26 protein-coding genes and 1 pseudogene are annotated in these 46,092 nt (G+C 42.6%); 18 read left to right on the plus strand and 9 right to left on the minus strand.

Annotated elements, in window-relative coordinates; genetic code table 11:
* The first annotated feature begins 24 nt into the window (after window positions 1–24).
* Window positions 25–5,076, plus strand: coding sequence for a T9SS type A sorting domain-containing protein (locus tag DUT71_RS12950; RefSeq protein ID WP_205313933.1), 5,052 nt, complete (start codon window positions 25–27; stop codon window positions 5,074–5,076).
* Between the two features lie 238 nt (window positions 5,077–5,314).
* Here DUT71_RS12950 and DUT71_RS12955 read toward each other — a convergent pair whose 3' ends face one another.
* Window positions 5,315–9,049: a S8 family serine peptidase gene (locus DUT71_RS12955; RefSeq protein WP_113662971.1), complete on the minus strand. Its 3,735-nt coding sequence runs from the start codon at window positions 9,047–9,049 to the stop codon at window positions 5,315–5,317.
* 58 nt (window positions 9,050–9,107) lie between these two features.
* Here DUT71_RS12955 and DUT71_RS12960 point away from each other — a divergent pair, with 58 nt between their 5' ends.
* Both DUT71_RS12960 and DUT71_RS12965 read left to right on the plus strand, forming a co-directional pair.
* Window positions 9,108–9,572 (plus strand): hypothetical protein, encoded by a 465-nt coding sequence (locus DUT71_RS12960; protein ID WP_113662972.1) that lies wholly within the window; start codon window positions 9,108–9,110, stop codon window positions 9,570–9,572.
* Window positions 9,573–9,727: 155 nt separating this feature from the next.
* Window positions 9,728–10,003: a PID-CTERM protein-sorting domain-containing protein gene (locus DUT71_RS12965; RefSeq protein WP_162796041.1), complete on the plus strand. Its 276-nt coding sequence runs from the start codon at window positions 9,728–9,730 to the stop codon at window positions 10,001–10,003.
* Between the two features lie 4 nt (window positions 10,004–10,007).
* Here DUT71_RS12965 and DUT71_RS12970 read toward each other — a convergent pair whose 3' ends face one another.
* From DUT71_RS12970 to DUT71_RS12985, 4 genes are read right to left on the minus strand one after another with little or no spacing between them, the layout of a single operon-like run.
* On the minus strand, window positions 10,008–10,871 hold the full coding sequence (locus DUT71_RS12970) for an N-acetylglucosamine kinase (protein WP_113662974.1): 864 nt from the start codon (window positions 10,869–10,871) through the stop codon (window positions 10,008–10,010).
* 19 nt (window positions 10,872–10,890) lie between these two features.
* Window positions 10,891–12,204, minus strand: a complete 1,314-nt coding sequence (locus DUT71_RS12975; protein ID WP_113662975.1) for a TolC family protein — start codon at window positions 12,202–12,204, stop codon at window positions 10,891–10,893.
* 6 nt (window positions 12,205–12,210) lie between these two features.
* Window positions 12,211–15,327: an efflux RND transporter permease subunit gene (locus DUT71_RS12980; protein WP_113662976.1), complete on the minus strand. Its 3,117-nt coding sequence runs from the start codon at window positions 15,325–15,327 to the stop codon at window positions 12,211–12,213.
* Between the two features lie 2 nt (window positions 15,328–15,329).
* On the minus strand, window positions 15,330–16,418 hold the full coding sequence (locus DUT71_RS12985) for an efflux RND transporter periplasmic adaptor subunit (protein WP_113662977.1): 1,089 nt from the start codon (window positions 16,416–16,418) through the stop codon (window positions 15,330–15,332).
* 311 nt (window positions 16,419–16,729) lie between these two features.
* On the opposite strand from DUT71_RS12985, the gene DUT71_RS12990 reads away from it, so the two are divergent.
* On the plus strand, window positions 16,730–18,550 hold the full coding sequence (locus tag DUT71_RS12990; protein WP_240186923.1) for a M61 family metallopeptidase: 1,821 nt from the start codon (window positions 16,730–16,732) through the stop codon (window positions 18,548–18,550).
* A 74-nt stretch (window positions 18,551–18,624) separates the two neighbouring features.
* Here DUT71_RS12990 and DUT71_RS12995 read toward each other — a convergent pair whose 3' ends face one another.
* Window positions 18,625–19,101 (minus strand): hypothetical protein, encoded by a 477-nt coding sequence (locus tag DUT71_RS12995; protein ID WP_113662978.1) that lies wholly within the window; start codon window positions 19,099–19,101, stop codon window positions 18,625–18,627.
* A 227-nt stretch (window positions 19,102–19,328) separates the two neighbouring features.
* Here DUT71_RS12995 and DUT71_RS13000 point away from each other — a divergent pair, with 227 nt between their 5' ends.
* From DUT71_RS13000 to DUT71_RS13015, 4 genes are all read left to right on the plus strand, one after another.
* Window positions 19,329–21,107 carry an AMP-dependent synthetase/ligase gene (locus DUT71_RS13000; protein WP_113663078.1) on the plus strand — a complete coding sequence of 593 codons (1,779 nt, stop codon included), beginning with the start codon at window positions 19,329–19,331 and terminating at the stop codon, window positions 21,105–21,107.
* Complete coding sequence (gene ggt / locus DUT71_RS13005; RefSeq protein ID WP_240186924.1) at window positions 21,076–22,857, plus strand: gamma-glutamyltransferase; 1,782 nt, start codon at window positions 21,076–21,078, stop codon at window positions 22,855–22,857. The genes DUT71_RS13000 and ggt overlap by 32 nt, the downstream gene beginning before the upstream one ends.
* Before the next feature lie 530 nt (window positions 22,858–23,387).
* Complete coding sequence (locus tag DUT71_RS13010; protein WP_113662979.1) at window positions 23,388–25,520, plus strand: right-handed parallel beta-helix repeat-containing protein; 2,133 nt, start codon at window positions 23,388–23,390, stop codon at window positions 25,518–25,520.
* A 423-nt stretch (window positions 25,521–25,943) separates the two neighbouring features.
* A complete protein-coding gene (locus DUT71_RS13015) occupies window positions 25,944–27,263 on the plus strand; it encodes an OmpA family protein (protein WP_113663080.1) in 1,320 nt (439 codons plus the stop codon).
* Between the two features lie 71 nt (window positions 27,264–27,334).
* On the opposite strand, the gene DUT71_RS13020 is transcribed toward DUT71_RS13015, so the two are convergent.
* The 3 genes from DUT71_RS13020 to DUT71_RS13030 all read right to left on the minus strand — a co-directional run bounded on the left by DUT71_RS13020 (window position 27,335) and on the right by DUT71_RS13030 (window position 30,948).
* A complete protein-coding gene (locus tag DUT71_RS13020; RefSeq protein WP_240186925.1) occupies window positions 27,335–27,811 on the minus strand; it encodes a hypothetical protein in 477 nt (158 codons plus the stop codon).
* 103 nt (window positions 27,812–27,914) lie between these two features.
* Window positions 27,915–29,606 carry a sodium:solute symporter family transporter gene (locus DUT71_RS13025; protein WP_113662980.1) on the minus strand — a complete coding sequence of 564 codons (1,692 nt, stop codon included), beginning with the start codon at window positions 29,604–29,606 and terminating at the stop codon, window positions 27,915–27,917.
* Window positions 29,607–29,667: 61 nt separating this feature from the next.
* On the minus strand, window positions 29,668–30,948 hold the full coding sequence (locus tag DUT71_RS13030; protein ID WP_113662981.1) for a DUF2130 domain-containing protein: 1,281 nt from the start codon (window positions 30,946–30,948) through the stop codon (window positions 29,668–29,670).
* Between the two features lie 114 nt (window positions 30,949–31,062).
* On the opposite strand from DUT71_RS13030, the gene DUT71_RS13035 reads away from it, so the two are divergent.
* From DUT71_RS13035 to DUT71_RS13080, 10 genes and pseudogenes are all read left to right on the plus strand, one after another.
* On the plus strand, window positions 31,063–32,346 hold the full coding sequence (locus tag DUT71_RS13035) for an MFS transporter (RefSeq protein WP_240186926.1): 1,284 nt from the start codon (window positions 31,063–31,065) through the stop codon (window positions 32,344–32,346).
* A gap of 95 nt (window positions 32,347–32,441) precedes the next feature.
* On the plus strand, window positions 32,442–32,816 hold the full coding sequence (locus tag DUT71_RS13040; protein ID WP_113662982.1) for a response regulator transcription factor: 375 nt from the start codon (window positions 32,442–32,444) through the stop codon (window positions 32,814–32,816).
* A 161-nt stretch (window positions 32,817–32,977) separates the two neighbouring features.
* Entirely contained in the window at window positions 32,978–33,577 is a 600-nt protein-coding gene (locus DUT71_RS13045) for a TetR/AcrR family transcriptional regulator (protein WP_113662983.1), read from the plus strand.
* A 73-nt stretch (window positions 33,578–33,650) separates the two neighbouring features.
* Window positions 33,651–34,847: an efflux RND transporter periplasmic adaptor subunit gene (locus tag DUT71_RS13050; protein WP_113662984.1), complete on the plus strand. Its 1,197-nt coding sequence runs from the start codon at window positions 33,651–33,653 to the stop codon at window positions 34,845–34,847.
* Between the two features lie 10 nt (window positions 34,848–34,857).
* On the plus strand, window positions 34,858–38,037 hold the full coding sequence (locus DUT71_RS13055) for an efflux RND transporter permease subunit (RefSeq protein ID WP_113662985.1): 3,180 nt from the start codon (window positions 34,858–34,860) through the stop codon (window positions 38,035–38,037).
* Between the two features lie 12 nt (window positions 38,038–38,049).
* Window positions 38,050–39,459 (plus strand): TolC family protein, encoded by a 1,410-nt coding sequence (locus tag DUT71_RS13060; RefSeq protein ID WP_113662986.1) that lies wholly within the window; start codon window positions 38,050–38,052, stop codon window positions 39,457–39,459.
* A gap of 216 nt (window positions 39,460–39,675) precedes the next feature.
* Window positions 39,676–41,217 carry a S8 family peptidase gene (locus tag DUT71_RS13065; protein WP_113662987.1) on the plus strand — a complete coding sequence of 514 codons (1,542 nt, stop codon included), beginning with the start codon at window positions 39,676–39,678 and terminating at the stop codon, window positions 41,215–41,217.
* A gap of 408 nt (window positions 41,218–41,625) precedes the next feature.
* Complete coding sequence (locus DUT71_RS13070; protein WP_162796042.1) at window positions 41,626–42,198, plus strand: Crp/Fnr family transcriptional regulator; 573 nt, start codon at window positions 41,626–41,628, stop codon at window positions 42,196–42,198.
* 345 nt (window positions 42,199–42,543) lie between these two features.
* Window positions 42,544–43,137 (plus strand): Crp/Fnr family transcriptional regulator, encoded by a 594-nt coding sequence (locus tag DUT71_RS13075; protein ID WP_113662989.1) that lies wholly within the window; start codon window positions 42,544–42,546, stop codon window positions 43,135–43,137.
* A 196-nt stretch (window positions 43,138–43,333) separates the two neighbouring features.
* A pseudogene (locus DUT71_RS13080) lies at window positions 43,334–46,092 on the plus strand (SprB repeat-containing protein); the annotation flags it as partial.

Consider the following 46,092-nt stretch of genomic DNA (forward strand, 5'->3'; position numbering starts at 1 on the left):
TGGAATAGCATTAGTTCAACCAACATGGTTGCCATTTCTGCAACAGGAGCAACTAATTTTACGCCTCCGGCGGATGCTGCCCTATCTGCCAGCGGGCCTAGTTTATTTAACCTGGTATTTAAAACTTTGGCAGAAACCCCTGAGATTACTGCCACCAATATAACTGATGGCTCTAAAACGGCCTATAGCCAAACATTGCCAGCGGTAGTGTCGGGCCCATTTGTTAAACTACAGATATTACTCCCTGGTGAAACAGCCGCACCCAATACTGCTTCAGGAAAAACAGGCACACCAGATATCCAAAATGCTGGTGCTCCATTTAACGTAGTGGTAAATGCGGTTGATGACAACTGGAACGTGGTGTCAACCGTTACGGATGAAGTAGCCATAACAAATGCCGTTGCCTCAAATAATGCCTCATCGGTATTGCCATCAAACGCAAATTTAACCGCAGGTACCGGCACCTTTAGCGTTACCTTGAGAAGGGCTGATACCGATTACCAGCTGATAGCTTCTAACATTACTGAGCCGGCTATTTTGGCCAGCACCAGTGCCAATTTTGAGGTGGCCTTAGGCGCCTTTACCAAATTGTTAATGGTAATGCCCGGAGAAACCTATGCACCGGGTACACCAACAGGAAAAACGGGAACCGCAACCGCACCGGTAGCTAACGTTGATTATACCGTAGCGGTGTACGGCGTAGACGAATATTGGAATAGCATTAGTTCAACCAACATGGTTGCCATTTCTGCAACAGGAGCAACTAATTTTACGCCTCCGGCGGATGCTGCCCTATCTGCCAGCGGGCCTAGTTTATTTAACCTGGTATTTAAAACTTTGGCAGAAACCCCTGAGATTACTGCCACCAATATAACTGATGGCTCTAAAACGGCCTATAGCCAAACATTGCCAGCGGTAGTGTCGGGCCCATTTGTTAAACTACAGATATTACTCCCTGGTGAAACAGCCGCACCCAATACTGCTTCAGGAAAAACAGGCACACCAGATATCCAAAATGCTGGTGCTCCATTTAACGTAGTGGTAAATGCGGTTGATGACAACTGGAACGTGGTGTCAACCGTTACGGATGAAGTAGCCATAACAAATGCCGTTGCCTCAAATAATGCCTCATCGGTATTGCCATCAAACGCAAATTTAACCGCAGGTACCGGCACCTTTAGCGTTACCTTGAGAAGGGCTGATACCGATTACCAGTTGATAGCTTCTAACATTACTGAGCCGGCTGTTTTGGCCAGCACCAGTGCCAATTTTGAGGTAAACAGGGGCGAATTTACAAAACTGCTTATTACCCTGCCTGGAGAAACTTACGCTCCGGGAACACTTACAGGTAATGTGGGAAGCGCAGCTGCCCAGCCCGCAGGTGGAAACATCTCGTTTGAGGTAAGAGCTGTAGATGATAATTGGAATTTCGTAAATAACGTAACCGACGTGGTGCAATTGACCACAACAGATGTAACAGGTTCATTTACTACCAATAACCTGCCACTTTCAGCAGGTACAGGAACTTTTACGGCAACGTTAAGAGCTGCTGGAAATACACATACCATTACCGTAAACGATGTGACAGATAATACCAAAACATCTTTTACGACCAATCCAATTACAATAACTGCCGGAGACTTTGAAAAATTAGTTTTGGTATTGCCCGGAGAAACTGCGGTGCAAGGAATTCCAGCGGGAAAAACCGGAACGCCAAATAGTCAAGTTGCCGGGCAGCCTTTCAGCATATTTGTAAAAGCTGTAGACGCTTACGGAAACACCGTTACTACGGTTAATGACATCGTTTCTTTTACAGCCACCAATGATATTTATGCGCAGCTACCTCCAAACACCGCATTAATTAATGGTACTTTAAATTCATTTGCAACCTATCGTATTGGAAGTTCCGCTAATGACCGGGCACTAACCGTGTCAAACGTTACTGACAATACCAAAACCGCAAGCCAAAGTCCTAACTTTGTAGTAAACATTGGTCCTTATGCGGGTTTGCTGATTGTACTTCCTGGCGAAACTTACCTTGCCGGGTCCCCTAATGGAAAAACTGGTTTGCCGGCCAACCAAGCTATCGGAACTTCATTCAATATCACTGTAAGAGCGGTAGATATTGCCTGGAATACCATTTTAGGCATTACAGATGAAGTTGGAATTACCTCTAATGATCCTTCGGCAGTTTTGCCGGCAAACACCGCTTTGATAGATGGTGTAAATACGGGCATTCCAGTAACACTAAACTCCGCAAGTGTATCTACCAAGCTTACTGCAACCAATGTAACCGATGGTACTAAAACACCTTATACAACAGGGAACATTACCGTGGTGGGAGCAAGTGCTGCCAACGATTATTTCAGGAGTGCCGTACTATCGGGTGATTGGAGTAATTCCGCAAGTTGGGAAAGCTCATCAAACAATACCACTTGGCAACCTTCAACCCAGGCTCCTACAATTGCTTCGAGGGGCATTGTAGTTAGAAACACCCATACCATCAATATCACCGATAACCTTAGCATTGATGACGTGGTAGTTGAAAGCGGTGCACAGGTAAATCTTAACGGGGGAACCCTGACCATTAATAATGGTGCGGCTGCCGTAGATTTTCTGTTAGAAGGAACCCTCGTGAACAACGCCCGTCCCATCGTAAATACAGGAAGTACCTTGCAAGTTGTTGACGGAGGTAAATATCGGCACAATTTCACCGTTTCTTCTGGTACTATTCCAAACCTTTTATGGGAATATGGCTCCATCTGCGAGGTTTCGGGTTACACCACTTATAACGGAACGGTAGCGGGCAGTGGCCAAACCTTTTCTAATTTTGTATGGAATGCTACCGCACAAACTTCGGGAAGCACACCTGTTTTAAGTGACGCTTTTTCGGCAGACAATCTTACCGTTGTTTCTACAGGGGCAGGTGCCTTAAGTATTGATTTTGCGATAGTATATGGCAATTATACCCAAACAGGAGGTACATTGTTAATTAGCCAAGGCTTAAATGTATCAGGTAACTTTGCTTTTAATGGAGGTGTTTTCACTCCTTCGGCCAATAGTATTGTTACTTTTGATGGAATTTCAGCACAAGAACTATCTACCACTTCAACAGTTAGGTTCCCTTATGTGATATTTACCAATAATGCTACCAAATCATTGGGATCTGGAAACTTTGAAATTACGCCAACAGGGGTGTTGATACTGGATCCGGGAACCAATTTGGAGGCAAACGGCCATTTAACCTTAACGTCAAATGCTTCAAGTTCAGCACGTGTTGAGGCCATTCCTTCAAGTTCGGCAATTATAGGGAATGTAAAGGTACGAAGGTTCCTTACCGGAGGCGATAAAGCCATTTATAGAACCTATAGAATGTTATCATCACCAATTTATGATAACGGGAACGCTTCAAACAGAACCTATAACTATACGCAGTTTATCAATAACATGATCGTTACAGGTGCTGGTGGCGCTACAAACGGTTTCGACCCATCTGCCAATAACTCACCCAGCGCTTGGACTTATGAGTCGAATGATTATGTACCGCTGGCTAACATCAACACGCCAATTTCCGTAGGTAGAGGCGCTTATCTGTTCTATCGTGGCGATAGGTCGAATTTTACCGACAAAATAACACCGCCTTTTATTGATCCAGAGAGTTTTGCCATGACCTACGAGGGTACGTTGAACCAGCAGGATGTAAATGTTCCGCTTTCAAGCGGCTATAACCTGGTAGGCAATCCTTACGCCTCCAGCATCGATTGGAACTCGGCAGGTATCTTAAAAAACCAACTGCTTAACAATGTGATCAGAATTTGGAACCCAGCTACCAAAAGCTATGCCACTTACGATGGCTCGGTTGGCGTTCCAGCGGGTGTGGGTAGCAACATTATCCCTGCAGGACAAGGTTTCTTTGTACAATCGGCAAGTGCCTCAGGTAGCTTAACCTTTACTGAGAATGCCAAAGTTGGCACCCAGGCACCAGTCTTGTTAATGTCAGCGCCAGCTCGCGATAGGCTAGCCCTGCAAAAGGTTTCCGTAGCACCTAGCGCAAACGTTACAGCAGCCGTACCACGTACCGAGTTAAGGCTAACGCTTAAAAACCAAGATAATCAATTTGAAGAGGAAACCGCCGTGCTGTTCCAGTCAGGAAAAGCAGCCCAGTTCAACGTTGCCGAAGATGTTTCCTACATCAAGGATTCAAGAGAGCAGAAAGTGTTCCTATCTAGTTTGTCGAGTGATAGCAGGAAGCTGGTAATCAACTATATGCCAGAAATCAGCGAAAGTTCACAAGTTAAATTTGATATCGATAAGCTGAATGGAAATGGTAATTACCAATTGCAGGTAAAATATAAAGACGTACCGGCGGGCTATTTAGTGAAACTTAATGATAACCTTTTGGGAACCACCACCAATATGCCAAACGGCGGCACACATACTTTCAGCGTTGATATCAACAACACCGCAAGTTATGGTGCCGATAGGTTCAGCGTTTCTTTCGAGAACTCGGGCGTGCTTCCGGTAACTTACGCTTCGTTTGCAGTTGCCAAAGTTAGCCAGGGGGTATCGGTAAAATGGAAAACACTTATCGAATCTAATAACAGCAAATTTGTGGTAGAAAGAGCAAGCGACGATCGTAAATACGTACAATTGCACACCGAGCCAGCCAAGGGCAACAACTCTAGCTATGCTTTCATCGATAAAAACCCGCTAATTGGCAACAACTATTACAGGTTATTGCAAATAGACAACAACGGTGCAGAAAACCCAACCCAGCCACAGGTAATCAACTACAATGGCGAAGTTAACGGAACACTTGACATTGTTGGTATTTTCCCTAACCCGGTAGTTTCAAGCTTTACCGTTAAATACAATGGAAGTTTAAAAGCCAATCAGCAAACCCTTAAAATCGTAAATGCAACCGGACAAGTGCTGTTGAGCAAAACCGTAGCCAGAGCCAATTTATTGGAAGGCCAGGAGTTTGATATCGCAAACTACGCTTCGGGGCTTTACATCGTAGAGGTGTACGAAAACGGCAACCAACGAGTGGGGCAAACCAAATTGGTAAAACAATAAAGCCATTTGTAACAATAAACACCAAAGGGAATGTCATAAGGCATTCCCTTTTTTGCTTGAAAAGATAGGGAAATCAATCTCCGTCATTCAATTCAGGCAAGCCCTTCTTTCCGCTATATCTTTTGCAGCTGCGCTGTGCAAAAGGATGCCGCTGCAATAAGGTTTAACCTGCCAATACAGTACAAATGGCCAAATGGTAGTTCAGGCGGCCACTACACTAGAGCGCACTTTGGAGTGGTTAAATTACAATGATCTTTTCAGCATACACCTTGTCGCCCACTTTAATGCTTAGGATATAAGTTCCGGCAGCTAGCTTTGAAACATCCACCTCTTCCATGAGCGTACCCGCACGTAGGCCCTTGCTTTGTTCGTACACCCTTTGCCCAATCACATTGGCTATACTTATCGTTACTGGTTTAGCCTCGGGTACCTCAAAAGCCACTGTGAGTATTTTTGATACAGGAACCGGGAATACCTTAAGCTTAATTTCATTGTCGTTTTGATCATTGGGCAGGTAGAGCAGCTCACTTGAAAAAGAAGTACAGCTGTTGCCAAAACTCACCAAAACCTGATATCTCCCTGGTGTAGTTGGCTGAAAAATTTGGGAAGTTGCGCCATCAATTTTAGCACCATTTAAGTACCATTGGTTGCCCGTGGCCGAACTTGAAACCAAACTATTTCCTGTTTTACTTATTGATACGGTGGTTAATGGCACCTCAGCTCTTTGGTTGGCAAGGCAACCAAAGGCCTTAACCTTAAGGTCGTAAAAATAGTAGTAATACGCATGCGGGCCGGTTGCATCATTTCCGATGATATTGAATACGTCAAGCTGAGAGCTAAGCGGATAAATAGATCTTGGTACCGTGTTGTTCCTAAAAATAGTTGCGCCATCCTCGTACGCGGCATGAATGCTATAATTGCCAGCAACGGGAATTTTGAGGTTTAAGGTGTACACCTGCCCCTGATCTGTTAAATCGTCCTCAGCCGGGCCATCTACAGGAGTACTTCTTGTGGCAGTTACCTTAACGGTGCTACTGGATATCTCCATACCCTGGCTGTTCTTAATGTAAAACCTAATTGTTCCCGAATGGCCAATATATAAGCGGGCGCTTTCCAAAATGGTTGGCGCAAAAGTACGTATAAGCACGCCTCCACTTGTTTGCAGGTAAGAACCTCCCCCCAATCTGGTTTCGTATTTGTTTTTGGGGCCAAAGGTGCTGCTATATTCATTTAAGCCTGCGTAAAACTTGCCATTATTTGGTGCGGTAGCGGTGCTGGTATTATTGCCATAAGCAAATGGAGTGGTTTCGGTAGCATCCTTATACCAATAAATAACACCATCACCATTGCCGGTTAATTGATACTGTTTGCTATCGCTGCAATAAAAAGCAGTTTGGTCGCTCACGCTGGGCACTAAAGCAATTTGCGTGACCAAACTTTGCTCATTGTTGGTAGAAATTGGATCGGTAGCTAGGTTGGTTTTAGCGGTTAAGGTGTACGTTTTGCCGTGCTGGGTACCGTAAGATCCAGTTAGGGTAAATTCTCTTTCTTCAGAAGGCTTAATGGTATGGGTGAAAACGTCATTTAACGTAGCTACAGTAGTATTCCCGTCTTTTACCGTAACGCTTACTGGAATATTGGAAATATTCTGGGTCCCAAAATTTCGGATCACTACACTAACCGTTTGTTGAGGGGTAGCACAGTTAGTTAAAGGTTCCTTAATGGCGGTAACCCCAACATCTGTGGTAAGGTTTAGGAACTTCACCCGATAATCCTGTGTTTCGCCCTTTGCGTAGTTGCCACAGGCTGATACCATGGCGGCATCATTGGTTTCCGACAGTACCACTCGCAACAACGAAAAGTTGTTTACACTCACGGTTGCAGGTACGGTAATGTTGGCAGTAAACAGTCCAGAGGCACTGATGACATGACTAACAGCAACCAGTTCGTTGGCATCATTAAAGTCGCCATCGGCGTTCCAATCGATAAACACTTTGGCAATCTTGTTGCTATTATTTCCACAGGTACCAAGTGAAATATTTAGGGGATAGGTTTTCGCTTTTTCTAGCTCAATGGTCTGCTGGGTGAAATCTTGGTAAGACGTACATCCCGCCGATGCGGTATAATTGATGTTGGCAAAACTAAAGCTGTTTATTTTCGAGTCATTGGACGATGTTGGCATTGAGCTGCAATAAGGATTTCCACCAATTCCGGTAACCACTAACGAATAGGCTTGGGCCCCTCTTTGCAAGGTGCCTTTGTGGCTAATGGTAAGGGTATAGGTTTTGCCTGGCACGGCATTGGCAATGTAAACCTGCTCAACGTTATCCCTAAAGTTATCGCCTTTTGTGGCGGCAGCAGATGGATTTGCCGGATCTAAAATCCAGGGGAAGAATGTATCTGTTCCATCGCTGGCCCTCATGTCCAAATCATTGACCAATCTCAACGTTGGATTGTTCAGGGCATTGGCAACGGGTATTACATCAATTTCAGGGTCTGTCCAGCAAATGGTAGCAATCACCGGGCCGTCACCAGAGGCTACAATGTTAAATGTCTCGCTAGCGCCTTGGGCTAATACGCGTTCGGCAATCATGCTTTTTGCTCCGTTATTCAAAATTGCTTTTGCGGCGCTCTCGGTATTCATTAAACCCCAACCGAAAATATAATCTGGTCCGGGAGCAACACCGGCTTCACTTGCCGTAGCTATGGTTAGTCCTTTTAACGTAGCAGCACGCATGAAAGCGCTATTTTTCTGATCGTAAAGTTCTTGCAGTAATGCCAGTGACCCGGTTACACTTGGCGCCGACATGGAGGTGCCTGAATAGGTCGTATAGGCATCATTACTGGTATTGCTGGTAGAGGTTACGCTTACGCCATCGGCCGCAATATCAGGCTTAATCCTGCCATCGTCTGTGGGGCCCCAAGCACTGAACGAAGAAATGGTGATGTCATTTGGCGTTACCGTGCCGTAAGGTAGTGGGTTTACCGCGGCCACCGTCATAATGTTTTTGGCTACAGCATAAGTGCCTAATATATCATAGCCATCATTGTTGGATATGCCTTCTGGCCGTGGACCAGCATTTACCAAACTACCGCTGGCGTTAAACCTGTAATAAGTTGAGCCAACGGGTGGGCCATTGTCGTTACGATAGTTTCCGGCCGATTTAACAGGTAAGTAAAACGGAGCGTTGTAGCAAATCCTGTCCCATTCCTTTGCATCACTATCGTAGTAACCAAATTTATAGTCTTCATTGGCTCCCGCCTGTCCTCTAAATTCCCATCGGTAGGGTATGGCGTTTGTATTTTCGTACCACCCGGCAATTGCCCCGTACGAGTGGTTGGAAAGCAATAAGGAGGCCGCATAATTTGACATTTCGGAGTTGTCATTGTTGAAATCAAAAGAAAGCAGCTTCGGCAGTCCAAATGCCATCCCTTTTGCGTTGGGATTTTTGCCCATGGCCATAATGGTTCCAGCAACATGGGTAGCATGGGTAGAACTGCCGCTAACTCCATCCTTTACTTCCACACGGTTGTTTTGAAATTCGATATGCGAAGTTAAAACCGCACCTCCGTCCCAAATAGCAATTTTGTCGGTGGGCAGGGTGCTCCCGCTTAAGTTAAGTCCTAAAGAACCACCCGTATAAAGTCTGTTGGTGTTAATGGTAGCCGCAGAAATGGAATTGTTTTCTGTGATTTTATACAACGGCATGCCAAAATCGTCTACGCCCTGCAGGGTAAACACTTTTCCTTCTTTTGTGATGCCAAATGTTTCCCAGCCTTTTTCTAGGGCCAATGAAAATGCCCGGGTTAATTTTGCGTTCTCCACCTTTTCCAGTGTAGCGGCATTTTCCTTTAAAAACGCAGTATTGGTTTGGTTGCGCTGATTAGCTTGGGCAAGCGAATAAAGAGGTAGATAGCTGAATATTCCGGTATAAATCAAGAGCGACAATCCTAGCTTAAGGTTGCGGGGCATAATTTTAATAAATCTAAATAAATGATTATTTTGAAGCCACAATTTTAAGCATAATTAGATGACTTCCATTAAAAATATAGTAATTTTATGTTTAGCGCTATTGTTTGTGAACTGCACATTACAAAGCAAATCAAAACCAGCGATTGCACAAGGCATATACGGCCACGTTTATTGGGTACAGGGGAATATGATGCCATCGCCAGATGAGCCAAGAGCAAGTGTGGGAAAACCGATTGAACGGCAAATCAATATCTATGAGGTTGTTGCGTTTAAAGATGTGGAAGGGCAGGCTCCACTGTTCTCAAAAATTAATGCCATATTGGTGAAAACGGTAAAATCTAACTCCCAAGGGTTTTATAGCTGCGAACTGCCGCCTGGTAAATATTCCATTTTTACCGTAGAGGAAAAAAGCAGTTATTTTGCTAATAGTTTTAATGGTGAAGGCGAAGTTAATGCCGTTGAAATTGTGGCAGAGAAAAAGGTTAAGCTGGATATCAGTATCAATTATAAAGCGGCTTACTGAATGTAGGCCTTGATGCGTTGGTAATAAACTGATTGTTAGAGCTGTAAAGAGTGATTTTTATCAGAAAAATTCTTTTTTTCAATTAAAAAAATCTATAATTGCAGTCATATTTGTATAAACTACATCTGGTTGACTATTTATAATTGATAATATTTGTGAGGTATAACATAACAAGAACCATTTACAAGGCGTTTTTTTTGGTTGTTTTGGCAGTTTCTGTCTGTAATTATGCTATAGCTCAAGATGATCCTGAACCAGACGACGGACCTGGAACTCCTTGCCCCCCAGATTCGGCTTTGGATGATTGCGATCCTGATAATGATGTGCCAATAGATGGCGGTGCTGGTATTTTGGTGGCCGCAGGGGTGGCCTACGGGATTAAAAAAGTTTACGATAAACGCAAGCAAAATAAAACTTCAGCAGCCGCTTAGTTTCCTAACCGGCTTGCTCTAATATTCCTTCTCTTTTTAAGATATATTCGAAGATACCCTCGATCGGTTTTTGTAGTGTTTTGCCAATCTTAAGATTGTTTTCTGCAAACACGGCTCTTAATTCTTCTTGGTAGTAGTAGCTGATAGAGCCCACAAAATTACACTCTAGGGTTTTGTAGTTTTTATAATCCCTAACGTTCGAGTCGATAAACTCTTGAAAGCCGTCCCTCAGAGTCTTTTGGATGAATGGATGCTGTCTATGATGCACCATGAATCGGCTAAAGGTGGCAAGGTAGGAGTTAGGGAAAGGTTTTTGGTAAATGTTTTCGACCACAATGTCTTTAGTGATCTGGAAGGTTTCCTCAAAAATCTCCCGTAAATCAGCTGGCATAGATTTGTGCAGGAAGGAAATCAGCATTTTTTTGCCGAAATAGGTGCCAGAACCCTCGTCTCCTAAAATATAGCCCAAACCATGCTTGCCGTTGTAAACATTCTGTCCATCGTAATAGGCAATGTTTGAGCCGGTGCCCAAAATGCAGGCCAAGCCCTTTTTGTCGCCACAGGTGGCATAAGCTGAGCCCAGTAAATCATGATCTACACTGATAAAGGCATTTTTGAAAAAAGAGGAAAGACCATTGGAGATGATCTCATGTTTATCGGGATTTAAACAGCCTGCACCAAAAAAGTAAACCTCTTTAACTTGGTTGGCCACTGCCGAAATATCTTTGTTCTTCGAAAGAATCCTTACCACATCTTGGGCATTGGCAAAATATGGATTAATGCCTTGGGTACTGAATGAAAGTGTTTGGCTTGGGCTGTAGGCCATCCAGTCTGTTTTGGACGAGCCGCTATCTGCAACTAAAATCATCCCCTAAAATAAAAAAATATTACAAATTTAACGTACCGCTAATCTGTTTTAGATAGATTTCCGACAATTTTGCCTGGTATTTGATTTCAAGGTACCTGTTGTTGGCATTAATGGCGTTTCTTTGGGCCTCACGCAATTCTAAGGGAGTAATATTGCCAAGCCTGTATTTTTCCAAAGTAATGTCTAAATTTTGATTAGCCAGACTGACGTTTCCTTGTTCTAATTTTACCAATTCCAAAAAAGTAGTATAGTCTTGGTAGGCTTCGGTAAGCTGTGCAACAAGGTTTTGTTTGGTTTGCTCTACTTGTGTTTTTGCCGTGTTGATATTCACTTTGGCATTGCGTTCGTTTTGGCGCTGTAAAAAGCCATTAAAGATATTGATGCTAGCTGTTAGCCCATAGCTAAAGCCCCGAGCCCTAAACTGCGTGTTAAATCCAGTGGGCGATTCGCTTTTGTTAAAATCATACCCGCTGTTAACACTAATTTGTGGGTAGCGACTACCTTGAACCTGTTTCAAGCTCAGCTCTGCTACTCGTTGGTTTAGGATGGCACTTTGCAAGGTTGGGTTTAATTGTTCAAGTTGCGAAGCAAGGGTTGTGTAGTTAAGGCTTCCGTCAATGTCGAAAAAATCATCTACCGCGAACTTGATGTTGATGTCTCTTGCCAAGAGCCTGTTTAGTGCCACCATGTAGTTGTTCAACAGGTTTTTTTGCTGAAGGTAGGTGGAAGTGTCGGTATTGTAATCTACTTGTGCGGCTACCACATCAAGTTTTGAACCGCGGCCTATTTTCAGCTTACTGTCCGCTATGCGTAAACGTAATGCCGAAACGTCAATGGTGCTGTCGGCGGCAATCACTAATTGTTGTTGCTTGGCAATATTGTAATATGCGGTAAGCACTTCCGTAATGGTGTTGAGGATTTGGGTATTTACATTTTTTTCGCCCTGCTGCTCCAAAGTTTTTAAGCGTTCATAATTGGCAAACATGCTAAAACCGTCAAACACGGTCCAGTTAATGCCAAAGCCGTAGCCCATATTGCTATTTCTGGCGCCATTAATTCTTCGTTCGGTACCGCTGGCTTGGGTTTGTACCGTATTTTGCCTGCTGCCGCCTGTCGAAAAATCTCCGGTGAGCACAGGCAACATTCCTGCATTGCCCCAATTGGAGTTGTTCTTGGCGATCTCTACTTCGTTCTTGATCAGCTTAATGTCGTAGTTATTCTTTAAAGCAATGCTGATGGCTTCTTGTAAAGTCAGTTTTTCCTGTGCGAAAACCGTTGAAATACTACATAAGCAAATTGCGAGGGTGGCGTATATGTATGATTTGATTTTCATTTTGCGCTATTGGTTTTTCGGTTTTTCTTCATCGGCCAATGCCGCAGCTAGCGATTGCTTAAGGTCGGTGTTTTCTTTGTGCTCTTTTGACCACATGGAATAAATGGCCGGGATTACAAAGAGGGTGAGTATCAGCGAGAAAAGTGTACCTCCAATAATTACTGTTCCCATGCTCATGCGGCTTTTGGCTGCTGCACCCAAGGCCATGGCAATAGGCAAGGCTCCAATGGCAATGGCCAAACTGGTCATTAAAATTGGGCGCAACCTCGAAACGGCAGCTTCTCTAATGGCTTCCTGTACCGACTTGCCCTGTTCTTTAAGCTGGTTGGCAAATTCAACAATCAAGATACCATTTTTGGTTACCAGGCCAATGAGCATAATGGTGCCAATTTGGCTAAAAATGTTCCAGCTTTGCCCGCATAGCCAAAGGGATAGAAATGCTCCTGCAACGGCCATGGGCACGGTTAAAATAATGATGATTGGATCTTTAAAGCTTTCAAATTGTGCCGCTAAGATGAGGTAAACGAGTAAAAGCGCCAATCCAAAAGCAAACATGGTGTTGGAGGAACTTTCTTTAAAGTCTCTGGATTCGCCACTTAAATCGGTGGTAAAACTTTCGTCGAGAACCTTGGCGGCAATTCTATCCATGGCCTCAATCCCATCACCAATACTTCTGCCTGGAGCTAAACCTGCCGAAACCGTAGCGGAAATAAACCTGTTATTACGGTACAATTGTGGAGGACTACTTTCTTCCTTAGCAGTTACTAGGTTGTCCAACTGGATCAGTTGGTCCTTATCATTTCTCACATAAACCGAACTTAGGTCAAGTGGGTCTTTCCTGTTGCTTACATCAAATTGTCCAATTACCTGATATTGCTTGCCGTTCATGAAAAAGTAGGAAAAGCGCTGCCCGCTTAGGCCCAGTTGTAGGGTTTGTGCAATATCTACAATAGAAACCCCTAGGTTTTTGGCTTTGTCTCTATCAATGGTAAGGTTAATTTCTGGCTTGTTAAATTTCAGGTTCACGTCGGAAGTGGTGAAAGTTGGATCCTGTGATACTTCTTCCATAAACAACGGGACTTTCTCCCTAAGTTTTTCAAAATTCTGTGCCTGGATAATGTAACTTATCGGCAAGCCGCCTCTCCGGCCTACAGAAATGGTGGGCTGTTGGGTAACGGTTACCTTGCCTTCGGTATATTTGCGGGTGATTTTGGTGAGTTGCTCCGCAATTTCTTTTTGGCTTCTTTCCCTCTTTCCCGGATCAACTAAGCCCATTCTTACAAAGCCCGAATTGGTTGAGCCCGCACCGCCAAAACCTGGCGAAGTAATGGTAATATTAACATTTTTTTCCGGAACCGAATCCAAAACCATTTGGTTAATTTTCATCATAAACCTATCGGTATAGGCAAAAGAAGTGCCTTCTGGGGTGGTTACGCTCATGTTGATGGCGCTTCGGTCATCGTAAGGTGCGGTTTCTTTGGGCAATACCTTCCAGAAAAGGAAAATCAATCCGGCACAAACCAGTATAATTGGAGCGGCCAACCAGCGGCGTTTTAGGAATTTCTCTAAATTGGTGTGATAGCCTTCATTTAATTTGATGAAGTAAGGCTCGGTTATGCGATAAAACTTGGAAGGTTTGTGCCCGCCCTTTTTCATCAGATAGGCATTTAACATTGGGGTAAGCGTAAGTGATACAAAGGCGGAAATGAGTACCGCTGCACCAATGGTGACCCCAAACTCCCTAAATAAACGGCCAACAAAGCCTTGTAAAAAGATTACGGGAAGGAAAACAGCCGCCAACGTAATGGATATTGAAATTACGGCAAAGAAAATTTCATTGGAACCTTTAATGGCCGCTTCAATTGGAGATAAGCCTTCTTCTACTTTTTTAAAGATATTTTCGGTAACCACAATTCCGTCGTCAACCACTAAGCCTGTGGCCAAAACAATGGCCAATAATGTGAGTACATTAATGGAAAAGCCAAAAATGTACATGATGAAAAAGGTAGCGATTAAGGAAACCGGGATATCGATCAATGGCCTAAAGGCAATGCCCCAATCTCTAAAGAAAAGGTAGATGATGAGAATTACCAGCACCAGTGAAATCAGAATAGTTTCGGCTACCTCGGTTACCGATCGTTTGATGAACTGTGTGGTATCTAAGGAAACCTTAAGTTTGATATCGCTGGGCATATCGGCCTGCAGTTTTTCAAACCTTTTGTAGAATTCCTTGCTGATGTCGAGATAATTGGCCCCTGGTTGCGGGATAACCCCCACGGCCACCATCGGCTTCCCCGATTCGCGTAGTACAGTTTCTTCATTCTCAGAGCCAATTTCGGCCACTGCCACATCTTGAAGTTTTACCACGCTGCTGCTATCTGCTTTAATGATCAAATTGTTAAACTGTTCTGCATTGGTAAGCTTGCCGAGTGTTTTAACGGTAAGCTCGGTAGAAGCTCCCGTTAGCTTTCCCGAAGGAAGCTCAACGTTTTCTCGGTCCAGTGCTGAGACAATATCCTGCGAAGTAAGCCCGTAAGAAGCCAGTTTAGCAGGGTCTATCCTAATCCGCATGGCATATTTTCGCTGTCCCTGAATTTGCATGCTACTTACCCCTGGTATGGTTTGTATCCTATCGGCAATTACGTTTTCGGCAAAATCACTCAAATCTGTTACGCCACGTTTATCGCTCTGTATCGTCATGGAAATGATCGCGTCTGAATTGGCATCGGCCTTACTTACGATGGGCAGCCCGTCAATATCTTTTGGTAAATTCCTCGCAGCTTGCGATACCTTGTCGCGAACGTCATTGGCCGCCACATCAATATCTTTTCCAAGATTAAATTCAATAGTAATGTTGCTGGTGCCCTGGTTACTGGACGAGGTGATGTTCCTGATCCCGTCAATGGAATTGATGGATTTTTCTAGCGGCTCCGTAATCTGGGATTCGATGATGTCAGAGTTGGCCCCGGGATAGGAGGTACGTACCGAAATGATAGAAGGATCGATAGAAGGGTATTCCCGTATACCCAAGAAATTATAGCCAATTATCCCGAAAAGGATAATGATGAGGTTCATCACAATGGCCAGCACGGGCCTTTTGATACTGGTGGTTGAAATACTCATGCTTACTTCTTGGCTATTTTAACTTTCACATCTGCATCAGGTTTCAGGGCCATGGCACCTGTAGTAAGTACGGTATCGCCGATATTCAGGCCTGAAAGCACTAAGATTCTATCTGCCGTTCTGGTACCGGTTTCCACAGGTACTTGTTGGGCCTTGCCATTTTTTGCAATGTAAACTACTTTGCCTTTAAGCACGGGTATTACCGCTTCTGTGGGGATCAATATGGCATCTTTAATGGTAGCTAGTGCCAATTTCACTTTGGCAAAAGAGCCCGGGAGCAGTTCGCCGCCAACATTTGGCGCCAAGGCTTTAATTTGTAGGGTCCTGGTAGCTTGGTTGATGCCGGGCTCTATGGCAAATACTTTTCCAGAGAACGTTTTATTGCTGCCATCAATATTAAATGAGATGGCACTGTTTGGTTTTAGTTGCGAAACGTATTTCTCTGGAATAGAAAAATTGATTTTTACCGGGTTGATACTTAGTAGGTTGGCAATGTTTGTGCTTGGGGTAATGTACTCGCCTACAGAAATATTGCGTAAGCCCACTTTACCGCTAAAAGGAGCTAGGATAGTTGTTTTGGCAAGCTGTGCCCTAATTAACTGTACCTGTGATTTCAGCGCCTGTAATTCGGCCAAAGAAGTGTCGTATTCCTCTTGGCTGATGGCACCTTTTGCCAGCAGTTGCCTGGCTCTGTTTTCGTTACTTGCAGATAAGTTTTGCCGGGTCAGCACTTCTTTAAGTTGTGCCTGTATATCTCTGTCGTTGATCTTAACCAGGGCGGTGCCTTTGCTTACATTGCTTCCTTCTTTGAAGTAGATACCGGTAACCAAACCAGCTACCTCGCTTCTTAAAGTTACGGCTTCGTTGGCTTCAATACTTCCCGTAATGTCCAAATTGCTTGAAAAATCACTGGTAGCGGCAATAATTCCATCAACGTTTAACGGGGCTCCTCCTTTACCTTTGCCGCCTTTTCCACCACCCGCACCGCCTGGGCCGCCGCCTTCAATTTTTTTATTTTCAGTAATTCTGTAATAAACTAGGTAGGCAAGTCCGAGTGCCAATACAAGATAGAATATATACCTTTTTTTCATTTTAATAGTTTGTATTCGGTATAGAAGTTAAATGGTTTATGCTTCGTTTATTTCAGTAGCTAAGCTGGAAATTGCGAAGTGAATACAAACAAAAATATCTAATTGTTTTACCATTACTAAGATGTACTAACTATGTTACAGCACTTTGAGGATAAACATTGAGGAAAGAAGTTTTAAATTTTATTTTTGTGCCGATACGCTTGGTATTTTAGAACCTGAAGCTTCTATTTTTACCAACAGGAAATGTAAAATAAAGCACCAATGAACAAAGTGTTTTTGGGCTTTAAGTTATTGAAACAATAAACTATTAAATGAAAAAAATCTTAGGAGCAGCATTGTTGCTAACGTTAACCATGGCAGCTAAATCGCAAGTTAAAATTGGCTTTGAGGTATCTTTTAAAGAGCCGCAGGCACACTACGCCGAGATAGAAATGAACCTGTCGGGCATTGCCGCAAAGGACTACGTAGATTTAAAGATGCCGGTTTGGACGCCAGGCTCTTATTTGGTGCGTGAGTTTGGGAAAAATGTAGAGAGCTTTACCGCTACGGTAAATGGCAAACCAGCTAAATTTCAAAAGGTAACCAAAAACACCTGGCGGGTTTTTAATGCCAAGGCGGCGGCCCTAAAAGTAAATTACAGGGTTTATGCTTTCGAAATATCGGTGCGTACCGCCTTTATCGACGAATCGCACGCCTTTCTCTCATCGGCAGGTATTTTCATGTACCCCGCAGGGATGATCAAAAACCCAAGTACTGTAAAGATTGTGCCTTTTGGTAAATGGGATAAGGTAAGTACAGGTTTGGAACCTGTAGCGGGACAGAAATTTACTTACCATGCGGCTGATTTTGACATCCTATTTGACAGCCCTATAGAAGTTGGTAACCAAGATATTTTTGAGTTTACCGCTTCAGGTGTAAAACATGAGGTGGCCATGTATGGCGGGGGCAACTACGACAAGGAGCGTTTAAAAGTTGATATGGCGAAAATTGTGGAACAGGGAACGGCAATTTTTGGTGATAATCCCAATAAACACTACACCTTTATCGTTCACAATTATGCACAGGGAGGCGGTGGTTTAGAACATCTTAATTCAACCGTATTAGGTGCCAGCAGAAACGCCTATGGCACCGAAAAAGGTTACAAAGGATTCCTTTCATTGGTGGCACACGAATATTTCCACTTATGGAATGTGAAGAGGCTTCGCCCGATAGCTTTAGGCCCGTTTGATTACGACAACGAAAACTACACCACCAACCTTTGGACTGCCGAAGGATTTACTTCGTACTACGAAAACAAATTATTGATCAGGGCGGGAGCAACCAATAAAACTACCTTTTTAAATGATCTAGTTGGTGGTTTGGGCACCGTAATGAATACTCCAGGGGCTAAATTCCAGTCGGCCTCCTCATCTAGTTTTGATGCTTGGATCATTGGTTACCGCCCTAATGAAAACTCAAAAAACAGTTCCATTTCTTACTACAGCAAGGGAGAGGTAATAGGAATGCTGATGGATTTGGAAATTGCCAATGCTACCAAAGGCGCTAAAAGTTTGGATGATGTAATGAAAGCGATGTACGAACAGGGAAAAGTTCAGAAAAGAGGTTATACGGATGCCGAATTTAAGGCAATGGTAGAAAAAATCAGCGGAATAAGCTTTACCAATTTCTGGGCAAAATATATCGATGGTGTTGATGATATCGACTTTGAAAAGTTTTTTGCCTATGCGGGAATTGATGCCAAGGCAGAAATTGCTTCGCCAAATAAGCCGTATACCGGGGCTACTTTAACCGTATCCAGAACAGTGAATGTTGGTGGTGTTTCCAGAAATTCGCCAGCTTGGATCCAGGGGCTGAACGTTAACGACGAAATTTTGGCTTTAGATGGTTCAAGCATTGCTGAGGAAATGCGCAACATTAAGTTGCCAAACCCGGGACTTACCTTAGAGAACTTGCCTACCATCGCTAAAAAACAAGTAGGCGATGTCGTAGAAGTAACCGTGAAACGTGATGGGATGGAAAAGAAAATTTCTTTGACCTTAAATGAAAGCCCTAACGTACGGATCAAAGCTAGTTATAATGACAATGCTACCGCACAACAATTGGCAGTAAGAAAGCGTTGGATGGGCGTATAAATGCCAAAGCATAAAAAGACAAAGGCCCCGCAACTTTGCGGGGCCTTTGTCTTTTTAAATTGCTTCGCTCCAATTTAGAAAGTAAATCTAAAACCAAAACCAAATCTTCCGGCTTCAAACTCAGAGTTGTCGCCAATCCAAGCAGTTGGTCTCCAATCAAAGCCCATTTGAATAGGTGCTCCAGGAATTTTAAAATCCAAACCAGCTTGTGGAATTAACAAAAAGTTAGTTTGGTCATAGCCACCTGCGCTGAAAAAGTTAATGCCCGGTCCGCCACCTACAAACCATTTCAATCCAGAAGCACCAGTGATATTGCCGTGGTACTGATAAAAAGCTTGTAAACGAACGCTATTTCCGCCAAATAAAACTTCAGCCTGTCCAGCACCGTTACCATTAAAAAAATGCTTGATAGAAGGGCCTACCAAAGTAGAGCCGTTGCCGAAGTCAAGACCTAAACCCAAGGCCGTCTTGTAACTTTGTGCATTTGCATTAGATAAGTTCGTAGCAAAAAGGGCAACGCCAGCAATAATAGTAAAAAGTAATTTTTTCATAAAAATGTTAATTGTTGTTTAATGTATAAGAGCACGCTTATCAACTTTTGTGCCTTTTGTACATTAAAAACAACAATAACATTGTTTTTTTTGTTTTCTCAGGGAGTTGGTGCAGGATAAAATAATTATGCTTGCATAGTATATATTTCATATAAAAACCTTAAATTAGGATGTTTTACGGCTGTAAAAGGCTGTTTTACAGTGTTGGCCAATATAAATTTAATCGTATGTCAGTTACAATAACCAGGGTTTTCGATCTCCTAAAATATAATCAAGAAAATTTTTCTAAAGACGAGTTTGTCAGTGGTAAAATAAATGGCGAGTGGCGTAAATATAGTACACAAAAGTTTTGCGAATTAACCGATCAGCTCAGTAAGGGTTTAACCACCTTGGGTATTGCCAAAGGATCAAGAGTGGCAATCATGTCTCCCAATAGGCCAGAATGGAACATTTGTGATTATGCTATTTTGCAGTTGGGAGCTTATCAAATTCCTTTATACCCAACGTTGGCTGAGCACGATATCAAGTTTATTATAGAAGATGCTGAAATTACGGTCGTTTTTGTAGCCGATGAACAACTTTACGAAAAGGTAAAAAAAGTAATCGCTGAAATTAAGCACGAGGTAAAGGTTTACAGCTTTAATAAGGTTGAGGGCGTAAATTATTGGGAAGAACTGGTTGAAACAGGAAAACAGCAGGGACAAATAGATCTGGAACAGTACCGGGCTGCGGTGAGGCCAGAGGATATTCTGACGATTATCTACACTTCGGGAACTACCGGTACACCCAAGGGCGTAATGCTAACCCACGATAACTTAGTGCAGAATTTCAAAATGTCGGCAGTGCTTTTGCCGCCAAATGTTACCCATGCACTAAGTTTCCTGCCCTTGTCGCACATTTTCGAAAGGATGATCCATTACCTGTATGTATATTTAAATATCGCTGTTTACTATGCGGAAAGTATGGATACTATTGTGGCGGATATCCAATTTGTAAAACCAAGTGGCTTTTCAACGGTCCCTCGGCTTTTGGAAAAAGTCTATGATAAAATAGTGGAGAAAGGTAAAGCGCTAACGGGAATCAAGAAAATGATTTTCTTTTGGTCGTTAAGCTTGGCAGAGCAATATGATACCGACAAAGGTTGGTGGTATACCTTTAAATTAGGGATCGCTAGAAAATTGGTATTTAAAAAATGGCAGGAAGCCCTAGGGGGAAATATTCAGGTGATCATTTCTGGAGGGGCAGCCTTAAATCCCCGCTTGGCAAAAGTGTTTTGGGCAGCGGGCCTACCTGTGTTTGAGGGCTACGGGCTTACTGAAACTTCGCCGGTGATCTCGGTTAACCATTTTGATGCCATTAAATTTGGTTCGGTTGGGCAGCCTATTAAAGGTGTAGAGGTGAAGATTGCAGAAGATGGCGAAATTTTGGTAAAAGGCCACAATGTGATGAAAGGATATTACAACAGGCCTGATTTAACCAGCGAAAATGTAGACGCCGATGGTTGGTTCCACACGGGAGATATTGGCGAGTTTACTGATGGTTATTTGAAAATCACCGATAGGAAAAAAGAAATGTTTAAAACTGCCGGAGGTAAATATGTAGCGCCGCAAATAGTAGAAAACAAGATTAAGGAAGCACCGCTTATTGAACAGATCATGGTGCTGGGCGAAAATAGAAAGTTTCCGGCAGCACTGGTAGTGCCTAATTTTGAAACCTTAAAAGGTTGGTGCAAAATAAAGGGAATCGAATACGGAAGTAACGAAACCATTGTAGAGAATAAAGAAGTACATGAAAAGTTTCAGAAGCTAATTGATGAAGCCAACAAGGAATTTGGTAAATGGGAACAAGTAAAACAGTTTGCCCTATTACCTAAAGAATGGAGTATTGACGGGGGCGAATTAACACCGAAATTGAGCTTGAAAAGAAAAGTGATTTTGGAAAAAAACAAAGAAATTATAGAGAAAATATATAAAGATGCAGAAAACTATCATCCAGAAACTAAGTAGAAGGATTAAAATGAGCAAATGGTTTGCCATGGCAATGTTGTTAAGTTTTAGTCAGGCAAATGCTCAGGTAGAAAAAGAAAAAAATGTAAAGGCATTTGAGTTTCTATCAAATGCTGATTCAAAAAAGGGCGGCAAAGCCCTTGAATTTAAAAAAGGCGCCGTAGTGTCGGCACACCCGGAGGCTACAGCCGTAGGGGTTGAAATCCTTAAAAAAGGCGGAAACGCGGTAGATGCCACCATTGCCGTGAAATTTGCCTTAGCAGTGGTTTATCCCAATGCGGGTAACATTGGTGGTGGCGGCTTTTTAATTTATCGCTCTGCAAAAGGGGAAATTAACTCAATGGATTTTAGAGAAAAAGCTCCAGCACTAGCCAGTAAAGACATGTACTTGGATGCCAACGGGGACCCCATTTCCGAGAAAAGTAAAGAAGGGCATTTAGCGGCCGGGGTACCTGGAACAGTTGCGGGAATGGTAGCATTGCACAAAAAATATGGCAAGTTAAAATGGGCCGAGTTGGTTGAGCCTGCTTATCAATTAGCTACCAATGGATTTAAAATTACCAGGCAACAGGCAAACGAATTAAATAGGTTGCAAAGTAAATTCAAGCAATTTAATCCCTTAGGCACTGTATTTATTAAAAATGAAGGCGAATGGGCTGCGGGAGATCTGCTGGTTCAAAATGAACTGGCCAATACCTTACGATTAATTCGTGATAAAGGCCGAGCAGGTTTCTACGAAGGAGAAGTAGCCAATTATATTGTGGAGGAAATGAAAAGAGGTGGTGGGTTAATTTCTAAGGAAGACTTGAAGAACTACCAGGCCGCCTGGCGGACCCCAATTGTAGGAAACTATAGAGGCTATAAAATCATTACCATGCCGCCAACCTCAAGCGGAGGAATTGCCTTGGTGCAATTATTACAGTCGGTAGAGGCTTTTCCACTGTCCAAATGGGGACATAACGCTGATTCGACTATACAAGTGATGGTGGAAGCAGAACGAAGGGTTTATGCCGATAGAGCTAAACATCTGGGCGACCCCGATTTTTGGAAAGTCCCTCAAAAAGAACTACTGCAAACCGCCTACAATAAAGGTAGAATGGCCAATTTTAACTGGGCAAAGGCCACACCAAGCAGCGAAATTCAGGCTGGTGAATTTGCCAGAAAGGAAAGCGAAGAGACCACTCATTTTTCTGTAGTGGATAAAGATGGAAATGCGGTGTCGTTAACCACCACAATTAATACTTCTTATGGAAACTATGTGGTGGTAAAAGGAGCGGGTTTCCTGTTAAACAATGAAATGGACGATTTTTCGGTTAAGCCAGGCACGCCAAATTATTTCGGGTTGGTAGGGTATGAAGCTAATGCCATCGCTCCCAATAAAAGGATGTTAAGTTCAATGACGCCAACCATTTTGGAAAAAGATGGTAAACTATCCATGGTAGTTGGAACCCCGGGAGGCTCTACCATTATTACTTCGGTTTTTCAAACCATTGTAAATGTCATTGATTTTGGAATGAACATGCAGGAAGCTGTAAATGCTAAAAAATTTCATCATCAGTGGTTGCCTGATCGAGTGGATATTGAACCGAATGCGCTAACTCCAGAAGTTCAGCAGAAATTGGAAGCAAAGGGATATACTTTCTTTAAGCGCAACAGCATTGGAAGGGTTGATGCTATTTTGGTCACTAAAAGTGGGATTTATCAAACTGGCGCAGATCCAAGAGGAGATGATACCGCCGGTGGATGGTAAAATATTATTTAATGTGTAGTATATAAACGAGGTTGACGGATGTTAATCTCGTTTTTTTTTATCAAACCTCGTAGGCCTTAAAACCTACGAGGTTTTCTTTTACAAGTTTCTGGGCTAACGCTTCTATGTTTTTCCGAGCCCTTAAGCCTTTGCCGTTGATGTTATGTTATTTAAAGAAAAGACAAAATACACTGTATTAGCGTTGATTAGGGCTTGTTAGGCTTTTGATAGGATTTTCGTACAAAACCAAACCATTTTCGTACAAAAACGAACCCTCTGGATGTACCATGCGTTTAGTTTTGTTACAGCCATTTAAGCCAATCGTGTATGAAAGTTAACCGTCTCAAAAATCAAGCGTTGTTTACAGATTCAGGAAAAATCTAGTCATTAGGTCCCTTTATTAAAGTGAAAATATTTGTTAGCAAATACCATTGAGCTACGCCTTTACCTTTTGTGCCGCTTATACCTTACGTACACCTTAAAACAGCCATAAATAACCAAAATATAAATTACCACTAACAATTAAATGTATGAAGAAACTTTACCTGAAAACCCTGGGTGCATGGTGCTTAAGCTTATTTGCTTTTAATGTAAATGCGCAAACAACCTATTATGTTAAAACCGACGGATCGGGGGCTGCTGTTACTGCCACCAGCTGGTCTGCGGCGTCAAATGATCTGCAAGGCGTTATCAATACCGCTCAATCTGGAGATAAAATTTTTGTGGCCAAAGGCACTTATCTGCCCAATAGTCTCGTGAATACGGCCGATCCGATTACGACTAAGGATTATGCTTTTGTACTTAAAAATGGGGTAAGCATATACGGTGGTTTTGCCGGCACCGAAACTAGCGAATTGCAACGTATAGCAGGAAACGAAACCATTTTAAGTGGCGATTTAAATGGAAATGATGTGGATGAGACCAGCGGCAACACCAATACCTATATGACTGCAAATAAAACAGACAACGTATATCATGTGGTGTTGGCCGTAGGTTTAACTAATGCCACCATTTTTGATGGGTTTACGGTGACTAAAGGAGATGCTTCGGCAAATGCAGCCTCAACGGTTGCTGTTAGCTCAAAAAATATAGATAGGAGACTTGGTGGAGGTATTTATATTTTAGAGTCCAGTAATAATTTTATCATTTCTAATGTAAAGGTTACCATCAATAGGGCCAATGGAGATGGAGATAGTTCTGGAGGTTGTGGCTCTGGAATTTATATCAACAACAGCAGCCCAACGATTGAAAATTGTGAAATTACCAAGTCATTTAACATGAACGCATCGCCCAAAACGGCGGGAAATAACTATGGCTCGGGAATGTCGTTGGTTGTATCAAGCCATGCTACAATTACGAATACTATTTTTTCCGAGAATTTTGGGGGATATGGAGGTGCAGTAGCAATAAACGGGAGCAACCCAACTTTTACCAACTGTACTTTCAAAGGTAATCGTGGTGGCGGAAGGGGCGGTGCTGTAGATGTTCGCGGAGCATCTCCAACCTTCACCAGTTGCTTGTTTTCGGAAAATACGGCTACCGGAAGCGGTGGCGGCGCCGTGTACAACTATACCGGCAGGGCATCTTTTTTCAATTGTATTTTCTACAAAAATAGTGCGGCTACCACCAATGGAGCAGCCTATGGATCACAGAGTAATAACTATGGCGCTATTTTCGTAAACAACACTTTTTACGAGAATAGAAACACCTACGGTGGCGCCGCTACTAATTTGTCGGCAGGTATATATGTTGCTACGGTGGGTACCAGTGCCAGCTATCCGGATAAAAAAACCTATGTATACAATAATATATTCTTTGGCAATACCAGCTCGGTAAATATCAACACCACAGATATATATGCTGCCGATGCCGCATTGCTTGCAGCAGTAAGCAATAACATTGTTCAGCAAACTCCGTACATCGCCGCAAATCAAGGTAATCTTATCAATGTGAATCCTCAATTTATCAGTGCTGTGCCTGGTCATATTGCATTTTTAGCACCGCAATTGCTTAGTCCCGCCAAAGATGCTGGGAATGATAGTTACAACACTACCACCGTTGATTTTAATGGAAGGGGCCGTAAAAACGGTACAATTGATATTGGCGCTGTGGAGTACCATGATGTATTGCCGGTATCCTTCATCAGTTTTACTGCAAAAGCAACTGCTGGTGGAGCGCAGCTGCGTTGGAAAGTTGCTTCGGAAACCGATAGCAAACAGTACTTGATTAGCCGCAGTAGCAACGGCAAGGAATATGATTTAATTGCCGAAATAAAAAGTGCAGGCAATAGCAGCATTCCTTTAAGCTATGGCTATACTGATCAAACCTTTATTGATGGGGCTTATTACTACAAGTTGGAACAGGAAGATTTAGATGGTACGATCAGTTACCTGGCTACTCAAGTAGTAAAAAACCATTTAACAAATAATGCGGTGAGCGTTTATCCCAATCCAACCAAAGCCAATGCAACGATAGCGTTAACAGATGGTATTTATCATAAATATAGCGTTGTTGGTTTGCAGGGAACTACGGTACTTAGCGGTAACATAGGTATCGCCGATAGGCAATTGGAGCTTAATTTATCTCGATTGTCCAGTGGAACCTATATCATTATGCTAACGGGGTTCAATGTCAATAAATCTGTAAAAGTAATTAAGCTGTAATTAATTAGTTTTGGGCCCTTGTAAATTGGCAAAACTTACAAGGGCCATATTCCTTTACATCAGCAGCAATTGTTGATAAATCTTTGCGACAAAGCCAGTTGAAAAAATCATGAAGTTTATTAAGCTCTTTTCCACCGGAAATAAAGATGTTGCATTGCTCATCAACTAAAATGGAAACCGTATGCTAATATTTTTTTGAACATTGGCATAAAATAAATGTCTATTTTTCTCGTTTATTTATGTTCCTTTTTTTTAAAGTGTATAGCAAACCACACACTTTTTAAAGTTCTTTAACTTTTTTGTTACCGTTTGTAATATATTGTTTTTTAATTAGTTATGTTTTGTTTTTCCTTTTTGAGATAGTATTTGGTACAGCTATTGACCAGTGTCTGGCATCTAACAGATACTTATAAAGTGAATATTATGAAACAAAATTTCTTAAAAATTTTCCCGATCGCATTAGCTGGACTAATCATCGGTAGCAGTGCCCAAGCTCAAGAAACCTCGGGCCAAAAACCATCACTAAGAACTTGGTCAATTGGTGTAAATGCAGGTGCTTTAACCGGTGTTTCTCCCTTGGGTGGCCAAAATGATTTCTCCAATTGGAAAACGAGTTTTGGTTACGGTTTATACATCAAAAAGCAAATTAGCCCCGCTTTTGCCTTACGTTTAGACGGGGTGAGGGGTAAAGTGCGTGGTGATAACTCAGAGCCATTTAACGATGGTACCGTAAACGCCACTCCAATTGCTTCCTACAGCACTGATTTGAAATATTCAGCCAGCTTAAGTGCCCAGGTGAATATGGTAAACTGGAGCATGTTTAACCAACACAATAACGCTACGCTTTATGCTATGGCGGGTGGTGGTTTTGTAAACTACGAGCCAACTACTGTTGCTACAGGTTCTAGTACTGAAGTTACTGGACCGGCAGTGAACAAAATGATCGTTCCTGTTGGTGTTGGTGCTAAGTTCCGTTTATCGGAAGGCATTAACTTCGACTTAGGTTGGACAATTAATTTTGTGGATGGTGACAAGTTTGATGGTTATGCCAGAGGTAGCAACGACAAGTATAACTACGGTTATGCAGGTTTAGAGTTTGCGCTAGGTAAAGGAAAACAATTGGCTTTCTTTAGCCCAACTGCCGCAACTTACGAAGAAGCTTTGGCCGCTAAAAACACTGCAAATGCTCTTAAATCTGATTTAGATGCACAGAAAGCCGAAAACGCCAAATTACGTTCGGAAATGAACGACTTGCTGAAAGACAGTGATGGTGACGGTGTAGCCGACAAATTGGATAAATGTCCAAATACTCCTGCGGGTACCGTAGTAGATGGATCAGGCTGCCCTATTAAAATTCCTGCTCCGGTAGTTACTGAAAAAGTAATTGTTACCGAAGCTGACCGTAAAGTGGTAAGAGATGCTATTTCAAACCTTGAGTTTGACTTAGGTAAGGCAACTATCCGTTCTAAATCTTATGCAACTTTAAACAGAGTGGCTGCTTTATTGGTTGAGAAAAACTTCAGCTTGAAATTAGCAGGACACACGGATAACACTGGTTCAAGAGAGTTGAACATGCGCTTATCGAAAGAAAGAGCCGAGTCGGTAAAAGCTTACTTAGTTTCTCAGGGCGCCAACGCTTCACGTATTGAGGCTACAGGTTATGGTCCAGACCAACCAATTGCCACCAACAAAACTGCCGCTGGCCGTCAACAAAACAGAAGGGTAGAGTTTACACTTTACTAGAGCATACAAAATTGCTTATGAAACGAAAAGCCCCGCAAACTTGCGGGGCTTTTCGTTTTGAGAATGTGCGGTTATTTACATTCGGCAGGAGCAAAATCAAATTTCCCCTTTTCAAAATTAATCGGTTTGTCTTTTGCAAAATAAGATCTGCCCAAGGTGGTTTCTATAACGCCAACACCCATTTTTAAATGACCACCTTGTTTAAGAAATGCCAATGGGTTTGAAAACTCTGTGGGGTTTTGACCGGTTTTAAAAGTGTAATCCACCAACAAAGTATCTCCCTTAAACTCTCCTCTCACAATACCGTTATTGTGCGGCTTTTCGGCATATTTTATTACCAATTTACCTTCTACCTTTGTACTGTCGATGATTTTGATATCCATGGTAGCGCTATCACCTTCAAAAACAGAAGTATAGCATTGTTTTAGGGTGTCAGCAGCGGCCTTAACACCAGTATCGCCCGTTTGTTTATTGCCGCCCTGGCTACAGCTGTAGGCCATTGGCAGCGCCAAAACTGCCCACGCAAAGTTTTTAAGTTTCATTTTCATCCTTTTATCGTTTTTACGTTAATAACTCTTTTCTGTACATAAATGTTTATTTCTATTGATGATAGCAAAAAAGGCTTTCCATAAAATATCTCAAACTCTTTTGCTACCAATAAATGGTATATAAAATTGTAACCATGGCAATTACCACCAATGCACCTATGGTAAAGGCTTTGTTGGTTTTAAACATACTTGGATCTATTTCTAAGCCGCTGGTTACTGGTTTTTTCTTATTCTCTATCACAGAGATGAAATACATCCCCGTTACACAAAGCAAAAATACGATCAACATCCTGTCGATAAATGGGATTTCGTAAACTCCTTTGGCATTAGGTACCGAAAAATTAATGCTGGACAGGAAAGAAAGATCCATGAAATCAGGCGAAAACTTAAGGATAACCGAAAATACAAAGCCGCCAATGGTGGCAAATAATGCCGCATTTGAGGTGGTTTTTTTCCAGAAGAAACCTAAAATAAACATGGCAAAAATACCAGGGGATACAAATCCAGTATATTCCTGTATATATTGAAAACCTTGTTTGCCTTCGCCCATCAAGGCATCGCCAACTACCAAGGCCAAGCCTGTACCTAAAAGCATGGATACTAAAACACTGATTTTTCCAATGCCTACCAGTTTCTTCTCGGAAGCATGCTTGTTAATGGCTTTTTGGTAAATATCTAAAGTGAAAATGGTCGCAATGCTATTTGCCTTTCCTGCCAGGGAAGCTACAATTGCTGCGGTAAGTGCGGCAAATGAGAGCCCTTTTAGTCCCACAGGCAACAAGGTTAAAAGTGCCGGGTAGGCTTTGTTAGGATCCTGTGCACCAGATGAGGTGAGCAAACTATCAGCACTGATGGCACCGATGTTGTTTTTGATGATATAGTAAACCGCAATCCCGGGAATCACTACAATAATTGGCATAAGGAGCTTAAGGAAAGCGGCAAATAAGAGACCGTTCCTGGCGGTAGGTAACGATGCTCCTAAGGCACGCTGGGTAATGTATTGGTTGCAGCCCCAATAGCTTAAATTGGCAATCCACATTCCTCCTATTAAAACACTGATGCCCGGCAAGTCCATATAATTGGGGTTATCGGTTTTAAAGATGAGATGGAAATGTTCAGAAGCGCCCTGGTGTAGGTTGGTGAAGCCATTTAAAACACCTTTACCATCCGAGATGATATCCAAGGCTAGATAAGTAGCTACCAATCCGCCCAGCACCAAAACAAACACTTGGATTACATCGGTATAGCCAATTACCTTCATCCCGCCAAGGGTAATGATAATGGCAAAAGCAGCAAGCAGTACAATACAAAGCGTTATGTTAAGCCCAGAGATACCACTGATGGCCACGGCGCCCAAATATAGGATAGACATGAGGTTAACCACAATATAAAGCATTAGCCAAAAGATGGCCATAATCATCCCCACCGTGCCGTTGTAGCGCTGGTTGAGGAATTGCGGCATAGTGAAAATCTTATTTTTAAGATACACTGGCATGAAAAAAACCGCTACGACAATAAGGGTAACGGCAGCCATCCACTCGTAGGCGGCAATGGCCAAGCCCATTTTAAAGCCAGAACCGCTCATCCCGATAAACTGCTCGGCAGAAATGTTGGACGCAATAAGGGAGGCCCCAATAGCCCACCAGGTTAAAGAGCCTTCTGCTAGGAAATAGTCTTTTGAGTCAGAAGTGGCAGATTTCTTTTTGTAGTAAATGTACAAACCATAACTGGCTACCACTACAAAGTAAATGAGGAATACGATGTAATCCTTAATGTCGAGTAAATTGCTGTTCATTTAGTCAAGAATTAATTGGCTTTATACCCAGCAATTTACAAAAAGGTTCCAAACTTTTGGGTTATTCTATAAAAAGATCCTCGTCGTCGGTTAAACTAAGCTGAATATTGTCGTTGCCCGAAATCCCCTCAATAGAACCTCTAATGTGGGCAGCGTTCAGCAGTACCTTATCCAATTGTTTTTCTCTGGCCTTCCAAAGTTTCTCCATGGCATCGCGTTCACGTTGTATGGATAGCTTCATGCTCATAAATCCTTCCCTAATTGCTTTCCATTGTTCCGAAAATTCGTTGCTGGTAAGGTAATCATAAAGCATGTGCATTTTATCGCCTTTGTTTTCCTGTGATTTTGCCGCATTGAACAAACGTAAAATGCCATCGCGTAAAACGGCGGCCAACGCCTGCACCTCACTAAAGGTACAAATCCAAACGCCATCTTTTAAGCCAAAGCAGTTCATATCTTTGGGCATGTTTTGTGTTACCAAAACGGCAATTTCGGCACCTTGGCTACGCATGTCGGTTTTTAGTTTCTCTATCCAGTCGTTGGCAAAGGCAGTAGTACGCTTACTTTCGTAAATAATGTGGCCACACTCTTGTCCAAAGTTATTTCTTACGGTTTGGATACAATCAGCGCCGCGTACACCTTTGCCCACTTCCTGTATCAGATCAAATGGGAACGAGTTGCGGAGCAATTCTTCTAAGGCCAGTTCCTGGATTTCACCCTGTAGCTGCATTGAGCCCTGCTCTGCTTTGCGCTTCATCTCTTCGGCCAATTTCTTTTGGTCTTCAAGCTGTTTATCCTTTTCTGCCAGCTTCATTTTAAAATCAAGTTCGGCCTGTTGTAAACGTTGGTTTTCGATATTCCTGATATCTACAGCCATTTTTTCGCGCTCCTCCGTCAGTTTTTTCTGTATAGATAGGTCCAGTTCTTGTTCCTTGCGCTTCAGTTCATTGGCCATCTGCATATATTCCAACTCTTTTTGGCGGGCCATTTTCAGCTTTTCTTCGTTTTCCTTGTTGGTTTGGTCAAGAAGTTTCAGCCTGTTTTCAAAATCGGCGCTGATCGACTTGCGTAGATTTTCAGACACACTGGCCTGCAACGCTTCTTTTTCCTTGTTCAATCTTTGTTCGAAAGCTTGTTCCTGTAACCTTTTTTGATTTTCGAAGGCCTCTTCTTGTTGTTTTTTAGAACTTTCAATCGCCTCTAATTTTTTACGATATTCATCTTCCTTTTGCTTGGTAAAGGATTGCATTTTTTCCCGCAAGTCTTTTTTATACTCTTCTACCATTACCTCCTCCAATGGAAATGAATGATTACAGCTAGGACATTTGATTTCTGTTGACATAATAGAATTTATTGTTTTGGAAAAAGAGTATCAAAATTAAGCATTGTTAGCCACAGATGCACAGATAATATTTTTGAACGCTAAAAGAATAATTGGGATGCTTAAAATTGCTTTATGTCACCATTTTTTTATTTAGTGGTGCAGCTGTGGCTAATTACTGGCCTAATGTGTAATTTTGCACACCAGCCAAATCAAATGTTCAATCGTATTTTAAATGCTTACAAAACCTCGTTTTCGGGCTTAAGCCGCCAAACGTGGATCTTAAGTTTCGTAATTTTAATAAATCGTTGTGGTTTTATGGCTGTGCCTTTCATGGGCCTGTACGTTACCCAATCTTTACATCGCCCAGAGTCTGATGCGGGCATCATCATTTCCTTGTTTGGGATTGGCTCTATTGTTGGGGCGGCGGCAGGCGGTAAACTAACAGATGTTTTGGGGTATAGGCCTGTGCAAATTGTAGCATCATTAATAGGAGGATTGTTTTTTCTGCTATTTGCCATGGTACAAGATTTTACTTGGCTCTGTGTGCTGGCCGTGGTCATTAGCTTTTTTTCGGAGGCTTTCAGGCCGGCTAACTACGCTGCTATCGCTTCGTATGCTACCGCAGGAACAGAAACCAGGTCGTACTCGTTAAATCGTTTGGCTACCAATATTGGCTGGGCAGTGGGTGTAAGTATGGGAGGTGTCATAGCCTCTTTTAACTATGAGCTTCTTTTTATCGTTGATGGTGGGGTGAGTGTATTGGTTGCAGTGGCTATTTTCTTTTTACTTCCAGCAAAAAAACTGCTTCATCAAACTGTGCAGGAAAAAAACGAAGTGAATGTCCGTAAACCTTGGCAGGATACGCTATATATCAAGTTTTTGTTGCTATGTGTCATGTTTACCACTTGTGCGTTTTTAATGTTTAGGGTGGTGCCTGTTTTTTATAAGGAAGTTTGGCACCTCAACGAAGCACTTATTGGCGTCATTTTGGGCATTAATGGCGTAGTTATCGCATTGGTGGAAATGGTCATGATTACCAAGATCGAGAATAAAAGGTCACCAATATTTTATATCGTGGTAGGCGTAGTTATTGTTTGTTTCTCCTTTGGGGTATTGATGTTGCCTAAAATTTTTCCGGTGGCCCTGGCCATCATCAGTATTTTGCTTTTTACTTTCGGAGAGATGCTTTCCCTTCCTTTCTTCAATACTTTTGTGGTTAAGCGCAGTAACGAATATAACCGGGGCATTTATGCTGCAGGCTATACCCTGAGCTGGTCTGTAGCGCAGGTAATTGGGCCAAGCAGCGGATTTTATATCGCCGAAAAGTTTGGCTACAATACCCTTTGGATAGCCGTTACGGTGCTGCTGGTGGTTTGTGCATACTTTTTCAGTAAGCTAAAGTTAACAGCCAGTTAAAAAAATAATCTTTTTAAAACCTTTTGCTTTAACGCTTGTTTAACCTTTAACAAAATCAGTGTTAAACCGAAGTATAGACTATTTAAATTAGCCACATGAAAAAGCGCATCCACGTTTTAGAAGATGACAAAGACATTGCTTTCATTATCGAATTTCTATTGAAAGATGAAGGTTACGAAATTCAGGTATCTTCCACCTTTAAGGAACTCAAAGAGAAACTTACCGACTCTATTCCAGATCTATTTATCCTAGACGTAATGTTGCCAGATGGAAACGGTATTGACATTTGCAGGGATTTAAAAACAGATGTATTCACCAAGCATATACCGGTAATTGTAATGTCGGCAAATGTGCACAGCAAGAAATTAAGTGAAAGCGTAAGCCCCGATGATTATATCAGTAAACCTTTTGATCTCGACTATATTGAGAATAGAATCAAGAGATTAATTGGGGAGAAAAAAGTAGCTTGACAAGATCTTTAATCAAACCTCATAATCAAAAACCTGTCAGAAAGTATTTCTAGACAGGTTTTTTTATGGCTATTATATTTCTGACAAATGGATGATAGGAGAAAATCGAAAGAGTTTATACTTTTGCTTAACAGTGTTAAATGATTTTATGCTCAAAACGCATGGGAAGTAAAGAAAGAATACAGCGGCAAAAGGAGGATACTCGCAAGGGTATTTTAGCTGCTGCTTTACAAATTGTGAAACAGGAAGGATGGGCCGCGTTAAGTATGCGAAAAATTGCGGATGTAATTGAATATACCGCTCCCATTATTTACGAGTACTTTCCAAATAAAGAGGGCATACTGTTAGAGCTTACCAGGCAAGGTTACATTAACTTGGGTATCAAAGTTAAAGAAGCAAGGGATCGTAAAACAAACCCCGAAGAACAGTTAGAGGCCATGTGGCTAGCCTACTGGGATTTTGCCTTTGAAGAAAAGGAGTTTTACCAGCTCATGTATGGCGTACAGGTAAACTGTTGTGAGCTGTATAAGCAAATGCCAGAAGCCGAGTACACTACGGATCTGTTCTATGACGCTATTGAGAAACTGCTTACCAAACAGCCAGTATCAGAAGATTACTCTTGTTTGAAATACTATACTTTTTGGTCGCTGATCCACGGCCTGATCTCTATCAATTTGGTTCAAAAGGGTGCCAACGACGAGATTAACCAGGAAATTTTAAGAAGTGCCATCAAAGCGATTATTAAAACCATTAACGACTAAAAATTTTTTCGCCATCCATTTAACAGTGTTAAATTAATTATTAACGTAAAATAAACATAAAACCCCCAATGATATGAATTGTATATACAAATCCGCCCCTAGATTTAACGCTGTTAAATTATTTAACGAATGGATCATCCTTCTAGTGCTTGCCGTAATATTGTTTCTTTCGAGCTGTAAAGGAAAGGCGGAGCCAATGGCAGCCGCACCGCCGCCCTTGTTGCCAGTGGCTACGGTTGCTACTGGTGAGCAAGAAACCTTTGTGGATTATCCGGCCACCTTACAGGGAACTACCGATGTTGAAATAAGACCGCAAATTGCTGGTACCATTGACCGAATTTACGTAAACGAAGGCCAATTGGTAAGCAAAGGACAGTTGTTGTTCCAAATTTCTGAGCTACCTTTCAGGGCACAGTTAAACAATGCGAAAGCTTCGTTGCAGGCGGCGCAGGCGGCAGTTTTAAATGCCCAATTGGAAGTGGACAAATTAACGCCTTTAGTGCAGAGCAAAGTAGTTTCGGATTTCCAACTAAAAACAGCCAAAACCACTTATCAAATTGCACTGGCCAATGTGGAACAGGCCAAGGCCAATGTAAACAGCGCCCAAATTAACTTAAGCTATACGCAAATTAAAGCACCAAGCGGCGGTTATATCGGACGTTTGCCCAAAAAGCAGGGGAGTTTGGTATCGCCATCGGATCCGGAGGCACTTACCCAGCTTTCTGATGTGAGCCAGATCTATGCTTACTTCTCGCTGTCGGAAACCGATTTTATCAATTTCAACCATAAATATGAAGGCAATTCGGTAGCAGACAGAATTAGCCATTTGCCGGCAGTGGCATTGGTTTTAGCCGATCAGAGTGTATATCCTGTTAAAGGTAAAATAGATGTAGTTAATGGCCAGTTTGATAAAACTACGGGCTCCATTACCTTGAGAGCTGTATTTGCCAATTCAAAGGGTTTGCTAAGATCGGGCAATACGGGTAAAATCAGGCTTGGCCTATCGCACGAGAACACCATGCTGGTGCCGCAAGCTGCAACCATCGAAATGCAAGATAAAATTTTTGTGTTTGCCGTTGGGAAAGATAACAAGGTAAATAAAGTAGCAATTGTAGTAGACGGAAAATCTGGAACCAACTATCTCATCAAGGATGGCCTGAAATCAGGAGATCAGATTGTTTTAAGCGGTTTAGATAAACTCCAAGATGGGCAACTTATTCAGCCAGAGAAAAAAGCGGAGAAAATAGCCCAATTAATTTCTAAAAAATAACCAAAAAATAATGTTCAAAATATTTATACAAAGACCAGTACTGGCCACTGTTATTTCCATTTTATTGGTGATACTTGGTGTACTTGGCTTAACCAAGTTGCCACTCCAACAGTTCCCCGACATTGCGCCACCGTCGGTTTTGGTTACTGCAGTTTATCCAGGAGCCAATGCCGAGACGGTTTTGCGCTCGGTGGCGCCATCTATAGAAGAATCGATCAACGGCGTGGAGAACATGACCTACATGAGCTCAACCGCCAGTAACGATGGTTCGTTAGCCATCACCGTTTTCTTTAAATTAGGGACCAACGCAGACCAAGCGGCGGTAAATGTCCAAAATAGGGTGGCCCAGGCCACCAGTCAGTTGCCTGCAGAGGTGGTGCAACAAGGTATTACCACGGCAAAACAGCAAAATAGCTTTATCATGGCTATTGGGATGTTTACCGAGGATGAATCAAAATACGACCAAACTTTTGTGGCCAACTATGCACAAATCAATATTGTGCCCGAAATCAAAAGGATTCCCGGAGTAGGTGCTGCCAGTATTTTCGGTGGTGTGAAAGATTACTCGATGCGTGTTTGGTTAAATCCAACCCAAATGGCTACCTATAAAGTAACGCCTAATGAGGTGATGGGCGCCATTCAGGACAAGAGCTTGGAAGCTGCGCCGGGTAAATTTGGTGAACGAAGCAAAGAGGTTTTCGAATATGTTATTAAGTACAAAGGGAAACTAACCAAACCCGAAGAATACGAAAATATTGCCATTAGGACCAATGCAGATGGCTCTATACTGCGTTTGAAAGATGTTGCCCGGGTAGAACTTGGCGCTTACTCCTACAATAGTTTAACCCGTTTAAATGGGCAAAAGGGCGTGGTTATTGGCGTAATCCAATTAGCTGGATCAAACTCAAACGAAATACAGATTGCCATTAATAAACTGATGGAAAAAGCTTCGAAAGATTTTCCGAAGGGCATTAAGCACAATATTTTTTATAGTACTAAAGTGGCTTTGGATCAATCCATAGATCAGGTCATCCATACCTTGATTGAAGCGTTTATTTTGGTGTTTATCGTTGTATTCATCTTCCTGCAAGATTTCAGGTCGACGCTGATTCCTGCTATTGCGGTGCCTGTAGCTATTTTGGGTACGTTTTTCTTTATGCAGTTGTTTGGCTTCTCCATCAACCTGTTAACCTTGTTTGCTTTAATTTTGGCCATTGGTATTGTGGTGGATGATGCGATTGTGGTGGTAGAAGCGGTGCATGCCAAAATGGAGCACAAACATTTGGCCCCTAAAGCGGCTACTCACGAGGCTATGAGCGAAATTACGGGAGCCATCATTTCCATCACCTTGGTAATGGCCGCAGTGTTTTTGCCCGTTGGTTTTATGGAAGGTTCAACGGGTTTGTTCTATCGGCAGTTTGCCTTTACCATGGCCATTGCCATTGTTATTTCGGCGGTTAATGCCCTAACCTTAAGCCCAGCGTTGGCCGCATTGTTTTTGAAAGATAACCATACGGCTGCAAACGGTGGCATGCCTGTTAAAAAAGGCTTTAAGGAAAAGTTCTTCAGTGGCTTTAACAGTAGTTTTAATGCCATGACCAACCGCTATGTAGGCAGTTTGCGGTTTTTGATTAAAAATAGGTGGTTAAGTTTAGGTGGTTTGGCCGTGATCACGGCGGTAACCATTTGGCTGGTTAAAACTACGCCGTCGGGCTTTATCCCTACAGAAGATCAGGGCTTTATTGCTATTTCGGTATCCACACCGTCGGGCACTTCTTTAGATGGTACGCAAAAAGTAATGACGGAAGCTGAAAATATGCTCAAGAAGTTAGATGCTTCCAGGTTTGTTACCGCCATTTCTGGTTTCAACCTTTTAACCAATTCAACCAGCCCATCAGCTGCAGTAGTTTTTGTGTTACTGAAACCTATTGAGGAACGGGGCAAAGTAAAGAACATTGATGAAATCATGGGGCAGGTGCAGGGGCAGTTGGCCGGCATACCTGGCGGCAGTTTCTTTGTGTTCAGTTTTCCAACGGTTCCTGGTTTTAGTAATGTAGAAGCTTTAGACCTGGTTTTGCAGGATAAAACAGGCGGGAAATTGGATAAGTTTAGCGGCATTTCACAGCAGTTTATTGGAGAGCTGATGAAACAGCCCGCTATTGCCGTGGCCTTTACCAGTTTCAAGGCAGATTATCCGCAGTTGGAGCTAGATGTTAACCAAGAAAAGGCAGACCAGTTGGGGGTAAACGTGAGAGACATCTTGCAAACCATGCAAGCTTACTTTGGTAGTGCCCAGGCATCGGATTTTAACCGGTTTGGGAAGTACTATCGGGTAATTGTACAGGCTGATATTGCAGACCGGGCCGATCCTGCGTCCATAGATCGTGTATTTGTGAGAAACAAAACCGGCGAAATGGTACCGATTAATACCCTGGTAACCCTGCGCCGTATTTATGGATCAGAAACGGCATCGAGGTACAACCTATTTAATTCTATTTCTATTAATGCCATACCAAAACCTGGCTTTACTTCTGGAGATGCCATTAAGGCGATTGAGGAAGTGGCGGCCAAACATTTACCAGCTGGCTATAGTTATGAGTTTTCTGGCCAAACCCGGGAGGAAATTTCCTCAGGAGGCCAGTCGGCGGTAATTTTTATCCTCTGTTTGGTATTTGTGTACTTTTTACTGGCAGCGCAGTACGAAAGCTACTTATTGCCTTTGGGCGTAATACTTTCCATCCCGGTAGGGATATTTGGGGTGTTTGTAGCCATCGGTTTTACCGGTATAGCCAATAACATTTACGTACAGGTAGCTTTGGTAATGCTGATTGGCCTGCTCGCAAAAAACGCCATCTTAATTATAGAGTTTGCTGCACAAAGAAGAAGGGCTGGAAAGCCTTTGTTGGCAGCAGCGTTGGAAGCCGCAAAATTGAGGCTGCGTCCAATTATCATGACTTCGTTGGCATTTGTGGTAGGGTTAATCCCGATGATGTTTGCTACCGGCCCATCGGCACAGGGTAACCATAGTATCAGTATTGGTGCGGCAGGAGGGATGGTTTCGGGCGTAATTTTAGGCTTGTTCATCATTCCGGTACTCTTCATCGTCTTCCAATATTTACAGGAAAAGGTAACTGGTGCACCATTGGCCGAAACCAATGCCAAACCTCATGCCCATCAGGAAATCAATTAAGCATATAAAAAAATGAAAACACTCATATATAGTTTTTTGATCACCCTACTTGTGGGTAGCTACGGCTGTAGTATCCCAAGAAACGTGATTAATCCCATACAGGATAAACCTTCGCAATTTAGGGGGCTGAGCAATGTGGATGACACAAGCATAGGCAGCCTTGCGGTGAAGGATTTTTTCGCCACGCAGGCCATCCAACAGTTGATAGATAGCGCTATTGCACGAAATATTGATCTGCAAATTGCACTTAAAAATATAGATGCGGCTGATTTGCTGATGAGGCGGGCAAGGATGGGGAACATCCCCCAGTTAAATTTGCAGGTAACGGCCAATTCAAACCGGCCATCTGACAATAGTTTGAATGGGCTTAGTGCCTCGCAGTTTTTGAAAACTAGCCATGTGGAAGATTACAATGCCAATTTGTCCTTGAGTTGGGAAGCGGATATCTGGGGGAAGATCAGTAAGCAAAAGGAGGCATCCTATGCGGCCTATCTGCAAACTGCGGAAGCCAAAAAGGCAGTTCAAACCCGTATAGTAGCAATGGTTGCAACCAGCTTTTATCGGCTGTTGCTTTTAGATGAGCAGTTAAAGATTGCCCAGCGAAATCTAGCGCTTAGCGACAGTACATTGAAAATGGTGAGCAAGCAGTTTGAGGTGGGACAGGTAAGTTCTTTGGCGGTGCAGCAAACCGAGGGGCAGCTGCTTCGGGCGAGCCAGCTTATTCCGCAGATAGCCCAAGAGATCAGCGTGCAGGAAAATGCACTGAGCGAATTAACGGGCAAATTTCCAACAGCGATAGAGCGCTCGGCAACCTTGGCCCAATTGGAAATTCCTACGCAATTGGCCGTGGGTGTACCTTCGGTAATGCTGGCTACCCGGCCCGATGTGAAAAGTGTAGAACTTGGCCTGAGGGTTGCCAATGCCAAAGTGGGCGTGGCCAATGCCAGCCTATACCCCAGTTTAACTATTTCGGCCAGTGCTGGGCTCAACTCTTTTAAGGCAAGCAATTGGTTTAATGTTCCGGCTTCGTTGTTTGGCATTGTGGGAGGAGGAATCACCCAGCCTATTTTTAACAGGAGGGAGCTGAAAACCCAGTTTGAATTGGCCAAGGTAGAAAGAGAAAAATCGGTGTTGTTGTTTAGGCAAGCGGTAATTAAAGCGGTGGTAGAAGTATCCAATGAGCAGGCTAAACTGGAGAACTTGAAAAGGGAATATGGCATTGCCCAGAAACGGATAGCGACGTTAAGATCGGCGGTTAAAAATGCCGATCTGCTGTTTAACCATGGCATGGCCAATTATCTGGAAGTGATTACTGCGCAAGCTAATTTGTTGCAAGGCGAGCTTGATTTGGCGAGTTTGAAGACGGCGCAGTTAAATGCTAGTGTTGAATTGTATAGGGCCTTGGGTGGAGGCTGGCAATAAAACCTAGTGCAACCACCATTAGGGATTAGTTTCGTTAATGTTGGTTTTAAAGCAGCGACCTTTAGGCCGCTGCTTTTTTTGTGAACGCTTGCTCTGGGGGCGAAGGTTTGTCAGGGTTGCCCCATAAATACAGCTAGAAGGCCCAACAGCATTGATATTGACAATAAAAGACATTATCTTGCCGTTTTTTAATTCTAAAACTTATTATTTACACAAATGAATACAAACCAAATTAAGAGATTAGTTGCCTTGGCGTTATTGGCAACGGGTCCTTTTATTGTCTCTGCCCAATCGCAAAAGAAAAACTGGTATAATTTGGATCTTAAAGCGGATAGTGTTTTTGGGATCAGTACGGAGAAAGCCTACCAGGAGCTTTTGAAGGGCAAAAAATCGAACACGGTAATTGTGGGGATTTTAGATAGTGGTGTTGACGGGGTTCACGAAGATCTGAGGTCTGTTATGTGGGTGAACAAAAAGGAGAAAGCTGGAAACGGCAAAGACGATGACAAAAATGGCTACATTGACGATGTGAACGGCTGGAGCTTTTTAGGGGGCAAAAATGGAAATGTGAACCAAGAGACTTTAGAGCTTACCCGTTTGATACGCCGTGATGCCGCTCGTTTTGCCAACGTAACCGAAGAAAATGTGACCGCTAAAGATAGACCTGCTTTTGAGGCTTATTTAGCCATGAAGAAGGAATTTGATAAGGGGCTGTCCGAAGCTAAAGCAAATCTTGCAGGTTATACTGGATTGAAAAATGGCGTAGAAAGCATCGTTAAAAAACTAGGTAAGGAAAACCCTACTTTGGAAGATGTAAAAGGTTTTACTCCTGAAGGACAAACCGAAAGCAATGCTAAAAATGCTTTGCTTAGGGCCTTGGCCAATACTGATTATAAAACTTTCTATGAAACCAGGGTGAAGGCTGGTTATGATCATTTTTACGATCAGGTTAACTACAATTATAACTTAACTTTTGATCCTCGTAATATTGTAGGGGATGACGAGAACAACAGCAACGAACGGATTTATGGTAATGCCGATTCTAAAGGTCCGGATCCATCACATGGCACGCACGTAGCAGGTATTGTGGGTGCTGATAGAAAAAATGATATCGGGATTAAAGGTGTTGCCGATAACGTACTGATTATGGCGGTACGTAATGTGCCAAATGGCGATGAACGCGATAAGGACGTTGCCAACGCTATCCGTTATGCAGTAGATAACGGTGCAAAGGTATTGAACATGAGCTTTGGAAAGGCTTATTCGCAAGATAAAAAGGTAGTAGATGATGCCGTGAAGTATGCAATAAGTAAAGATGTTTTATTGGTGCACGCAGCAGGTAACGATAACAAAAACCTTGATGTAGAGACTAATTTCCCAACTAACAAATATGAGGACGGTACTTTAGCAGAGAACTGGATTACAGTTGGCGCATCAACTCCTTATAACGATCGTAGACTTAAAGCAAGTTTTTCTAACTATGGAAAAACTACCGTGGATGTGTTTGCACCTGGTTTCGGTATTTATTCTACTTATCCGGATCAAAAATACCAGGATAACAATGGTACGAGTATGGCTGCTCCAGTGGTAGCTGGTTTGGCGGCATTAATTCGTTCTTACTATCCAAAGCTGAAAGCCGCACAGGTAAAGGAAATTATCATGAAATCTGTAGAAAAGGCAGATGCTTTAAAAGATATTTCGGTTACTGGTGGTGTAGTTAACGCTTATAATGCGTTGAAATTAGCGGCAACTTATTAGAATTAAAAGTTTTAAAAGGCAAAAGTACGAACTGCCTATAAAAAGCCTCGATGTTAGCGTCGGGGCTTTTTTATTTGTCAATCATTTCGATAATCGTAACGAGCGGAGAAACTTAACCATAAAGAAATAATTGTTTTTAATGAGGATAAAAGACAAAGATTTAGCCTCGCTATTTTCTTTGTATCTGTTCGCGATTTACACAAGGTCGAAATGACAAATTATGTGCGTTATTGCAGTCATAGTGGGTTGTGTTTTCATCTTGAAACAGCAAAGTTTTAGTATATATTAAAAAAATATTTTTTCTGGTGTAACGAATATTAATTGGAATCTACTTATGGGCATTAGTGTTTAGCTTGTATAATTATGCCTATTACTGCTTTTCTTAAGTTTTTAAATCAATTGTATCCAATGAAACCGCATTTGCTAGCTTATTTGGCTGATAAAGCAACGACATCTTTCTTTAATAAAGGAAGATTTTTAATTAGCCCGTTGGACAAGGAGGATTGTTTGTATTTTTTATCTAGCGGGGCCGTTAGGGGTTTTACTAAAATTGGTCAAAAGAAAATTACCACTTGGATTGCTGTTGAAAATAATTTAATTGGACGCTTAAGGGCAAGGGAAACCGATGACGAAGTGGAGGAATATATAGAGGCTATAGAACAGTGTGAGGTAGTGAAGGTCAGTAGGCCTTTGTTAGACGTACTTTATCTTAACAATTTTGAGCTTAATTACATTAGCCGAGTGCTGGGGCAAAATCTATATGCTGCTACCGAAGAACGGGCCTTTATTTGTAGGTTGCCAACGGCTGAAGAAAAGTATAAGCGCTTTGTAATGGTTTATCCCGATTTGAATGGTAGGGTGCCTTTAAAGTATATCGCATTTTTTTTGGGACTTTCGGTGGAAACGCTCAGTAGGGTAAGAACAAAAATAGCTATTAAGGACAATATATTGAAGGTAAGAATGATACATGAAAAGTCTTGATATTTGTCAATATTTATTTTTTTTCGCTATTGGAATATCATCAATATTGGCGTTTTTTGTGCTAAAATCAAGTGTTATGGACTATTTGCTTGCATATTTCAAACCAATAAATCAAATAAATATTTTCTGCGATAAGGTATTTCTAAAATAAAATGCCGAAAAACCTTATTAAAAGCGATTCTCTTTACCCTAACACAAGGATTGTATTAGTACTCTTTGACTTTCGTGTATTCTAGGGTAGATGAATTTGTTTTACCCTATCGAAAGTTAAACTGCTTTTAACCTTTATTTATCTTGAAGTTGGAGAGAGTCCTGCTTTGCTTCAATCTCAACGCTCAAATTTTTATGCCAGTTACCATATTTTTTAACTATTTAAATCAAATATATCCTTTAAAGGAACATTTAGTAACCTACTTATCTGAAAAGGTAACTACCGTTGAATTCAAAAAAGGTAAGTATTTGATTAGCCCGTTAGACAAGGAAGATTGTTTGTTTTTTGTAGTTAAGGGAGCCGTTAGAGGCTTCACTAAAATCAACGCTAAAAAAATTACTACTTGGCTTGAAGTCGAGAATGTGCTCATTGGTCGTATTCGAAGTATTGACGGCCTTGGCATCACAGAAGAATATATTGAAGCAATAGAAGATTGCGAATTAGTGGTTATCAATAAAGAAATGCTAAATTATCTATATGATAACTATTTTGAGATTAATTATATAGGTCGTGTGTTAATTGAGCGCTCTTATGCTGCCGCAGAAGAACGGGCCTTCATTGCTAGGCTACCGTCTGCCGAATCCAAGTACTTAAGGTTTTTAAAAGCCTATCCACATCTAATAGAAAGAATTCCTTTACGATTTATTGCTTCTTTCCTTAATGTATCCGAAGAGACATTGAGCAGGGTTCGTACCAAAATTGCCAAATGTAACAGGCTTAACCTATAGGCTTTTTTTTGTTGAATGAGTAAAAGAAATATTGATTTTTATCAAGGTCATATTCTTGGATAAGGTATCAAGGACCGCATGATGACGTTTTTTTGTATCGTAAAAAAAACAATATATCATGATCTATTTTAACAACTCTTTTCGAAAGAAATTTTGCGTGGCATTGATTATATGCTGTGCTTTTCTTGGGATTGGAATGAGTAAGCTACGGGCGCAAACGCTCGGTCCGGGAGACATTGCCTTTATCGGCTATGATTTCGGTACAACAGATGGCTTCTCTTTCATCGCTCTCAAAGCACTCCCAGCAGGTGAAACCATTTATTTTTCCGAACAAGGATGGACGGCTACAGGTTGGGCCGACAACACAGAGACCCACTTACAATGGGTGATTCCTGCTACTGTACCCTGTGGAACGATTATCACAGTGATGGAAACGTCAGCAGATACGTTTACCATTAGTGGTTCCTCTGGATTTAGCATTGCAAAAAATTCAAACTTCAACTTATCGGGTGGTGATCAGATTCTGGCTTACCAGAGTACTACAGGTGTTGCGCCAGCTAGTCCGATTTTTATTGCTGGAGTTCATGGCGACTATAACAGTACCAACTATGATCCTGTAACTGCATGGAATTTAAGCAACTTGTCTGGTACAGCAGAAAGTATTGTGCCTACGGGACTTACCAATGGCGTAAACTGTATTTCGCTTTTTCCAGCACCTGGACCTGAACAAGCTTACAGTAAATATAATGGAACCTTAACTGGAACTGCCACTGCTTTAAGAGCAGCCATTAACAATACAGCTAACTGGATCAAAACCGGTACAGCAACTTTGGGACTGTTACCTGCTAATTACCCGGCACCCAATGTGAACTGTACAGTTGTGATTAATCCTACGGTGTCAACAAGTGCGGCGAGCAGTGTAGGGGCAGTAAGAGCTAGTTTAGGTGGTAACGTAACTGCCGATGGAGGTGCATCTGTTACCGAAAGAGGGATAGTATGGGGATTATCGACTGATCCAACTACATCAGATAACAAAGTGATTATTGGCAGCGGAACAGGGACTTTTAGTTCTGTTGTATCCTCATTACCAGCTAATACAACCGTAAATTTTAGAGCTTTTGCTACAAATTCTTCAGGAACTGCTTATGGAAGTAACCTTACTTTTACTACAAACGCTGCTTTAACAGCTACTACTTCCTCTACCAATGTTTCATGTAACGGAGGTTCCAATGGTACGGCTACCGTTACGGCATCTGGAGGGGTAACCCCTTATACCTATTCATGGTCACCATCAGGTGGTACAGCAGCAACAGCTACTGGCTTAGCCGTTGGTGTTTATACTTGCACCATTACTGATAATGAAGGTAGCTCTATTACTAGAAATGTCACTATTACCCAGCCAAGTACGCTTGGCGCTAGTTCGGCAAAAACCAATGTGAGCTGTAATGGTGGTTCAAATGGCTCTGCTACAGTAGTTCCAAGCGGCGGAACCAGTCCATATACCTATTCGTGGGCTCCAAGTGGCGGTACGGGGGCAACCGCGTCAGGTTTAAGCGTAGGTAATTATACCTGTACCATTACCGATGCAAATGGCTGTACGATTAACAGGGGTTTTACAATTACCCAGCCTAGTGCAATGTCAATCACCACTTCTAGAACCGATGTAGCTTGTAACGGTGGTTCAAATGGTGTGGCAAGTGTAAGCGTTACTGGAGGAGTACCTCCATATAGCTATTCATGGTCACCATTAGGTGGTACAGCGGCAACTGCTTCTGGATTGGCAGCAGGTACTTATACCGTTACCATTACGGATGCTAACAGTTGTACAGCTACGAGAACTTTTACAATTACCCAACCAACGGCAATTTCAGTTACGCCTTCGCAAACTAATGTTGCTTGTAATGGCGGTTCAAATGGTACGGCTACTGTATCTGTAACGGGTGGCACACCAGGGTATACCTATTCATGGGCACCAAGCGGCGGTACAGCGGCCACGGCAACTGGATTAGCAGCAGGAACTTATACTTGTACCATTACCGATGCTAATGCTTGTACTAAAACACAAACCTTTACCATAACGCAGCCTACGGCATTGACGGCCACTACTTCCTCTACGAATGTTTCGTGCAATGGTGGCAGTAACGGAACCGCTACGGTTTCGGTCTCTGGCGGCACGCCGGGCTATACCTATTCGTGGGCGCCAAGCGGTGGTACTGCGGCTACCGCTTCGGGCTTGTCGGTGGGCACCTATACCTGTACCATTACCGATGCCAATGCCTGCTCTATTACTAGAACGGTAACGATTACCCAGCCAACGGCATTGACTTCTACCGCATCAATGACCACTGTTGCTTGTAACGGTGGCTCAAATGGTATGGCTACGATTAACGTTTCCGGGGGAACTGCACCTTATACGTACTCATGGGCGCCAAGCGGTGGTACCGCTGCTACCGCTACGGGTTTAGCCGCGGGCACTTATACGGTTACGGTTACCGATGCCAATGCCTGTACCTTGACCAGGACATTTACGGTTACGCAGCCTACGGCATTGACGGCCACTACTTCCTCTACGAATGTTTCGTGCAATGGTGGCAGTAACGGAACCGCTACGGTTTCGGTCTCTGGCGGCACGCCGGGCTATACCTATTCGTGGGCGCCAAGCGGTGGTACTGCGGCTACCGCTTCGGGCTTGTCGGTGGGCACCTATACCTGTACCATTACCGATGCCAATGCCTGCTCTATTACTAGAACGGTAACGATTACCCAGCCAACGGCATTGACTTCTACCGCATCAATGACCACTGTTGCTTGTAACGGTGGCTCAAATGGTATGGCTACGATTAACGTTTCCGGGGGAACTGCACCTTATACGTACTCATGGGCGCCAAGCGGTGGTACCGCTGCTACCGCTACGGGTTTAGCCGCGGGCACTTATACGGTTACGGTTACCGATGC

Origin of the sequence: Pedobacter nanyangensis (genome assembly GCF_003313505.1) — a bacterium.
Classification (GTDB): Bacteria; Bacteroidota; Bacteroidia; order Sphingobacteriales; family Sphingobacteriaceae; genus Pedobacter; species Pedobacter nanyangensis.

Excerpts from the sequence above, each read along its gene's own strand:
- DUT71_RS13040 (WP_113662982.1), top strand. The coding sequence starts at position 32,442 with ATGAAAAAGCGCATCCACGTTTTAGAAGATGACAAAGACATTGCTTTC.
- DUT71_RS12980 (WP_113662976.1), bottom strand. The coding sequence starts at position 15,327 with ATGAGTATTTCAACCACCAGTATCAAAAGGCCCGTGCTGGCCATTGTG.
- DUT71_RS13050 (WP_113662984.1), top strand. The coding sequence starts at position 33,651 with ATGAATTGTATATACAAATCCGCCCCTAGATTTAACGCTGTTAAATTA.
- DUT71_RS13035 (WP_240186926.1), top strand. The coding sequence starts at position 31,063 with ATGTCACCATTTTTTTATTTAGTGGTGCAGCTGTGGCTAATTACTGGC.
- ggt (WP_240186924.1), top strand. The coding sequence starts at position 21,076 with ATGCAGAAAACTATCATCCAGAAACTAAGTAGAAGGATTAAAATGAGC.
- DUT71_RS13065 (WP_113662987.1), top strand. The coding sequence starts at position 39,676 with ATGAATACAAACCAAATTAAGAGATTAGTTGCCTTGGCGTTATTGGCA.
- DUT71_RS12955 (WP_113662971.1), bottom strand. The coding sequence starts at position 9,049 with ATGCCCCGCAACCTTAAGCTAGGATTGTCGCTCTTGATTTATACCGGA.
- DUT71_RS12950 (WP_205313933.1), top strand. The coding sequence starts at position 25 with ATGGTTGCCATTTCTGCAACAGGAGCAACTAATTTTACGCCTCCGGCG.
- DUT71_RS13015 (WP_113663080.1), top strand. The coding sequence starts at position 25,944 with ATGAAACAAAATTTCTTAAAAATTTTCCCGATCGCATTAGCTGGACTA.
- DUT71_RS13075 (WP_113662989.1), top strand. The coding sequence starts at position 42,544 with ATGCCAGTTACCATATTTTTTAACTATTTAAATCAAATATATCCTTTA.
- DUT71_RS12970 (WP_113662974.1), bottom strand. The coding sequence starts at position 10,871 with ATGATTTTAGTTGCAGATAGCGGCTCGTCCAAAACAGACTGGATGGCC.
- DUT71_RS13045 (WP_113662983.1), top strand. The coding sequence starts at position 32,978 with ATGGGAAGTAAAGAAAGAATACAGCGGCAAAAGGAGGATACTCGCAAG.
- DUT71_RS13000 (WP_113663078.1), top strand. The coding sequence starts at position 19,329 with ATGTCAGTTACAATAACCAGGGTTTTCGATCTCCTAAAATATAATCAA.
- DUT71_RS13020 (WP_240186925.1), bottom strand. The coding sequence starts at position 27,811 with ATGAAAATGAAACTTAAAAACTTTGCGTGGGCAGTTTTGGCGCTGCCA.
- DUT71_RS13055 (WP_113662985.1), top strand. The coding sequence starts at position 34,858 with ATGTTCAAAATATTTATACAAAGACCAGTACTGGCCACTGTTATTTCC.
- DUT71_RS12995 (WP_113662978.1), bottom strand. The coding sequence starts at position 19,101 with ATGAAAAAATTACTTTTTACTATTATTGCTGGCGTTGCCCTTTTTGCT.
- DUT71_RS12985 (WP_113662977.1), bottom strand. The coding sequence starts at position 16,418 with ATGAAAAAAAGGTATATATTCTATCTTGTATTGGCACTCGGACTTGCC.
- DUT71_RS13010 (WP_113662979.1), top strand. The coding sequence starts at position 23,388 with ATGAAGAAACTTTACCTGAAAACCCTGGGTGCATGGTGCTTAAGCTTA.
- DUT71_RS12960 (WP_113662972.1), top strand. The coding sequence starts at position 9,108 with ATGACTTCCATTAAAAATATAGTAATTTTATGTTTAGCGCTATTGTTT.
- DUT71_RS13025 (WP_113662980.1), bottom strand. The coding sequence starts at position 29,606 with ATGAACAGCAATTTACTCGACATTAAGGATTACATCGTATTCCTCATT.
- DUT71_RS13030 (WP_113662981.1), bottom strand. The coding sequence starts at position 30,948 with ATGTCAACAGAAATCAAATGTCCTAGCTGTAATCATTCATTTCCATTG.
- DUT71_RS13070 (WP_162796042.1), top strand. The coding sequence starts at position 41,626 with ATGAAACCGCATTTGCTAGCTTATTTGGCTGATAAAGCAACGACATCT.
- DUT71_RS12990 (WP_240186923.1), top strand. The coding sequence starts at position 16,730 with ATGAAAAAAATCTTAGGAGCAGCATTGTTGCTAACGTTAACCATGGCA.
- DUT71_RS13060 (WP_113662986.1), top strand. The coding sequence starts at position 38,050 with ATGAAAACACTCATATATAGTTTTTTGATCACCCTACTTGTGGGTAGC.
- DUT71_RS12975 (WP_113662975.1), bottom strand. The coding sequence starts at position 12,204 with ATGAAAATCAAATCATACATATACGCCACCCTCGCAATTTGCTTATGT.